60 protein-coding genes, 2 pseudogenes and 1 riboswitch (1 of these 63 only partly in view) are annotated in these 57403 nt (G+C 39.1%); of the genes and pseudogenes, 45 read left to right on the top strand and 17 right to left on the bottom strand.

Annotated features, from left to right (window positions below; genetic code table 11):
* Positions 1-2: 2 nt before the first annotated feature.
* On the bottom strand, positions 3-860 hold the full coding sequence (locus tag F7732_RS07790; protein ID WP_151573339.1) for a PhzF family phenazine biosynthesis protein: 858 nt from the start codon (positions 858-860) through the stop codon (positions 3-5).
* Between the two features lie 169 nt (positions 861-1029).
* Between F7732_RS07790 and F7732_RS07785 the strand changes: the two genes are divergently transcribed.
* Positions 1030-1461 (top strand): GNAT family N-acetyltransferase, encoded by a 432-nt coding sequence (locus F7732_RS07785; RefSeq protein WP_151573338.1) that lies wholly within the window; start codon positions 1030-1032, stop codon positions 1459-1461.
* Positions 1462-1476: 15 nt separating this feature from the next.
* On the top strand, positions 1477-2301 hold the full coding sequence (locus F7732_RS07780) for a GNAT family N-acetyltransferase (protein WP_151573337.1): 825 nt from the start codon (positions 1477-1479) through the stop codon (positions 2299-2301).
* Between the two features lie 78 nt (positions 2302-2379).
* Here F7732_RS07780 and F7732_RS07775 read toward each other — a convergent pair whose 3' ends face one another.
* Complete coding sequence (locus F7732_RS07775; RefSeq protein WP_151573336.1) at positions 2380-3321, bottom strand: DMT family transporter; 942 nt, start codon at positions 3319-3321, stop codon at positions 2380-2382.
* Between the two features lie 118 nt (positions 3322-3439).
* On the opposite strand from F7732_RS07775, the gene F7732_RS07770 reads away from it, so the two are divergent.
* The 4 genes from F7732_RS07770 to F7732_RS07755 all read left to right on the top strand — a co-directional run bounded on the left by F7732_RS07770 (position 3440) and on the right by F7732_RS07755 (position 6924).
* Entirely contained in the window at positions 3440-4324 is an 885-nt protein-coding gene (locus tag F7732_RS07770) for an AraC family transcriptional regulator (protein WP_151573335.1), read from the top strand.
* A 391-nt stretch (positions 4325-4715) separates the two neighbouring features.
* Positions 4716-5930, top strand: coding sequence for a sensor histidine kinase (locus F7732_RS07765; protein WP_151573334.1), 1215 nt, complete (start codon positions 4716-4718; stop codon positions 5928-5930).
* Between the two features lie 227 nt (positions 5931-6157).
* Positions 6158-6352 carry a hypothetical protein gene (locus F7732_RS07760; protein WP_151573333.1) on the top strand — a complete coding sequence of 65 codons (195 nt, stop codon included), beginning with the start codon at positions 6158-6160 and terminating at the stop codon, positions 6350-6352.
* Between the two features lie 125 nt (positions 6353-6477).
* Entirely contained in the window at positions 6478-6924 is a 447-nt protein-coding gene (locus F7732_RS07755) for a hypothetical protein (RefSeq protein WP_151573332.1), read from the top strand.
* Here F7732_RS07755 and F7732_RS07750 read toward each other — a convergent pair.
* From F7732_RS07750 to F7732_RS07735, 5 genes are all read right to left on the bottom strand, one after another.
* Positions 6921-7103 (bottom strand): hypothetical protein, encoded by a 183-nt coding sequence (locus F7732_RS07750; RefSeq protein WP_151573331.1) that lies wholly within the window; start codon positions 7101-7103, stop codon positions 6921-6923. The genes F7732_RS07755 and F7732_RS07750 overlap by 4 nt on opposite strands.
* A gap of 32 nt (positions 7104-7135) precedes the next feature.
* The gene (locus tag F7732_RS22565) at positions 7136-7306 is read right to left on the bottom strand and encodes a hypothetical protein (RefSeq protein WP_161598844.1); all 171 of its coding nucleotides are present in this window, start codon (positions 7304-7306) and stop codon (positions 7136-7138) included.
* A gap of 470 nt (positions 7307-7776) precedes the next feature.
* Positions 7777-8376, bottom strand: a complete 600-nt coding sequence (locus tag F7732_RS07745; RefSeq protein ID WP_151573330.1) for a class I SAM-dependent methyltransferase — start codon at positions 8374-8376, stop codon at positions 7777-7779.
* Positions 8377-8492: 116 nt separating this feature from the next.
* Positions 8493-9935 (bottom strand): 4-hydroxyphenylacetate 3-monooxygenase, oxygenase component, encoded by a 1443-nt coding sequence (hpaB, locus tag F7732_RS07740; RefSeq protein WP_151573329.1) that lies wholly within the window; start codon positions 9933-9935, stop codon positions 8493-8495.
* Positions 9936-10076: 141 nt separating this feature from the next.
* Positions 10077-10568 carry a hypothetical protein gene (locus F7732_RS07735; RefSeq protein ID WP_151573328.1) on the bottom strand — a complete coding sequence of 164 codons (492 nt, stop codon included), beginning with the start codon at positions 10566-10568 and terminating at the stop codon, positions 10077-10079.
* A 255-nt stretch (positions 10569-10823) separates the two neighbouring features.
* On the opposite strand from F7732_RS07735, the gene F7732_RS07730 reads away from it, so the two are divergent.
* Entirely contained in the window at positions 10824-11267 is a 444-nt protein-coding gene (locus F7732_RS07730; RefSeq protein WP_151573327.1) for a GyrI-like domain-containing protein, read from the top strand.
* Positions 11268-11271: 4 nt separating this feature from the next.
* Here F7732_RS07730 and F7732_RS07725 read toward each other — a convergent pair whose 3' ends face one another.
* A complete protein-coding gene (locus F7732_RS07725; RefSeq protein WP_151573326.1) occupies positions 11272-11547 on the bottom strand; it encodes a hypothetical protein in 276 nt (91 codons plus the stop codon).
* A 641-nt stretch (positions 11548-12188) separates the two neighbouring features.
* On the opposite strand from F7732_RS07725, the gene F7732_RS07720 reads away from it, so the two are divergent.
* From F7732_RS07720 to F7732_RS07685, 9 genes and pseudogenes are all read left to right on the top strand, one after another.
* A complete protein-coding gene (locus F7732_RS07720) occupies positions 12189-12752 on the top strand; it encodes a dihydrofolate reductase family protein (protein ID WP_151573325.1) in 564 nt (187 codons plus the stop codon).
* A 288-nt stretch (positions 12753-13040) separates the two neighbouring features.
* Positions 13041-13466 carry a MarR family winged helix-turn-helix transcriptional regulator gene (locus F7732_RS07715; RefSeq protein WP_151573324.1) on the top strand — a complete coding sequence of 142 codons (426 nt, stop codon included), beginning with the start codon at positions 13041-13043 and terminating at the stop codon, positions 13464-13466.
* Positions 13450-13791 (top strand): DUF3147 family protein, encoded by a 342-nt coding sequence (locus tag F7732_RS07710; protein WP_151573323.1) that lies wholly within the window; start codon positions 13450-13452, stop codon positions 13789-13791. Before F7732_RS07715 ends, F7732_RS07710 begins: the two co-directional genes overlap by 17 nt.
* A 264-nt stretch (positions 13792-14055) precedes the next feature.
* Positions 14056-14817 (top strand): annotated as a pseudogene (locus F7732_RS23410) (cache domain-containing protein); the annotation flags it as partial.
* Positions 14812-15759: a methyl-accepting chemotaxis protein gene (locus F7732_RS23405; protein WP_420837680.1), complete on the top strand. Its 948-nt coding sequence runs from the start codon at positions 14812-14814 to the stop codon at positions 15757-15759. The pseudogene F7732_RS23410 and the gene F7732_RS23405, both read left to right, overlap by 6 nt.
* 169 nt (positions 15760-15928) lie before the next feature.
* A riboswitch (SAM riboswitch) is annotated at positions 15929-16032 on the top strand.
* A 108-nt stretch (positions 16033-16140) separates the two neighbouring features.
* On the top strand, positions 16141-17190 hold the full coding sequence (locus tag F7732_RS07700; protein ID WP_151573322.1) for an LLM class flavin-dependent oxidoreductase: 1050 nt from the start codon (positions 16141-16143) through the stop codon (positions 17188-17190).
* 15 nt (positions 17191-17205) lie between these two features.
* Positions 17206-18162 carry an ATP-grasp domain-containing protein gene (locus F7732_RS07695; protein WP_151573321.1) on the top strand — a complete coding sequence of 319 codons (957 nt, stop codon included), beginning with the start codon at positions 17206-17208 and terminating at the stop codon, positions 18160-18162.
* Between the two features lie 222 nt (positions 18163-18384).
* Positions 18385-18723 (top strand): hypothetical protein, encoded by a 339-nt coding sequence (locus F7732_RS07690; RefSeq protein ID WP_151573320.1) that lies wholly within the window; start codon positions 18385-18387, stop codon positions 18721-18723.
* An 89-nt stretch (positions 18724-18812) separates the two neighbouring features.
* Positions 18813-19103, top strand: coding sequence for a hypothetical protein (locus F7732_RS07685; RefSeq protein WP_151573319.1), 291 nt, complete (start codon positions 18813-18815; stop codon positions 19101-19103).
* Between the two features lie 276 nt (positions 19104-19379).
* Here the strand turns inward: F7732_RS07685 and F7732_RS07680 are convergent, their stop codons facing one another.
* Positions 19380-21077, bottom strand: coding sequence for a M3 family oligoendopeptidase (locus F7732_RS07680; protein WP_151573318.1), 1698 nt, complete (start codon positions 21075-21077; stop codon positions 19380-19382).
* Between the two features lie 339 nt (positions 21078-21416).
* On the opposite strand from F7732_RS07680, the gene F7732_RS07675 reads away from it, so the two are divergent.
* On the top strand, positions 21417-21830 hold the full coding sequence (locus F7732_RS07675) for an immunoglobulin-like domain-containing protein (protein ID WP_151573317.1): 414 nt from the start codon (positions 21417-21419) through the stop codon (positions 21828-21830).
* Positions 21831-21929: 99 nt separating this feature from the next.
* Here F7732_RS07675 and F7732_RS07670 read toward each other — a convergent pair whose 3' ends face one another.
* The gene (locus tag F7732_RS07670) at positions 21930-22388 is read right to left on the bottom strand and encodes a hypothetical protein (protein WP_151573316.1); all 459 of its coding nucleotides are present in this window, start codon (positions 22386-22388) and stop codon (positions 21930-21932) included.
* Between the two features lie 270 nt (positions 22389-22658).
* Here F7732_RS07670 and F7732_RS07665 point away from each other — a divergent pair.
* Positions 22659-23413 (top strand): annotated as a pseudogene (locus tag F7732_RS07665) (N-acetylmuramoyl-L-alanine amidase).
* A 69-nt stretch (positions 23414-23482) separates the two neighbouring features.
* Here F7732_RS07665 and F7732_RS07655 read toward each other — a convergent pair.
* Entirely contained in the window at positions 23483-24469 is a 987-nt protein-coding gene (locus F7732_RS07655) for a F510_1955 family glycosylhydrolase (protein ID WP_151573313.1), read from the bottom strand.
* Between the two features lie 234 nt (positions 24470-24703).
* On the opposite strand from F7732_RS07655, the gene F7732_RS07650 reads away from it, so the two are divergent.
* Entirely contained in the window at positions 24704-26503 is a 1800-nt protein-coding gene (locus F7732_RS07650) for a M3 family oligoendopeptidase (protein WP_151573312.1), read from the top strand.
* Positions 26504-26658: 155 nt separating this feature from the next.
* Here the strand turns inward: F7732_RS07650 and pssA are convergent, their stop codons facing one another.
* Positions 26659-27201: a CDP-diacylglycerol--serine O-phosphatidyltransferase gene (pssA, locus tag F7732_RS07645; protein WP_151573311.1), complete on the bottom strand. Its 543-nt coding sequence runs from the start codon at positions 27199-27201 to the stop codon at positions 26659-26661.
* A 221-nt stretch (positions 27202-27422) separates the two neighbouring features.
* On the opposite strand from pssA, the gene F7732_RS07640 reads away from it, so the two are divergent.
* Positions 27423-28220, top strand: coding sequence for a phosphatidylserine decarboxylase (locus F7732_RS07640; RefSeq protein ID WP_151573310.1), 798 nt, complete (start codon positions 27423-27425; stop codon positions 28218-28220).
* Positions 28221-28281: 61 nt separating this feature from the next.
* On the opposite strand, the gene sda is transcribed toward F7732_RS07640, so the two are convergent.
* Complete coding sequence (gene sda, locus F7732_RS07635; protein ID WP_066443394.1) at positions 28282-28422, bottom strand: sporulation histidine kinase inhibitor Sda; 141 nt, start codon at positions 28420-28422, stop codon at positions 28282-28284.
* Between the two features lie 522 nt (positions 28423-28944).
* Between sda and F7732_RS07630 the strand changes: the two genes are divergently transcribed.
* The 8 genes from F7732_RS07630 to F7732_RS07595 are packed head-to-tail and all read left to right on the top strand — an operon-like array spanning position 28945 to position 33975.
* Entirely contained in the window at positions 28945-29460 is a 516-nt protein-coding gene (locus tag F7732_RS07630; RefSeq protein WP_151573309.1) for a YqeG family HAD IIIA-type phosphatase, read from the top strand.
* 3 nt (positions 29461-29463) lie between these two features.
* Entirely contained in the window at positions 29464-30570 is a 1107-nt protein-coding gene (gene yqeH / locus F7732_RS07625; RefSeq protein ID WP_151573308.1) for a ribosome biogenesis GTPase YqeH, read from the top strand.
* A gap of 26 nt (positions 30571-30596) precedes the next feature.
* Positions 30597-31427 carry a shikimate dehydrogenase gene (aroE, locus tag F7732_RS07620; RefSeq protein ID WP_151573307.1) on the top strand — a complete coding sequence of 277 codons (831 nt, stop codon included), beginning with the start codon at positions 30597-30599 and terminating at the stop codon, positions 31425-31427.
* A gap of 2 nt (positions 31428-31429) precedes the next feature.
* Positions 31430-31720 (top strand): ribosome assembly RNA-binding protein YhbY, encoded by a 291-nt coding sequence (gene yhbY, locus F7732_RS07615; RefSeq protein WP_151573306.1) that lies wholly within the window; start codon positions 31430-31432, stop codon positions 31718-31720.
* Positions 31721-31736: 16 nt separating this feature from the next.
* On the top strand, positions 31737-32306 hold the full coding sequence (locus F7732_RS07610) for a nicotinate-nucleotide adenylyltransferase (protein ID WP_151573305.1): 570 nt from the start codon (positions 31737-31739) through the stop codon (positions 32304-32306).
* On the top strand, positions 32296-32874 hold the full coding sequence (gene yqeK / locus F7732_RS07605; protein ID WP_151573304.1) for a bis(5'-nucleosyl)-tetraphosphatase (symmetrical) YqeK: 579 nt from the start codon (positions 32296-32298) through the stop codon (positions 32872-32874). Before F7732_RS07610 ends, yqeK begins: the two co-directional genes overlap by 11 nt.
* On the top strand, positions 32867-33220 hold the full coding sequence (gene rsfS, locus F7732_RS07600) for a ribosome silencing factor (protein ID WP_151573303.1): 354 nt from the start codon (positions 32867-32869) through the stop codon (positions 33218-33220). The genes yqeK and rsfS overlap by 8 nt, the downstream gene beginning before the upstream one ends.
* Complete coding sequence (locus F7732_RS07595) at positions 33220-33975, top strand: class I SAM-dependent DNA methyltransferase (protein WP_151573302.1); 756 nt, start codon at positions 33220-33222, stop codon at positions 33973-33975. The genes rsfS and F7732_RS07595 overlap by 1 nt, the downstream gene beginning before the upstream one ends.
* Before the next feature lie 77 nt (positions 33976-34052).
* On the opposite strand, the gene comER is transcribed toward F7732_RS07595, so the two are convergent.
* Positions 34053-34874, bottom strand: coding sequence for a late competence protein ComER (comER, locus tag F7732_RS07590; protein WP_151573301.1), 822 nt, complete (start codon positions 34872-34874; stop codon positions 34053-34055).
* An 88-nt stretch (positions 34875-34962) separates the two neighbouring features.
* Here comER and F7732_RS07585 point away from each other — a divergent pair, with 88 nt between their 5' ends.
* From F7732_RS07585 to F7732_RS07575, 3 genes are all read left to right on the top strand, one after another.
* A complete protein-coding gene (locus F7732_RS07585) occupies positions 34963-35586 on the top strand; it encodes a helix-hairpin-helix domain-containing protein (protein ID WP_151573300.1) in 624 nt (207 codons plus the stop codon).
* A gap of 62 nt (positions 35587-35648) precedes the next feature.
* On the top strand, positions 35649-36209 hold the full coding sequence (locus F7732_RS07580) for a ComE operon protein 2 (protein WP_151573299.1): 561 nt from the start codon (positions 35649-35651) through the stop codon (positions 36207-36209).
* Positions 36210-36229: 20 nt separating this feature from the next.
* The gene (locus F7732_RS07575) at positions 36230-38551 is read left to right on the top strand and encodes a DNA internalization-related competence protein ComEC/Rec2 (protein WP_151573298.1); all 2322 of its coding nucleotides are present in this window, start codon (positions 36230-36232) and stop codon (positions 38549-38551) included.
* Positions 38552-38803: 252 nt separating this feature from the next.
* On the opposite strand, the gene F7732_RS07570 is transcribed toward F7732_RS07575, so the two are convergent.
* The gene (locus F7732_RS07570) at positions 38804-38938 is read right to left on the bottom strand and encodes a YqzM family protein (RefSeq protein ID WP_066443427.1); all 135 of its coding nucleotides are present in this window, start codon (positions 38936-38938) and stop codon (positions 38804-38806) included.
* A 314-nt stretch (positions 38939-39252) separates the two neighbouring features.
* Between F7732_RS07570 and holA the strand changes: the two genes are divergently transcribed.
* Positions 39253-40272: a DNA polymerase III subunit delta gene (holA, locus tag F7732_RS07565; RefSeq protein WP_151573297.1), complete on the top strand. Its 1020-nt coding sequence runs from the start codon at positions 39253-39255 to the stop codon at positions 40270-40272.
* A 118-nt stretch (positions 40273-40390) separates the two neighbouring features.
* Here the strand turns inward: holA and rpsT are convergent, their stop codons facing one another.
* Positions 40391-40654 carry a 30S ribosomal protein S20 gene (gene rpsT, locus F7732_RS07560; protein ID WP_066443438.1) on the bottom strand — a complete coding sequence of 88 codons (264 nt, stop codon included), beginning with the start codon at positions 40652-40654 and terminating at the stop codon, positions 40391-40393.
* Between the two features lie 330 nt (positions 40655-40984).
* Between rpsT and gpr the strand changes: the two genes are divergently transcribed.
* The 13 genes from gpr to deoC all read left to right on the top strand — a co-directional run bounded on the left by gpr (position 40985) and on the right by deoC (position 56631).
* Positions 40985-42109: a GPR endopeptidase gene (gpr, locus tag F7732_RS07555; RefSeq protein WP_151573296.1), complete on the top strand. Its 1125-nt coding sequence runs from the start codon at positions 40985-40987 to the stop codon at positions 42107-42109.
* Between the two features lie 96 nt (positions 42110-42205).
* On the top strand, positions 42206-43393 hold the full coding sequence (gene spoIIP, locus F7732_RS07550) for a stage II sporulation protein P (protein ID WP_151573295.1): 1188 nt from the start codon (positions 42206-42208) through the stop codon (positions 43391-43393).
* Positions 43394-43417: 24 nt separating this feature from the next.
* Positions 43418-43762: a YqxA family protein gene (locus tag F7732_RS07545; protein ID WP_066443445.1), complete on the top strand. Its 345-nt coding sequence runs from the start codon at positions 43418-43420 to the stop codon at positions 43760-43762.
* Positions 43763-44014: 252 nt separating this feature from the next.
* Positions 44015-45850 (top strand): translation elongation factor 4, encoded by a 1836-nt coding sequence (gene lepA, locus F7732_RS07540; RefSeq protein WP_151573294.1) that lies wholly within the window; start codon positions 44015-44017, stop codon positions 45848-45850.
* A gap of 115 nt (positions 45851-45965) precedes the next feature.
* Complete coding sequence (gene hemW, locus F7732_RS07535; protein ID WP_151573293.1) at positions 45966-47099, top strand: radical SAM family heme chaperone HemW; 1134 nt, start codon at positions 45966-45968, stop codon at positions 47097-47099.
* A gap of 114 nt (positions 47100-47213) precedes the next feature.
* The gene (gene hrcA, locus F7732_RS07530; RefSeq protein WP_151573292.1) at positions 47214-48254 is read left to right on the top strand and encodes a heat-inducible transcriptional repressor HrcA; all 1041 of its coding nucleotides are present in this window, start codon (positions 47214-47216) and stop codon (positions 48252-48254) included.
* Between the two features lie 321 nt (positions 48255-48575).
* Positions 48576-49154: a nucleotide exchange factor GrpE gene (gene grpE / locus F7732_RS07525; RefSeq protein ID WP_275670916.1), complete on the top strand. Its 579-nt coding sequence runs from the start codon at positions 48576-48578 to the stop codon at positions 49152-49154.
* Between the two features lie 25 nt (positions 49155-49179).
* Positions 49180-51030, top strand: coding sequence for a molecular chaperone DnaK (gene dnaK / locus F7732_RS07520; RefSeq protein ID WP_151573290.1), 1851 nt, complete (start codon positions 49180-49182; stop codon positions 51028-51030).
* Positions 51031-51237: 207 nt separating this feature from the next.
* Positions 51238-52362: a molecular chaperone DnaJ gene (gene dnaJ / locus F7732_RS07515; RefSeq protein WP_151573289.1), complete on the top strand. Its 1125-nt coding sequence runs from the start codon at positions 51238-51240 to the stop codon at positions 52360-52362.
* 21 nt (positions 52363-52383) lie between these two features.
* Positions 52384-53322, top strand: a complete 939-nt coding sequence (prmA, locus tag F7732_RS07510; RefSeq protein WP_151573288.1) for a 50S ribosomal protein L11 methyltransferase — start codon at positions 52384-52386, stop codon at positions 53320-53322.
* A gap of 130 nt (positions 53323-53452) precedes the next feature.
* A complete protein-coding gene (locus tag F7732_RS07505) occupies positions 53453-54202 on the top strand; it encodes a 16S rRNA (uracil(1498)-N(3))-methyltransferase (RefSeq protein ID WP_151573287.1) in 750 nt (249 codons plus the stop codon).
* A 5-nt stretch (positions 54203-54207) separates the two neighbouring features.
* Complete coding sequence (gene mtaB, locus F7732_RS07500; protein WP_151573286.1) at positions 54208-55551, top strand: tRNA (N(6)-L-threonylcarbamoyladenosine(37)-C(2))-methylthiotransferase MtaB; 1344 nt, start codon at positions 54208-54210, stop codon at positions 55549-55551.
* A 411-nt stretch (positions 55552-55962) separates the two neighbouring features.
* Positions 55963-56631 (top strand): deoxyribose-phosphate aldolase, encoded by a 669-nt coding sequence (gene deoC, locus F7732_RS07495; protein WP_151573285.1) that lies wholly within the window; start codon positions 55963-55965, stop codon positions 56629-56631.
* 33 nt (positions 56632-56664) lie between these two features.
* Here the strand turns inward: deoC and F7732_RS07490 are convergent, their stop codons facing one another.
* Positions 56665-57403, bottom strand: partial view of a Na/Pi symporter gene (locus tag F7732_RS07490; protein WP_151573284.1) — the 3' portion only. Its footprint extends 194 nt past the window's final position; the window shows 739 of its 933 coding nt (coding positions 195-933); the start codon falls outside the window, past its right edge; the stop codon is at positions 56665-56667.

Genomic DNA, 57403 nt, shown 5'->3' with positions numbered 1-57403 from the left:
ACTTAATATAATTTTCCCTTTGTTACAATAACCCCTTTGCCTCCAACCTTTACTCTTGGATCTTCTTCATTCATTAATTTTGTAATGATTTTAGACGGTCTTCCCATGCTATTTCCCTGAAGAAAAGTGTACTCCTGATTAAATTGCTGTAATACATTGTTTTTGAAAAGGTAATAGGTTAATGCAGCGTTTGAAGTGCCTGTTGCTGATTCTTCATTAATGCCATAGAGCGGACAAAAGTTTCTGCTCTCTGCGATCCCTTCTTTTACATCAAGAGTAAAGGCATGGACTCCACCTACGTTATGGATCTTTGAATACTCAGCAAGTGCTTTAAAATCAGGATTTAGAGCATATAATGCATCCTTCGTTTTAATCGGGAGCATGATATCCCACAGACCAGTACTTGCAGCCTGAGGTACCAGATGGAAGTCTGTACTGCCTATTTGGTTTTCATCCATGTTGAAGAGGTTCGCCAAATGGACATAATCATCGAATGTTTTTCCAAGCACAGGTTCAGCTTGCTCCATTATAATAAAAGATTGATCCACTTCAACAGCAAGTGTCCCAGCGAGTGTTTTTATAAAATATGTATGGTTATCTTCAACATCGTTGTTCTCCAATAAGGCTGTAAAGGAGGCGATTGTGGCATGTCCACAAAGTTCCACCTGGGAGGTCGGTGTGAAAAACTTAATTTCAAAATGTTTATGGTCTATTTTTTTAATAAATGCTGTCTCTGAAAAGCGAACTTCTGCAGCAAATTTCTGCATAAATGCTTCGTCTAAATGTTCGTGGATCACTACGCCTGCCGGATTTCCGCCAAATCTTGTTTCTGTAAAAGCGTCAACTACATAATATAACAATTTCCAATCCCCTTTTTTGGTTATTTGAACAGCTAATTAAAAGCATTTCATTTTTACGGAATTTTAGCAAATGTTATTTATGAAATATGCATCTCCATAGTAGAAAAGGAAGGGATTTTCTCTTATATAATTGAAATAGTAAGCTATGAAAAGAGAGGGAGTTTTTCGAATGATATTGCATATTAGCAGAGAACCAAACAAAAATGATAAACAATATGTTGACGATGCACTTTATAAATTCAACCTAAAACATTTTCCAAAGGAGCTGGGGAACAGATATGAAGAAATTAACCTGTTTCTGAAGGATGATGATGGCAAGGTTTTTGGCGGCGTTCTCAGTGCAGTCTGCTGGAACTGGCTGGAGATTTATACATTTATTTTAGATGAAGACATTCGGTATTCTGGGTATGGAACAACATTATTAACAGAGCTGGAGACCATTGCTTTGGGTAAAAAATGTGATTTCATAAAAGTCGATACATTGAGTTTTCAGGCGTTAGATTTTTATCAAAAGAATGGCTATGAGGTGTTTGGCAGCATCGATCAAGTCGGCAGAGAATTTACGCACTATTATTTAAAGAAGGACTTACATGTTAAATAGTTTAAGGGGTATGCTATGATAACAGAATTGAAAGAGTCGGAATTTTATAAATGCAGAGGGCTTTTAAATGATCATGGTCAATTAGAAGCTAGAGCAATAGTCGAAGGGGTAAATCCAGGGCGTGTCTTTGTTGATGATATGGAATCACCTGCTTCAGGATTGATCTGGCTAGGCAATAATGATGGTTTTATTTTTATCGGAAATGAAAGAAATGATGTGTTTAATACAGGACTAAATCACTTTATAGATACTGTTATCGCACCAGAAGCAAATAAGGTTGGGTTAAATTGGTTTGAGGGGATAGGCAATCATCCGCAGTGGAACACAACGATTGAAAAGGTGTTTGCCTATCGTCGTTTAGGAAGCTGGAACCAAAGGGTTTACACACTGCAGAAAGATGATTATAAAGCTGCCAATAAACCCGCTTTTGATGAAAAATATAAGGTCGTTCAGATAAGTGAAATATTTTATGATAAGCAGATAAAAAATATGGATTTCTTACATGCAAAAATGGCAGAGTACGGGGCTTCTGCTGAAAGTTTCTTTCAAAGGGGCACTGGTTATTGTGTGGTTCATCAAAATAAAATTGTAAGTGTCTGTTTTTCTGGTTTTGTAGTTGAACAGTTTCATTGTGTAGATATTGAGACTTTAGAGGAACATCGAGGAAAAAAATTAGCGCAGCTGGCAGCTAATGCTTTCGTTGAAAATTGCTTGAATCATAGCTTTGTTCCGTATTGGGATTGTATGGCGTCTAATAAGCCATCAATCGCAGTTGCAGAAAATATAGGATTTAAAAATGTGTTTAACTATATTGGATATGAATTTAAGTTTGATGTTTAATTGTCCCTAAATCAAGGAATCTCCCATTTAAAGTGCTATTCTGTTTAGTTGATAAGAATAGCAAAAAAGCCCCTCAATTCAACCAACCTTAAGGGGCTCTTTCTTTTCAGGATGCTGGCTGGAACTTGATGAAGTCTTCTTATTTAGTGCCATAAATAAGATCATGCCAATGATACAAAGTGTGCCGAGCCACTGGAAATAACCAAAGGGTTCTTTTAGCCAAAAGACAGTTGTTAAAACAGCTGCGAGCGGCTCGATGCTGCCCAGCAGACTGGATTCTTTAGGTGACAGGCTTTGCAGGCTTTCAATATAAAACCAGAAGGCAATCATGGTTCCGAAAATGATGACAAAAGCTAAATAGAAATAAGCTTCTAGTGTTAAGCTATTAAAATTCATCTGCCAAGGCGGATGGATGAAACTTAACGCACAACCGCCGATGATCATCGCCCATCCAACGATCACAAGTGAATCATAGTGCTTCAGCAGAGGGACGGCATTTAACGTATAAAATGCAAGGGCGATTCCAGATAAAATTCCCCAAATGATAGCAGGTGCTGGTACAGATAATTGTGAGATGGAGCCGTTTGTTAATAAGAAAAAACAGCCAATTAAAGCGAGAGAAACAGTCAGCAGATCTCTTTGCGTCAGAATGGTTTGCTTGCGTAAAAGTAAGTACAGGATAATCATAACGGGTGCTAAATACTGTAATAATGTTGCAACCGCTGCATTTCCATGTTCAATGGAAGCCATATAAGTATATTGAACAGCAAGCATACCGAGTAAACCGAAGATCACTAAGTGAACAGCCGTTTTGCCTGTTTTCCAGACTCCGAAAATCTGGGAACGATCCTTCTTGAAATATTGAATCGTTAAGAGTAAAAGACCAGCAATGAGCAAGCGTGTCGTCACCAGCCAATTGACATCAATTCCATATTCAAATAGCTTCTTAGCTGCTGTTCCGCCGACTCCCCAAAATATGGCTCCAGTTATAACAAGAAATATTCCCCTACTTCTATTCATGTTTGATTTTCCACCTCGAATATAAAAATAGTGTTATAATACTTTAAATAATAAATGGAAAACCTTAGGAATAATACTAAAATCGGTTCGTAAAATATCATGATATTGAGGCGATTGTATGCAAATTATAGATTTTATGATTGACCAAAATTTAAGGGAATTGACTGAACATCGCACCATGGTACTGCCGGTTGCCTGTTATGAAACGGTCATTAACCAAAATGTTAATGGATATATACCGCTTCATTGGCATGATGAGTTTCAGTTTGTACTCGTTATAAATGGGGAAGCCGATTTTCACATTAATGAAGAGAAAATTATGGTGCAGGAAGGGGAGGGGCTCTTTATTAATAGCAGCTGCCTCCATAGTGCAGAGGATAAAAACGATTCAGGCTGTGCTTATATTTGTTTAAATATTTCTCCGAGTTTTGTACTGCCGCAAGAACTTAATGCCATGTATGTAAAACCTTACACTGAGGCAACAAATATTCCTTATATCAAGTTGATCCATGCGGAAGGCTGGGCATTTAATATTTTGGCCTCTATAAGGAAGATTCATCAGCTGACAAAAGAAACTCCCTCCTGTTACCAAATTGATATCAGTATTCATATAAATTTAATCTGGAAAAACCTCATGATGAATGGCATTCAATTAGAATTTGAGCTAGCGGAAATGATTAAGAGTCAAAGAATGAAACAAATGTTAGATTGGATTCACTTCAATTACGCTGAAAAAATCCTGTTAGATGATATTGCCAAAGCAGGCCAATTAAGCAGATCTGAATGCTGTCGATACTTTAAACGGATATTGAAAACAACACCATTAAACTATGTCACACACTATCGTATTCAAAAAAGCTTAATTTTACTGAAGCAACCTGAATCGAATATAACCGATATTGCCTATAGTGTAGGATTTAACAGCACAAGCTATTATATTGAAAGGTTTCGAAAAGCAATGGATACAACACCATTAGCGTACAAAAAACTACATATGTCCTGATTGACGACTGTCTTACTTTTTTTAAAAATATATGAGAAATTAATAACCATAATTGGCTATTGTACAAACACTTTCTAGAAAATATGGTAAAATAATATCATGCACAATGAACAATCCTGCAACTAAATTCACAGTGTAATTTGAGTGTAGGATATTATAAAAAAAGCGCATATCATTGTAATTGGTTGAATACGTTGTCTTTTAATTGAAATTGATTAAGATAAATTATATTGAGATAACAAATTTTTATAATAGAATCCATTTAGCAATAAATTGTTTTATTAATAATCTGATGAAGTAAATTTAGCATTAAAAGCATTCCATTAAAAAAGGATATTTTATGAAATCCATAGAAAATAAGAGACAACAAGTATTGTGAGGACTTTTCAAAATGATCGACAATGATTTATTACCAAGCATAAAAATTTATCGAATGATTATCAGCATTCTGATTATCTTAATGAGTTCAGGGCTATTGTTAATTTTTGAGGTTAACGGACGGATCATTACGTCAACATTAATTTTTCAGTTGTTACTTGTGATTATTATTTCTATTCTATTCATCATGTTCCCGAAGAAAGATTCAGGAAGATTTAGAGCTGCAATCATTCTCTTTATGTCCGGATATTTTTTCTTTATGTATTTACAGTTTGCTGACAGGTTTGCTTCGTTATTAATGATTAGTTATCTGCCTGTTATTCCTGTTTTGTTTCTGCATACAAAACTATTTTATATAACCTTGGTAAGTAATATTACGATCACAATTAGCATCTTCATCTATTTTATGATGTCTGATTCAGGGAGTACACTTGTATACACCTATATGGATTATGCTGGGGTAGTCATTAATTTTGTTGGATCACAAATTATCCTGCTTTTCCTTTTTCTGCTTTTTAAAAAGAAGATGAAGGACCAGGAACGTTATTATGTTCAAATGAAAGAAGATGAAAAGCTGCGGACCACTGGACAATTGGCGGCTGCTGTTGCGCATGAAATTCGAAATCCTATTACAGTAGTTAAAGGTTTTATTCAATTGCATGAGGGAGACAAGGAAATTCCAGAACATATCAAAAAGCATTACCATTTGATGTTGGATCAGCTTCAAGACGCAGAGACCGTCATTTCCAATTTTTTATCATTGGCAAAGCCAGCAGAAACCAAAACTGAGATTGTATCAGTCAACCCTGCTCTTCATACCGTAATGGATCTTCTCAACACATACGCATTGTTCGATACCATTCATATTGAGTTAGAGATTGAAGATGACTACGAAATTCAATGCAATATCTTGGAGTTTAAGCAGTTATTTGTCAATCTTTTAAAAAATGCGATCGAGGCTTCACATCATGGAGATACAATTATTATAAAAGTAACAGGTAATCATGATACAGTTAAAATTGTCATTATTGATAGCGGATCAGGAATGAATCAGGAACAGCTGGAGCAGATCGGAACGCCATTCTATTCATTAAAAGCAAGAGGAACAGGAATTGGCTTAATGATTTGTTTTAATATCGTTCAAAAATATGAAGGAACCATTAACTTTTCGAGCGAGGAAGGAAAAGGGACAGAGGTTACGGTGACTTTTCCGGTTGTGAACGCATAGAAATGCAGAAATTATTTCTGCTTCTGTATACGAGAATCTTACATACAAGATTATATAGTTAATGTGAGAGAGCTAATAGCTATAAACAAAAAAGAAGCTAGTGGATTAGCTTCTTTTTTGTTATTCTAAGACCATTTTTCAGATTAGAGAAGGATTCAGACAGTTTATATCGAAATTATTTAATGATAATACATAAAATGGAAATGATGCGGGGTGATTTATTTTACATGTTTACCAAATTCAAAGATAAGCTTTATTGGATCTTAATGCCCCCTTTTTTAATCATTGGGTTTATATTAGTGCTTTATTTGCCTCAAAAATTAAAGCCATTTGCCATTCTTACTGCACTTGTCTTTTGGGCTGTATACTACACTTGGAATGGGCTCAGTAAACCAAAAGAAGACAAGCAAATGGAAAAATAATGCATTGGCAACTGATATTAATCGTTTTTTCTCTCTCAGTAAATCTAGTGATGCATGAAAAGTAGTTATACATCACTAACATTTTGCTTAATTACCCATTAAATGGTGTCCTTGAAGGAGATTTTATGGAACGTAAACAATATATTTACATTTTTATGACAGCTGCCCTGCTCCTGATGATCTGGATGATTTATTCGGTAATCCAGCCACCCAAGTGGGAAGGTACTTCTCAAAGCAGTCTGTGGAGCGGAGATTATAACCGGGAAGCTGGAGCTCCAAAAGGAGATTGGATCGGCTATCTTTATTGGCATGGAGAAAAGAACATTGTTTTTACAGGTGCAAAACTCACAAGAAATGGTGAGGAAATACATCAACTAGAATACCGAAACGATAAGCTAGCAGAGAAATATAATAAAATAAACTATTTTCATAGCTGGGATTCTATGTTCCAAAATAAGGAGGATGAGCTTCAATTACAGGTTTATTGGGAAGATTCCAATGGAAAATATGAAGATCTCATTAATTTATCTCCAAGAAAGCGTTTATTTGTTGTGCCAAGCTGGTTGTATTAATGTCTTTTATTCAATATATCAATGATTCTATTTAATAAGGCGATGATGATTGCAAGTAATGCAATTATGATGAGCATTATGCTGTAGTATTCGTCAAAATGGAGAAACGCTGAAATGATAGAGAAAGAAATGATTGAAAGCATAATGGTCAGTAGTGTGATGACGACATATTTCCCCATAAATACCTCCATTGGTTCACGGAAGAGACTAATTAATCTTCCTTTTTGATTTGTTCTATTTTATCTAGTTTGGCTGAGATCTCTTTAAGGATTTTATTTCTCTCACCTTGTGCGCTAACGATGGAAACAATGCCCCAGATAATGAAGACGATCACAGCTAAATTAATGAATAAAGGAATTATATTTACAAAAGATAAAGCCATGGTAATGACCACCTTTCCTGGTATTGTCGTAAATTAGATAAAAACCAAATTACGTTAACTGTCTTAATTGAAAATGCAAACATGAATAGGAAGGCTATTGTGGTATTCTTTTTTGCCTGTTTTCCAGCTTAATAGAGTAAGACTGCCATGAAAACACTCATAATTAAACAAAATACAATTAAATACTTAGGATTAAGTTGATTTAAAAAGACACCATCTTCTGTAAGCTACCTTCATTTTAGCACAATATATGGAAAATTTCAGAAAAATAAAAAATACTTGCAGGCTGGCAAGCTCGAAAGTTTAGTGGGCCCAAATCCTTCCATTTACTCGAATGTTCACCAGTGCTGCTAATAACCGCTTCATGAAGGTATAAAAAAGAAGGGCAGTTATTCAAACCCTCCTCGACGATCATGACCTTTGCTGAAGGTCTATTTATTGGGTATCTTGATGCGCTGCACTCTAGATAATCACTTTAAACTGCTCGCTAAAAACATGGAAGCATTCTGATTCATAAAAATAGCTTTTCCATGGTGAAATGTGTGAATGTCAGTTGATTTAAATCCTGCTTCAGATAACAGGTTTTTAAGATCATTTTGTACAAAACCATTATGGACTTTAGGATGCTGGATTTTGTCATTTTTATCAAAATCAACAATAATCAGTCTGCCCCCATCATGCAGGATGTTAAAAAGTGATTGTAAGATTTTACGAGTATCCGGAATATGAAGAAGTACAAGTGACATCACAACAATATCTGCCTTTACATCATTAGGCATTTCCTGAGTAAAGTCAGAATAGAGAGTGCTGGCATTAGAGATGCCTTTGTGAGTAATTTTTGCCTGAGCAACATCCAGCATCTTTTGTGATGAATCAACGAGAAGGACAGATTTTACAAGAGGTGTTAACTCGAGCCCGACCAGACCAGTGCCGCTTCCATAGTCGATTAGTGAATTTGTCTGGCTGTTTTGCAATGCATTTTTCACTTCATTCGTAATGATTTTAGCCATCTCAATTCTCTCTGCTGTATCATACTTGTTCGCCATCTGCTCAAAAACGTTTTCTTCCATCCTTATTCAACTTCTTTCTGCTAGAAATAGTCATCGTCAAAATCAGTATAGCAAATAAGGATCATTTTTAACCGTGCAGAGGATTGAGAAATTAGGATACTTCACTAATACATACTTTACTGCTGGTTTAAAAACTTTCTTACTTCCTCAACATAAAAATCTTTTGGATAGTTACTATAAAGATTGCTTGATAATTTAACAGGGTCACCAAAAAAATATCTTTCATATTGTGTTTGTCTTGTACCAAATGAACTCATCGTTAGGTCCCATGCTAAGCGGAAAAGTTTTACACGATCCTTGGCATTCATGCTATCACTTTGCAGGTATTGATCCAAGTCTGGGCGTATTTCAGATTGAAAGGCCTTCTCGGTGGGCAGTAAAATCATACCGCTCGCTCCAATTAGCTGGATGATTTCACTGAAGCGTGGATAGATTTTAGGATAAATAGTACTGGCCGCTTGCAGTGAAATTAAGCTGGGACGCATAATGCCGAACACATCTGCAACAGCATCATTTTCCGATTTCTCTAAGAGTGCTCTCATTGTTTCAAGTCCAATGATGATTTCAGAAAGTTTATCTTGGATATGCTGATATTCGCCGACATTTATGGCTTTGACGATCAGTTCAGTGACCCCGAGAATAAATTCTGTTTTGACAATTTGTCTAGTGATCACTTGATGGTATGCGAATGAGTAAAAGGAACTCTGAAGAAGGAAGTCAGCTGCTGCATCCACATTTTCATAATAAAAGACCCGATCCCACGGAACCATGACATTATCAAAAACAACAATAGAATCCATTTCTTCGTATTGTGAGCTTAATGGATGATTAAAAAAAGATTCTCCACCCACAAAAGATTCCCTGCAAATAAACTTTAACCCTTTTGTATTAGAAGGGATGGAAAAGGCAAACACTTCGCTTGAATCAATAAACAGCCTTGGAGCAGAAAAGACCAGAACCTCATCCGTTAATCCTCCTTGAGTAGCAAGCAAACGGGCACCTTTTATAACTAAGCCCGTATTGTTTTTTTCCACAATTTTAGCGGAAATCGGCTCATCTGAGAACTCCATGTAAACTTGAGATCGATTGACCTGGGGTGTAATAAAAGTATGTGTAAATGAGAGATCCTGTTTCAGTGCTCTTTTATATAAAGCATGTAAATGATCGGGAAAACAATTATCTCTGCCGTTTAAAATGGATGCGGAGGAGGCAAAGCTCATCACAACCGTATTCATATAATCAGGACTTCTTCCCATCAATCCATGTGTGTTCCTTGCCCAGGCTTGCATCATTTTTCTTCTTTTCTGTAAATCATCTTTTGTTTTTGGCTGCATATACGAAATGCCGAAGGGTTCTTTTTCTTCAGGCAAAAAGAAGGTCATTTCATCTTTTAGGTCGGAATCGATTTGTAAATCGTACAGCGAAGCTTTTGCCTTCAGGATGCCCTTAAATGCTAAATGCTCGGAAATATTCCCATTAACCCTTTCGCCATCAAACCACACTTCGTTTTTCATTTTATTTAATCTGTCTAAAAACCCTTTGCCGCTAGTAACGCCCATGTTTTGCTCGCTCCCTTTGCTGCAGGATTCCCCCCAAAAAAAACAATGAACTAAATTAGTGTCATTATATTTTGCTGTTATGCCGAACATTCCCATGTTTCCTGTTTTAAGTTTGTATTCCGCCAAACTTTTCAGTGATTATTACTGACACAAAACAATGATTTTGTATGGGTTGGTTTGGGCAGGAACACTATTAGTGGCAGTTCCATAAAAAACGATTAAATTTCGATTTGCGATGCTTCCTGAAAAGGGCTGCCCGTTTGTCAGTAAGATTTGAGTATATGGAGAGATTATTAATTGTAATTCTCCGTTACTGCTAATCAATTGAGTATTAAAATAATCTGCTTTCACATTCTGATAGGGTTTTTCTTTTACCATCACAATCGCAGGGTATTGCGGCGGATAGATCAAAATGGCAGGAGCATTGCCATCGTAATAGCCGGTTACCATATCCCCGGCAGCTACCGCTTCATGTTCAGCAAAATACGTGGCTGGTGTGACGACAAAATTGACGATTGAACCCATACTATTCTCAACCGTCATCAGTTTGCTGCAGCCGGCTCCTTCACCGTTTTGTCCCATTAAATCAGTAATCATCGTGACAGTTCCTTGAAATGGGATTAATTTGATCATCTTCATACCTCCATATTGTTTCAATTCTTGAAGTTTCCAGAAATTATCATACTTATATTTATACCTTATTCGGGTGAATGCCTAGATGAATGGGCGGATGCCTATTGTGGATAGAAGAAGCTGCTTTTGCGACAGAAGCAATATATAGTGAAAGGTCGTTAAATATCAAATGAGGATACTGTTAATAAGCGTTGCTTTGCAGGAAGAAGCATCTTTTTGTTGAATAAAGTGTTTATCTGAATAGGGGGGATTATAATGTCTTTTATGATGAGTAAAAAGGAATTTAAAGTAGTTGCCTTAAAAGGGAGCGGGGAGTACGTTAACTATAGTCAGGAAGTTCCACTGCTTGCTCAGCGGCTATTAAGTCGTTCAAATGAAATCACACATTCAACGGGGACCGAAATTGCATTGTATGAGCCTAAAAAGAGTGGGGAGCATAAGATAGGCCACTATTATGCAGGTTTGGTTGTGAGTCAAAAATTCAATGAAGTACCTCCAGAAATGGAATATATTGAGATTGCAAAGAATTACATAAGTGCAAGAGGGAATATTTTGATGCTGAATGAACTGCATTCGCAATTATTGATTTGGGCAGATGAACAAGGTTACCAAAGGGATTTGAACGCTTATATTATCGAGACTTATCACCCTGTGGGAGGGGGAGAAGAGGAGGTAGAGATTCATCTGCCGATTCTATAAGTAATTACGTTTTCTTTCGGAAAGAGATAATTGTCGTTTTTAAAGAGGAGTAAGATCCAATAGCCGCATATCCATAAAACCAGCCCATAAAAATCCCAGCAACGAGATGGTTACGATGACTTATGAAAATTGAAATGAGCAGTCCGAAAAAAAGAGCAATGGTTGGAATATACGTTTTCGGTATTTTAACAAATGTCTTAAACAATTGTGTTAGCACTAGGACAAGAGGCACTGCAATCACTGCATCCCAAAAGTTTGTATGTATTGTAGGGAAATCCATGTTCCATTACCACCTATATGAAAATAATTTAACCAGATAAGAATAACATCGCCATAATGAATGGTTATCAGATTCTGAAAGTGAAAGCTAAGCTTTACTTAAAGTACTAACTGCAGTTTATTATTAAAATTAGTATGTCCAATGCCTGGTACATAAATTCAAAACATATTGCTGAGGAAGCTTAGGAATCTGATATTTATTCATTATTAGGTACTCATTGTCCTCTGATTAAATGATCTAATTCCGCAATATATAATTTTTTTGGCTATTGTACACTGTGATCACTTCCGCTTATTATCATTCTTGGTCTTAAGGAATTATTTTACAGTTGTCAGAGAATATCAAATAACAAGAGAGGTATGACCACATCTATTCTATATCAATCTATTGACTGGACGGCTGTCCTTTTTAGAAGCAGCCGTTCATACTCCTTATTGGAAAATCGCTGCATCTGCTTGAAAATTGAGAGCCGCGGAAATGAAAACTTTAGGTTCTTTATAAGTATCAACATGTAAAAATATTTTTAAAGGCAAATAGGCACTGAGCTAAAAATAATGGCTCTGAAAGATTGGAGAATAATGGCTTAAGGTTCATGTTCATTTCAATTGAGTAGGGAAACATTTCTATGAGGAGGAAGAAATATGTCTATTTATAAAAGAAAAATAATCTTAGATTTAGCTGTAACCTTAGACGGTTTCATTGAAGGCAAGGATGGTGAAATCGATTGGTGCATAATGGATCCAGAAATGAATTTTATCGAATTTTTAAACGGAATTGATGGTATTTTATACGGAAGAAAAAGCTACGATCTATGGGGACAATATGTAAAAGAAGCAGAAGGAAATAAAACAGAAAGAGAAATGTGGGCATCCATACACAGTAAAGAGAAATATGTTTTTTCAAAAACGCAAAAAGGAAGAGATGATTCTGCCGTTTTTATAAACGATCATCTTTTTGAAGAAGTAAATAAGTTGAAAAATAAACCAGGTAAAGATCTTTGGCTATATGGCGGAGCTAATCTGATTACAACTTTTATTAATCTGGGGCTAGTCGATGAATATCGATTATCTGTTCACCCAGTTATTCTAGGAGAAGGAAAACCTTTATTCCAAGGTATAAAACAAGAGGTGGATTTAACATTAGTCAATTCGAAAACATTTTCTTCTGGTGTGGTGCAATTAACATATCACAGAATGAGAGAGTAAATCAGCATATGGTAATCTGCTATGACATTGTTAAATTTCAAGCTAATGGGCTATCCTCAAGTAGTAGCAACCCAAGATCGCTTACAAGGGCTCACTGATTTTTGTAAGCGGGCAGTCCAGTAAAATATAGAGATAATTAAATGATTACCGTTAAAAAAAGAGGATATCTAAAAAGAGCTTCTGATCCTAATTGATCAGCAGCTCTTTTGTTTGTGATAGAGCATTGCTTCGTTGGAAAATGTATCGTATTATAAGATATAATCTTAATACACGATATAAGGAGTTGCGATGATGAAAGAAATTGAACAATTAAATCATCTTTGGACCGATATATACTATCAATTGCGTTACAACCACACTGAAAAAATCACTCACCAAAATATACGGACTTTGCAGGTGATTCAAAAAGAGAAGGAAGTGGGAATCAAAGAGATTGCAGCAGCGATTGGCACATCCCATAACACTGCCTCTGAGCATATTAAGCGCTTGCTGGAAAAAAAATATGTATTCAAGACTCGCAGCAGCAAAGATGAAAGGAAAGTTATTTTACAGCTTTCCGAATTGGGAACAGAAGTGCTGCAGCGTCATTCCAGTTTAGATGAAGAAAAGCTAAAAAGAGTGCTAATCGAAAAGATGAGTGATGAAGAAAGAGAATATATACTAAAGGCATTTACCTTGTTAAAGGAGAGAGCAAAGGATGTTTACAATAGCTAAAATTGTGATATCGGCTATTATCATTGGTATTATTACAGAAATTGCCCAAAGATATCCTCAGCAGGGAGGTAAGATTGCTGCCCTGCCGATCGTGAGTTTGTTAAGTATCATATGGTTATATACTCAAGGAGAACAGATAGACAAAATAAGCAAGTTTGCTATGAATGTTGTTTGGGGACTTCCCGCAACAGTTATAATGCTGCTGATTATTGGATTTACATTAAAGCACTCAATGAATATATTTATTTCATTTGGTCTTGGAATCACAGGATGGCTCATTACATATTTTGCTCAAGATATGATTATAAAAAATATAATAAACTGACGATTATAATTTGTGCATTATTGCAGACCAGAGAAAAAAAACCCGCAACTATTAAAGGTGTCAATCGTTTATTCTATATGGCTTATAATCGCCTAACCTCTCTTAAACTCAAAATTGAGGGGACCTTTGTTTTTACATGGAAAATCTTACAATTAAATTTTTTCTTCTTTTCGGTAAAAACCGTATTAACGTTTATCTTATATCAGCCGATAGTATTTTGGGGAGATATAAAAATGAATATGAGATCGAATAGGAGAACGTGAATTGGGGAAAATAAAGAAATTTAATTTTAAGCTGGCTGCAAAAATAAATTTGATAGTTATATCAATCATTTTGATTTTGTCAGCAGTTATTGGCTTTGTTGCAAATAATGAGGTAACAAAAGGGATAAAAGAATTTGCAACAGAGAAAGCAAAGGGAGATTTAGGATTAGCTTATCGCTATATCGATAATAAGTACCCAGGTGATTGGGAAGTTAGAGGAAATGAGTTATATAAAGGATCTGCAAAAATAAATGACAATTTTGAAATAGTAGATAAGATTGGAGAAGATACGGGAGACACTGTAACCATCTTTCTTAAAGATACACGTGTAACGACAAATGTCATGATCGATGGAGAGCGTGCGATTGGGACCAAAGCTTCACCTGAGGTAGTGGACACGGTCATAAATAAAGGAAAAAGTTATTATGGTGAAGCAAATGTGGCAGGGAATATGTACCAAACGGCATATATGCCCATACAGTCTTCATCAGGAGAAGTACTTGGGATCTTTTATGTTGGTGCTTCAGAAGAAATAATCAATCAAATACTGTCTTCCTTTCTAACAAAATTTATCATTGTTTTATTGATTATGATAGCATTAGCTGTTTCTGTTGTTTATCTGTTTACATCTAAAATGAAAAAGAGACTTGCCATGATGACCAATGCTCTTGAAATGGCTGGAAATGGAGATTTTACAGCGAAAATTCAGGATCATTCAAAAGATGAGCTTGGCTCTTTAGCAGTAAGCTACAATCAAATGGCTCATAATCTTAAAACAATGTTAGATGAAGTTATTCAAACCTCTGAACAACTAGCTTCTTCATCTGAACAGCTGACTGCAAGTTCAGAGCAAACGAGCATTGCCACAGAGACGATTACAGAATCAATTCAGCAAGTAGCGAATGGAGCCGAACAATCGGCAGTGAATGTGCAAGAGAGTGCATTAGCGCTAGAAGAAGTGGCAAAAGGTATTCACTCTATTGCCGAAAATGCATTAGTGGTTTCCGAAGTCAGTAATGCTGCTGTCGAAAAAGCCAGAGAAGGCGGGTTGCTTGTTCAAAGTACGGTTAAGCAAATAAATGCAATAAATTCATCTGCAGCTGCAAGCGGAGAAGTTATTAAAACGTTAGATCATAGATCACAAGAAATAGAAAAAATAACGAAAGTCATTACAGATATTGCAGACCAAACGAATTTACTGGCATTAAATGCAGCGATTGAGGCTGCTAGAGCAGGTGAACATGGGAGAGGATTTGCTGTTGTAGCAGATGAAGTGAGAAAACTTGCAGAACAGTCACAAGCATCTTCTTCCCAAATTTCAGTACTTATTCGGACAATACAAGAAGATATGGAGCAGTCAAGCAGGTCTATAGAGCAAGTTTCTGAAGAGGTGAAAGAGGGGTTAGACATTGTTCAGCAGACAAGCATTAACTTCAAAGAAATTCTTGATCATATGGCAAGCTTAACAGAACAAACGAATGATATGGCAGCGACTTCTGAACAAATATCGGCTAGTACTCAAGAAGTGTCAGCAACAGTTTCTGGGATTATTAATATATCAGAACAGACATCATCACATTCACAAAACGTGGCCGCTTCTGCAGAGGAACAGCTTGCATCAATGGAAGAGATAGCAGCTTCATCAGCAGCATTATCCAATTTAGCGGATGATTTAAAAGTGGTTGTCAGCAGGTTTAAAGTCTAGTGTTTGTCTGTAAATATTGAAATATTTTGGGTTTCTAAATGAAAATAATTTATTTGAATAGAAGGTAAAGGGTAAATTACTCAATATTTAGAGCGTAGAATTAATTTATTGACAATTGTATGAATTTAATTTATTATCGCATTAAATAAATGAACAATTGAATATTTTCTTCTTATCCAGAGAGGTGGAGGGACTGGCCCTTTGAAGCCTCGGCAGCAGGTTCTTATGAACACTGTGCCAATTCCAGCAAGCGTACTGCTTGAAAGATGAGAAGAGGGTTAATAAAACTCTCTTCTTAGGAGGAGAGTTTTTTCATTGTTTATTAATCCTACTTAAGTTATAGGAAAAGTATATAATTAGTTATCAAAGGAGCGAAGAGAGATGAAATATGGTTTTTGGCTGCCGATATTTGGAGGCTGGCTGCGTAATGTTGAAGATGAACAAATGCCGGCAACTTTTGATTATGCAAAAAATGTGATTCAAAGTGCCGAGCAATGGGGTTATTCCACAACATTAATCGCGGAATTATATTTAAATGATATCAAAGGGCCAGAACATGATTCGCTTGAAGCCTGGTCTACGGCTGCTTCTCTTGCAGCGGTTACTGAGAAAATTGAAATAATGACAGCGATCCGCCCTGGTTTTCATAATCCTGCCGTTGCAGCCAAAATGGCAGCCAATATTGATCAGATCAGCAATGGTCGCTTTACTCTTAATGTAGTATCTGCCTGGTGGGCAGAAGAGGCGCGCCAATATGCTGGAATTTTCACCGAACATGACGAGCGTTATGCCCGTACCGAGGAGTTTATTGATGTCTTAAAAGGGTTATGGACAGAAGAAACCTTCCAATATTCTGGCCAATTTTACGATTTAAAAGATACAAAGCTTGCGCCAAAGCCTGTTCAAAGACCAAATCCGATTCTTTATGCAGGCGGTGAAAGTGAAAAAGGCAAGCAAACCATTGCAGAAAAATGTGATGCCTATGTGATGCATGGCGGAACGGTCGAAGAAATACAGCAAAAAATTGCCGATATGAAGGCAAGGCGTTCCCAAACTGGCAATGAGCCTTTTAGTTCATTCGGAATGGCTGCCTATGTGATTTGCCGGGATACAGAAGAAGAGGCATTTGCTGAACTTGAAAAGATCACAACTGTAAAGGATTCAAGTGCTTATGCCGGCTTCAAAGATTTCACTACGAAATCACAATTAGAACAGCAGATTCAGCTACAGGACTACTCTGTTTCCAACCGTGGCTTGCGTCCAAATTTAGTAGGAACACCAGACCAAATAGCCGATCGAATACTGCAATATGAAGAAAAAGGCTTAGACTTGCTGTTACTGCAATTTTCACCTCAATTGGAGGAAATGGAACGGTTTGCAAAGCAAGTTATGCCACTAGTTGAACAAAAACGCAGTTTAATAAAGAACTAGAAAGGGGTCCCGAACATGACCAAAGTATATGTAATTCATGAAAATAGTGAGTGGACCGTTCACTTAACCAATAGACTAGAGGAACTTGGTGTTCCTTATCAAGAATGGCATTTAGACGAAGGAACGCTTGATTTATCTTCAGAACCGCCGGAAGGAATTTTCTACAGCAGAATGAGTGCTTCTTCTCATACACGTGATCATCGCTTTGCCGCTGAATTTTCCGGACAGGTATTAGCTTGGCTGGAAGCGCATGGACGTACAGTGCTTAATGGCACAAACGCATTGAAGCTTGAAGTCAGCAAGGTACTTCAATACTTGGAGTTAGAAAAGTGTGGTGTCAAAACACCAAAAACGATTGCAGCGGTGGGAAAACAGCAGATCTTAAAGGCAGCCGAAGCCTTCGCAGGGCAGCCGTTTATCACGAAGCATAATCGTGCCGGCAAAGGTTTGGGTGTGCAATTATTTCAAAGTATTGACGCTCTGAAAGCATATGTGGAGGGACCAGCATTTGAAGAGCCTGTTGATGGCATAACCCTTATTCAGCAATACATTCAATCACCAGAGAGCTACATCACTCGCTGTGAATTTGTTGGAGGTGAATTTGTGTATGCCGTTCGGGTGGATACATCTGAAGGCTTTGAACTCTGCCCGGCAGACGCCTGCCAGATCGGAGACTTATTCTGCCCTGTAGGAGAAGAGGTGGTAGAAAAACCGAAATTCCAAATCATTGATGGCTTTGACGATAGTATCATAGAAAAATATAAAGACGTTCTCTCGCGAAACGATATTCAAGTGGCTGGTATTGAATTTATCAAAAATGCTGACGGTGACATTTACACCTATGATATCAATACAAACACAAACTATAATTCAGATGCAGAAGCAAAAGCAGGAAAATATGGAATGCTGGAATTGGCATCTTTATTGAAGAAGACATTAGAAGAAAACTACGTAACATCAATAAAAGCGTAATTTGAGGGGACCTGCCTATAGCAGGTCCCTTTTGTTATTGGTGAAATAGATAAAGCTATAGATCCGCCAAAATTATGCTGATGCATACCATTTGAAAAATGAATAGGAAGAAATTTTTTATAAAAATGGATGCTTGTCTACTTTTTTTTATACTCTTGTCCAAACATAATGTGTACAACTGAATATCTTATATTATCAAAAGTTAAAGGAGGGAAATTCTTCATGAGCAAAGTATGGAGAAACGAGTCAATCTTTGGTGGAAGAAATGGAAGAAATGGTTCAAACAACGAAACAGATGTGGATGTTGATTTTGAACTGGATAATGAGCTGCAAGCAAGAGCAAACAGTGAGGCTGATGCTGACAACGACACAGATGTAGATGTTAAGGACAAAAACACGAATATTGCAAAAGCTAATATTTGCAACAGCGGAAACTCCAGAGTAGAATTTGAAATCACAGTTGATAGTGATTCCAGAGCAAGAGTCCGTGCTAGATCTGATGCTGATTCCGATCAGGAGCAAGATCAAGATCAGGACCAAAACCAAGAATTTGATTTTTAAGATTAACCTATCTAGTTTAGGCACAGGGGTACTAAGTAATAGTCCCCCTGTGCTTAATGTTCAAGAAAAAAATTAAAGGAGGAGTAAGGATGGAGAGGCAAGTTGAAAATAATTTAAAAACAGTGATTGAACGCAGCGGCAACTCAGACGTGGATTTAACTGTTAATGTCGATATTGATACAACGCCTATTGCCTACGGAATATTGTGCAGTATATTTGCAAAAGGTGACTTAACAGAACTGGAGTTAGAAAAAGCGATTCAAAAGCTTGATCATTTAATAGATAGAGATAAAAATAAAAAAAGACGTAAAAAAAGCGAAGAAAATAAACCGAAATTATACGATTTTCCTCAACCTCCATCAAGAAGAAATTGGTTTTAAACTTTTTCTTCTTTACATACAGTACAGTTAAGAGACATAAGGGTTTTGAAATAACAAAAAAAGAGTAGCTCTACAGTGTACATCTAATGCGAACTGTGATAACTAAAATGGGATGATTATACAAAGGAAATCTCTTCCCAATAGGTACTGGTGCTGGAAAACCGAATCTGACCAATGTCCACAGCAAGACAAAGAGCACAACTAGATTCTTTCACAAGTTGTGCTTTTTGCTCGTAAAAATTTTAATTGTTCTCTTTAAATAAACATAACACTGCCTTAATTAATATCCTGAATTACTTTTTCCAGGAATTCACCCATTCTTTTAACAGCTGGTTCTGTAAAATCAAAGTTTACGCCTGTTTCTTCATAAATAGCAGCAATCGATTGGTTGTAGTCTGCACCAGCACCTTTTTTATAATCTTCAATTGCTTGTGCTGGGTCTTTCTGATAATTCTCCAGTAATTGCAGTGCCCCAAGCATTGAAATGGAGTATTCGATATTATAGAAAGGAACCTGGAAATAATGAAGAGTGCCAGCCCAGCTCATCCCAACCTCTTCTTCAAAGCCAGTTGTATCTACAGGGTTCAAACCGTACCTTTTAGAGATTTCGAAGTATTTCTCATCACGCTCTTTTGCAGTATGGTTTGGATTTGTATACATCCAATGCTGGAAGAGATCCCCTGATAATGGGCCGAATAACATCGTAAATGCCCTTCTCAGCAATTCACGCTGTGCACTTTTAAAATCTTCTTTTTCCGGATAAAAACGATCAAGCTTATCCAATAACAGTAATTCCATTCCATGTGAATATAATTCAGCCACTTCCATGCGAAGCTGATAGTCTTCAGTTGGTCCGTGCTCAGAAAACTCGAGGTACCCATTAACCGCATGACCCATTTCATGGATTAGGGCAATCAGAGAGAAAAAGGATGGACTAAAGTTCGCAAAAACAAAGGTTTCTCCTGAAACAGGTAATGAAGTACAAAAACCGCCAGGGCTTTTACCTTTTCGATCTCCAAGATCGAGTAAACCATTCTCTCTCATATAATTGAAACGCTCAGCAAAATAGGCATCTGTCTTGCCTAACATCTCAGCAACGCCATCCATCAGGTCAGCCACATCCGTGTATGGTGCATTTTTCATCAATTTAGCATTGTTATCCCAAGGGCGGTATGTATCGACACCAAGCTTGGACTTGAACACCTCTGCCAGGCGATTCCAAGCGGGAATGATGTGCTTTTCAACATTTTCTTGAAAGTCATAGCAATCCTGCACACTATACTCACGATTTTTACTCACAAACATATAATCACGATAATTCTCAAAGCCTGCATTTAAAGCGACCTGATGACGCAGCTGAACAAGTTCATCCATAATGGAATCCATATCCGGCTTGATTTGACGATAAGCTCCCATCATCTTGTGATAAGCTTTTTCTCTTACGGCTCTATCGAGATGATCAAGCTGTGATTGAATAAATGGAAATGGCTTTTCCTCACCCTCCCATTCAACGGTTAAACCTCCCATAATTTCGCTATACCTTGTGTTGAGCTCTTGCTCCTTTACCATCAAGGGAATATTCTCTTCCCTGAACAATTTCACTTTGGATTCGCGAGCACGTCTCATTAACCCATAACGTTCTTCATTTAGTTCATGAAAATAAGGAGAATCACACAGTTTCTCATTTAGTTTTGCTTCATATTTCATGATCAGCGGCAGGATTACTTGCTGGTCATGAAGATATGTCGCCTTAATATCTTCATCTTCTGTATTGCGGTTAAAGTCAACTAAGTGACCTGTCATCGCTTCATCTAATTTATGTATGAACGTCTTTTCGTCCAGCAGCCATTTTTCCAGATCAGAAACAGATTCAATCGGAACTTCCAGTAAGCTCTGAAACTGTGATTCTACCCCTGTTGCATCCTGTAAATTGATTAATTCTTTATAATATTTATGACTTAATTCTTGTGCCATGATAGACTCCCTTTCTTTTTTAAAATTTTCTTAATATTATACTAACGAACTCTTGGCTGTAAATCTAGTTTTTTTCTTTAGTCTGGAGATGGGTTGTCTTTTGTTTTGAGTAAAAGACTACTCGTAAGTGTGCAAAAATATATATAGGCTATTATGGTATAAATTTACAAACTTTATATATTCCATTAAAATTATAGAAAAGGAGTTGTTCAGCATGGAACTCATTGTAGGCTTTCTTAAATTTATAGGAGAAATATGTGCTGGCATTGCGACTAGTGCCTGGAGCCGTTATCAAGAAAAATAATGGTGAAAAATACGAAAAGGCAGGGAGCGGCTTATATGAAAAACATTGTTCTATTTGCATCTATTATATTATTGCTTATTATTACTGGCTGCCAAGGATCACTGGAGGAAGAGGCTGTACAAAGCCGTCCTAACTCAGAGAACGGAGTGAGGGTTGAAACAGAAGAGCCAGTATATCCAACATCTGTGGATGAAATCAAAGTAAATATAATAAACGAAAGTGATGAAGAATATAGTACAGGTGTGCATGTTTTCTTAGAAAAGAAGGAGCAAGACACATGGTATCGGGTACCGATGAAAGCTGATTCTTTTACAGAGCAAGCTATAGGCCATTCTGCACATGCGACTTCTTCTTTAAGCTTAAAAATCAGTGATTTGGATTATAAACTTACTCCTGGAGAATACAGAGCAACCATAGGCGGTCTGGGTGCTCCATTTAAGTTGGAATGATGCAGTGAAAATCAAATGCTAATAGGTTATTTTCATAGATCTTTATTACCTTTTCAAATTTTGAGGCTGTGACGGTTAAAAGTCCAGCCTTTTTAATGATTATCCTGAGAAACTCAAAATCACCAAAATGAAAACAGAAAATAAAAGAGGAGAAGCAATAATCATAGATTTCCAAACCCATGAAAACCTGTCACTAATGGTGTTAACCATGAAAAGGCCGCTCAGTGCAAATAGATAACGAACATAATAGACTATTTCGCCCTCATTGCCTAATGGATTACGCTGCAGGAAAAAGTTAAATGCGATAAAGACGAGAATAACATTCCAGCTCATATGCCATTTTGGATAATAGTGTTTTATGGTAAAGAACAAAACACCATTTGTGAAAATGAAATAAAAGTACAGCTGAAGATTATAGAGCATGCCAAAAAAAGTGCCTTCCATATACATTTCACCTTGAGATAAAAAGGGGATAAACAAAAACAAATGACCTAAGACATGGTTAATGCCAAATACAATCGCTGCTCCAAGGAAACTCTTTTCAAGTAACTCTCTCAAATGATCCTCCATAAAACGTTTTTTTCTATATTATTACATTTATTGTATTAGGTTTGAACTGTTTTTTACTGAATTGCAGCAATCTTTCCTCTATTTAAGGGTATATTACATCTAGTCTATCAACTAGTGATTCCAGCTCACCATTTCTGGTTTTCCATTTATCATCCCAACCTAAATACCATTACCAGTTTCTTGATTTTTTCCTGTTCTCTCCACAAGTGTACAAGCAGTTAAGAGAGTAAAAGAATAGGATAGATGGAGGTGATGGAAATGGTAAAAATTTTTATAGATCCTGGTCATGGGGGCAGTGATCCGGGAGCTGTTGGAAATGGATTGCAGGAGAAGAATTTAACATTAAAGATTGCCACTCGTATTCGGGATATTCTTGGAAGTGAGTATGAAAATGTTGAACTTAACATGAGCAGAACGGGAGATACAGCTGTTTCATTAAGCAGCCGGACAAATGCGGCCAATGCATGGGGAGCAGATTTTCTGTTATCCATTCATATAAATGCAGGCGGCGGGACAGGCTTTGAGGATTTTATTTACCCGAATGTTGGTGCACCGACTGCAACTTACCAAAATATCATTCATGAAGAAGTGATAAAGGCTATTGATTTTGCGGATCGCGGTAAGAAGCAGGCGAACTTCCATATGCTTCGCGAGTCAGCAATGCCGGCTTTATTGACTGAAAACGGCTTTATTGACAATGCAAATGATGCAGCAAAATTGGCACAGCCAGCTTTTATAGAAGGAATTGCCAGAGGACATGTCAACGGACTGGCAAGGGCATTTGGTTTAAAAAAAAACAATTAATCCTCTTTAGGGTGCAAATTGGGGCATTCAGAGATAGAAGGAATGCTGATAGCTTAGCAGCACAGGCGAGAAGTGCTGGATTTGAAGCGTTTGTACTTGCCGAAAACGGATTATACAAGGTTCAGGCTGGGGCCTTTTCTGATAGAAGAAACGCAGAGCAGATGGTGCAGCATTTAGCGGCTGCTGGGTTTGAAGCGATTATTCTGTAGGGATTCTGTTCATTTGCAAAAAAAGAGTAAAAGCATGTTGGGGCTTTTACTCTTTTTTCATAAGCTATTCTAATTCGAAATACTGCCCTTCTCGAGAATTATTTTCCATGATTCTCCAGAATCTGCTGATTGATAAAGGTCCCGCATGTAGGTTGAAAATGCCAGTGTGCCCTCATCCTTTTGACTGCCTGTTATATAGGTAATCGGGTTATCATAAGCGAGGAAAGGAATTTCAATACTTGCGCTTTCCAGCGTCTCCAGGCTGATTGAATGGAATAAAACTTTTTCATTTTCTACTGAAGAATAATATAAATGACCTTCTGTAAATGCAAGAGCAGTGACCATAATCTCTTCTGTAATAAGCTCCATATTATTTCCCTTATCCTCAGAAAGATAGATTCCGCTTCTTGTGGCCATTGCCATGGTATTTGCATCAGTCGGATGAGCAGCGATCATGCCAAGTGTATCGGCACCAAATCCATTTAATGGTACAGGCTCAAATCTAACATCCTCACCTGCAGAACGGAAAAGGCCTGGATCCATCTCAGTGGATGCATCACCGTTTATTCCATAAATTATACCGGATTGATACCCGGCCGTCAGAAAAGGAAACTGTCCCTTTCCCTTAAAAGCAATGTATTCTAGTGTTTCACCTTTATCTGTACTTTTGGCAATTCCCATCATGGTTTCCCCTTGCTGGCCGCTGGAAATAAATCCGTCTTCCACCGCACTAAAGCCAAAATAATCATGCTTTTTTGAAGTTGTTTCATACCATTTTTCCCCTTTATACATAAGCAAGCCTTGATCTGTTGCTACATATAAAGCGTCATCATTTCCAGGATAGCCTATTCCCTGCAGCTGGGCGATTTCTATATTTGCTGCTTCAACAAGCTCAAATGGTACATTTTCTTTCGCAGGCTCCTCTGTTTCTTGAGCATGCTGTTCAGATTCTTTTTCCGGTGCAGATGGCTGTTCTGCTTCATCCTCCGTATTCGTGCAAGCTGCTAAAAAAACGGAAAGCAGCAATAAGGGCATTAAAAATCGTTTCAAAATCATCGTTTCACTCCAACTTTCATTTTTGCTTTATGTCAATGATAGCATAACGATAACCCTGTTAAGAAGCAAACATAGCGCACTTCAATTTTTGCGCTAAAAAAGAAAGTCATGAAGATAGAAATTTCCGAAAAATTAATTTATAATAAAGAAAGTATTTCAACTGCCGAAGTAAAAGGAACTTTTTCATGCAGAGTCATTGGCAAATGATACATAACGATTTTAGGAGGCTATGAAATGACAACAAAAACATATTCAGAGGTTTGGGATTTAGATGTATTTTTTAAAGGCGGGAGTGAGTCTGAGGAATTTACAGCACATCTTCACGAAACGGAAGCACAAATAGAGCAGTTTAAACAGTCTGTACAGAGCTGGGAACCTTCAAACGAAGCAAGTGAAAGCAGTCAGCTGATTCAACTTTTGGAGAAGTTTGAAGCAACTTCAAAGAAAATTAGACAGGCGGGAGCGTTTGTCAGCTGTTTAGAAGCGCAGAATACAGAAGACAAGGCAGCGAACAAACATCGTGCTACAGTGACAGTTCTAAGTGCAGCATTTCAATCGGTGCTAACTGGTTTTGATGAAAAATTGACATCTTTTGACCAAAATGTCTGGGAAGACATTTTACAAACAGAAGGATTATCTGAACTGTCATTTGTTCTGACAGAACGCCGTGAAAAAGCAGCGGAGAAGTTATCTGAGAAGGAAGAATCCTTAATCAATGCTCTTGGTGTTGATGGTTATCATGGCTGGAGTCAAATGTATGATGTAATTGTTCGTACAGTCAAGGTTCCATTCACAGAAAACGGCGAGGAGAAACTTCTGTCTGTTGGGCAGGCGTCCAATAAATTTTCTAGCCCGGATCGTGAAGTGAGAAAAGCTGTATTCAAGAGCTGGGAAGAGGCATGGGGAGAAAAGTCAGATTACTTGTCCAAAACATTAAACCACTTGGCTGGATTCCGCTTAACGGTCTATGAAAAACGCGGCTGGGAGGATCCATTAAAAGAGCCATTAGCGATTAACCGCATGGAAAAGGCTACACTTGATTCTATGTGGAATGTGATTTCAAGCTATAAAGCTCCTTTCGTTAAGTTCCTTGAAAGAAAGGCACAATTGCTCGGACTGGAAAAATTGAGCTGGTATGATCTTGATGCTCCGCTTGGCGAGACAGAAACGAAGGTTTCCTATCAGGAGGGGGCACAATTTATTCTCGATCACTTCAGCAAATTTGGAGAGGAAATGACTTCCTATTCAAGAACGGCATTCGAAGATAGCTATATCGAAGCAGAAGACCGTGCTGGAAAGAGACCTGGCGGGTTCTGTACATTCTTCCCGGAAACTGGCCAATCCCGTATTTTCATGACGTATTCTGGAACACCTTCTAATATCTCAACACTCGCCCATGAGCTGGGACATGGTTTCCATTCATACGCGATGAGAGATGTTCATACACTCAACCGCGCTTATGCAATGAATGTAGCTGAAACAGCGTCCACATTTGCTGAGATGATTGTCAGCGATGCAGCTGTGAAGAATGCACAGTCAGAGGAAGAAAAGCTTTCTCTTTTAGAAGATAAAATTCAGCGTTCTGTTGCATTGCTAATGAATATTCATGCTCGTTTCTTGTTTGAAACACGTTTTTATGAAGAAAGAAAAAGCGGCATGGTGAGCACTGAAAGAATCAATGAACTAATGCTTGAGGCGCAGAAGGAAGCCTATGCAGATGCATTGGATGAGTATCACCCATCATTTTGGGCATCTAAGCTTCACTTCTATATCACAGGTGTTCCTTTCTACAACTTCCCGTACACATTCGGCTATCTATTCTCTCTTGGCATTTATGCGCAAGCAATTGAAGAAGGCACTGGATATGAGGAGAAATATATTGACTTATTAAAGGATTCTGCATCAATGAAAGTAGAAGACCTGGCGCTTAAGCACTTAAACACAGACTTAACAAAACCTGATTTCTGGGAAAAGGCTGTTCAGCTATGTGTAGATGATGTAGAAGAATTCTTAGCACTAACTGAAAAGAAATAACATCTGCTAAGAGATGGTAGAGATAAGTATTTGACACCATTATAGAACCGAATGGTTAGGAATCTTCCTAATCATTCGGTTTTTTTAGTTGTTATTTTGAATCCTTTTAATCATAAGTGAAATGTTATATCTCTAAGCTTATGGGTAAAAGAAATTCAGCGGATTTTCTTTACTTTCATCGTACTGACCATCATGAAAGCTAAGATTATGGTGAAAGATAAATAGAAGACTGGCGGTATATGTAGAATCATCAGCATGCTCAGCGCTGACAAGAGACCACTAGCAGTAATTGGCAAGCCAATAAAATACTCATCTTGATCACTCAAGTGATAACGAGCGAGACGAATGGCTCCGCAGCATGTATATATAATAGCGGCCAGCATACCAAGTACACCAAATTCATATAAAATTCCCTGATATAATAATAGTGCTGGTGCTATGCCAAATGATATAATATCACTCATGGAATCCAATTGTTTTCCGAAAGCGGATTGAATTTGGAGTTTCCTTGCCAGCATCCCATCAAGAAAATCTAATAGGGCAGCCAAAATAATGAACAAAATAGCAAATGACAGCTGGCCATTGATAATAAAAATACAAGCAATGCTTCCACAACTTACATTCATTATTGTGAATATATTTGCGAGTTGAGACCTAATTTTTTTCAATAAATGGTGGCTGCTTTGAATTGAAAGCATCTTTTCACTCCTTTGAATAAGAAAAGCGCAAGCGCCTAGTAGAACACATTACATAAGACCTTTTAACAAATGAATACAAATGTCCTTATATAATAAATATTGAAAAGACTGTTATTTTATACTTTTAAAAAACAGCAAAGTTTGTGTTGCTTTCAGCCTTTGTTTTATACATAGCTGGATTTTGGCAGGATGACTCAATGACATGAGATTGGAGCTAAAAGATGAAACAACCTATCTATCGCTTTTTGATTGAACTGACTAATGGCAGGATTACGTCCTATCTTCTTCAAAAATTTGCTCAGTCAAAGCTTAGCAGATTTGTAATTCCTTCATTTTCAAAAACCTATAAAATTAATGAACAGGAAATGGAAAAAGAACTAAAAGAATATCAATCACTGCATGATTTTTTTATCCGTAAGCTGAAAACAAATGCACGGATCACACATGCTGCAGAAGAAGCAGTTGTTAGCCCGGTGGATGCGGTCATTGAAGATATCGGCATGATTGAAAGCACGCGTGAGATTGTTGTTAAAGGAAAAACCTATTCAATTAGTGAGATGCTCGGAAGCAAGGAGAAAGCGGATGTTTATGCTGGCGGGGAGTATATGATTTTATATTTAAGTCCCAGTCATTATCATCGCATTCATAGTCCTGTTACAGGAACAGTCCTGGAACAGTGGACCTTGGGCCGAAAATCATACCCAGTCAATCGATTGGGACTCAAATATGGCAGGGATACGTTATCGAAAAATTATCGGACAATCACTGAAATTCAGCATGAAGAAGGAAAGATTGCGGTCATTAAGGTCGGAGCGATGTTTGTCAATTCAATTGAAACAACGCATAATGGGGACATGCTCGAAAAAGGGAAGGAAATGGCTTACTTTACATTCGGATCTACCGTTATTCTCTTGTTTGAAAAAGATACCTTTATGCTTGATCAGAGCATTAAAGCACCTTTCAACATTCAAGCAGGAAAAAGAATTGGCGATACAGTCCATCGTTCCGGGCAAGTTTAATTATTAGGAAAAAATAAAAGCCCTTTAAAAAAGGGCTTGTCCAATTTACAAGTAGCAGACTTTAAGAAGAAGCTTTAATCTGGTTTGTTAGAGATCTCCGGTGGATTTCCGTTTCAATTAATCGAATAAAGTCTGGGGAAAGTCGAAGTTCTTTTGCTTTATGATACGACTCTATGAGCAGGTCATCTGACAGTTTGCGCAAAGTTGACTCACCTCCAAAAGTGGGCTTTAAATCGTTCTATGTAACTGGTTTTAAACATATATTTTGTAGGTAATTGTGTTGTACCCTTACTTTACCAAATTTAAACACACGGAACAACCGTTCGATTATCCACAATCAGTGGTGGATAACCTGTGATTATTTTGTTTATATATGGGAAAATGATAACCGTATCATAGTGTATAATGTGAATAAAGTTATCCACAAATTCAAAGTTGAAAATTTTGTCGAAAAGTATTTATTTTAATTTGTACTTGTACAGGAATTTGTTCTCCTCATGGAAAACATTTTTTATGCAAAAGATATAATGAGGATCTTTAAATATCGGATTAGATTAATGGAAGAAACCAAGAGAGTAATGATGAAGAGGATTCTGCAAGAGTGAATGCTATCAAACAGATATCAGAACATATTTTAAGCTCTATAACGCTTTAGAAAAATATTGACCATCACTAGATGATGTGACATAGTAATGCAGAATAAGAAAATTGAGGTGTGACAATGGTGTTGAAGCATTTTTTACCAAATCAGCATGTGAAAAGTATCTTTGAAATAACTCCGGATACGCTGGCTGAAAAAGGTGTTAAGGGAATTATTACCGATTTGGATAACACGCTTGTAGAATGGGATCGTCCAAACGCAACCCCGAAACTGATTAAATGGTTCGAGGATATGAAGAATAGCAATATTAAAGTTACGATTGTATCCAATAATAATGAAAATAGAGTAAAGGCATTTTCTGAGCCGCTTAATATACCTTTTATATATCAAGCTCGCAAACCAATGGGACGAGCGTTTAGACGTGCATTAGCTGAAATGGACTTACAGCAGGAAGAAACTGTTGTTATCGGAGACCAGCTGCTTACAGATGTTCTTGGCGGAAACCGCAGCGGGTTTCATACCGTACTGGTTGTGCCTGTTGCCCAAACAGATGGATTTGTAACAAGGTTTAACAGAAAAGTGGAAAGACGCATCCTTAATTTCTTCCGGAAAAAAGGGATGATTCAGTGGGAGGATTAAACATTGAGTGAACAATATGTCTGCATTGGATGCGGAGTGAAAATTCAAACTGATGAAAGAGAAGGCTTAGGCTATGCTCCGCCTTCTGCATTGGAAAAAGAGGAAATCATTTGTCAGCGCTGTTTCCGTTTAAAGCATTACAATGAAATTCAGGACGTAAGCTTAACAGATGATGATTTTCTGAAAATATTAAATGGAATTGGCCAAACAGATGCTCTGATCGTTAAGATAGTCGATATCTTTGACTTTAATGGCAGCTGGCTGCCTGGACTGCATCGATTTGTGGGCAAAAACCCAATTCTATTGGTTGGAAACAAGGTTGATCTCTTGCCAAAATCAGTAAAACAAAATAAGCTGATCAATTGGATGAAGCAGGAATCCAAGGAACTTGGACTAAAGCCAGAGGATGTTTTCCTTGTGAGTGCAGGCAAAGGACAGAATATGAAAGAAGTGGCAGAAGCGATCGATCACTATCGGGGCGGTAAAGATGTATATGTGGTCGGCTGTACAAATGTCGGGAAGTCGACATTTATAAACCGTATTCTAAAGGAAGTAACAGGTGAAGGAGATATTATTACAACATCTCATTTTCCTGGCACGACTCTTGATATTATTGAGATCCCGCTTTCTGACGGACAAGCTCTGATGGATACGCCAGGTATTATCAACCATCATCAAATGGCACACTTTGTCGATAAGCGTGATCTGAAAGTCATTACGCCGAAAAAAGAAATTAAGCCAAAAATCTATCAGCTCAATGAAGGGCAGACATTATATTTTGGCGGATTAGCAAGATTTGATTATGTCTCAGGCGGCGGCAAAAAATCGTTTGTCTGCCATTTCTCAAACGAATTGCTGATTCATCGAACCAAAACAGAGAATGCTGAGGATCTTTATAAAAATCATGCCGGCGAAATGCTGACACCTCCGAGACAGGAGCAAATGGACGAGTTCCCGGCGCTTGTGAAGCAGGAGTTCTCGATCAAAGAAGGAAAGACAGATATCGTTTTCTCAGGTTTAGGCTGGATTACAATTAACGACCCGGGAATTAAAGTGACTGCCTATGTTCCTAAAGGTGTTCATGTAATAACCAGGAAATCACTGATTTAGTTTTCGCGGAAGGGGGAATCAGATTTATGCAAAAGCTATTTGCTGTTTTAGGTGATCCGATCGCCCATTCCATGTCACCTGTCATGCATAATGATCTTTTTGAAGTATATGGGATCCATGCCCATTACCATCCTCTTCTCGTAAAAAAAGAGTCACTGCAAGAGGCTGTAGCAGGCTTAAAGGCCATAGGCATATCGGGTTTCAATGTCACAGTTCCGCATAAAGAAAGAATTATTCCTTTTCTCGATTATGTAGACCCGCTTGCAGAAGCCATTGGTGCTGTTAATACAGTAGTCAATATAGAAGGCAAATTGCATGGCTATAATACGGATGGAACCGGTTATGTGGCAGGATTGCAGGCGGTGCTGCCTGAATTTAAGAATAAGCGCACGCTGATTATTGGAGCAGGAGGAGCAGCAAGAGGCATTTATTTTGCACTCGCTGCTGCTGGCCTGCAGCAGATTGATTTATACAATCGGACTGCAGAGAAGGCTGACCTGATTAAGAATGAGTGTCCATATGAAGTGCAAACAAACGTTTATTCAAAGGACATGGCGGAAAAAGAACTGTCACAGTATGGCTTAATCATCCAGACAACGCCAGTTGGAATGTCGGCAGCCAGTCAAGGCTTGCCCCTATCTTTACAGCGTCTCGATTCCAAAACATTTGTCAGCGATATTATCTATAATCCACTCTACTCTCCCTTTTTACTTGCAGCCAAACAGGCGGGAGTCGAGATTCAAAACGGACTGCCCATGTTTGTGTATCAGGGGGCATTAGCTTTCGAACTTTGGACAGGCATCAAACCCGATACAAATAGAATGAAAAAGCTTGTATTATCACATCTAGGAGGTTAACAATGTTAACAGGTAAACAAAAAAGATTTTTAAGATCAAAGGCACACCATTTGAACCCGATTTTTCAAGTTGGAAAAGGCGGCGTCAATGAAAATATGATTGGACAAATTCGTGAAGCGCTTGAAGCAAGAGAATTGATGAAAATCAGCGTGCTTCAAAACTGTGAAGAAGATCGCGATGAAGTCGCAGCAAAGCTGTCAAAAGGTGCGCATGCAGAATTAGTGCAAGTGATCGGAAACACAATAGTACTGTATAAAGAATCAAGAGAGAATAAGCAAATTCAATTACCATAACAGGGAGTGAAGACTTCTGAAAAAGGTAGGAATTCTAGGCGGAACCTTTGACCCTCCGCATCTTGGCCATTTTATTATTGCGAATGAGGTAAAAGAGGAACTTGAGCTTGATGAAATCTGGTTTATGCCAAACCAGGAGCCTCCGCATAAAGTCCGGTCAAATTCGGTGCCGGCTTCAGATCGGGTCAGGATGCTGGAGCTCGGCATTACTGGGCAGCCTGGTTTTAAAGTAGAAACGATTGAACTGGACAGGCAAGGTCCCTCATACACCTATGACACCATCAAGCTGCTGAATGAGTTATATGAACAATACAGCTTTTATTTTATCATCGGTGCGGACATGGTAGAATATTTGCCCAAGTGGCATAACATTAATGAGCTGATCACGATGGTGCGATTTATTGGTGTCAATCGTCCTGCTTATGAGCTTGAAAGCGACTATCCTATTACATATGCTAATGTGCCGGATGTGGCGATTTCATCCAGTTTGATTCGAGATCGTCTGCAAAAGGGCAGATCCATCGCTTTCTTAGTTCCTCATGAAATTAGGGATTATATAAAGGAGAAAAAGCTGTATGGATCGTGAAAAAGCGCTAAGTCTAGTAAAAGAGCAATTAACAGAGAAACGATATATTCATACCATTGGCGTAATGGAAACAGCGGTTGAACTTGCTAAAAGGTATGCAGCTGATGAAAAAAAAGCTGAGCTTGCAGCCATCTTCCATGATTATGCCAAGTTCAGGCCGAAACAAGAAATGAAAAACATCATCATCAAACAGCAAATGCCGGCAGATTTGCTTCTGCACCACTCAGAATTATGGCATGCTCCTGTAGGCGCTTACCTTGTGAAAGAGGAAGCGGGCATTACAGATGATGAGATACTGGATGCGATCCGCTATCATACATCAGGGCGAGAGCATATGACGCTTTTGGACAAAATCATCTATGTCGCCGATTATATTGAGCCTGGCCGCAAGTTCCCTGGTGTCGAGGAAGTCCGGTTGTCAGCACAAAAAAACTTAGATGAAGCACTAAAACAGGCGATGAGCAACACGATTATATTTTTAATAAAACAGGGACAGGCAGTATATCCGCAGACCCTAGAGGCTTATAATGGATTATTGTTAAATAGAAAGGACAGATTAAATGACTGAAAAAACATTATTAAATACAGCTGTAAAAGCAGCAGACGATAAAAGAGCAGAGGATATTATCGCATTAAATATGAAGGGGATTTCCTTAATTGCCGATTATTTTGTAATTTGCCATGGTAACTCTGATAAGCAAGTACAGGCAATTGCCCGCGAAATCAAAGAAAAAGCAGAAGAGCTTGGACATACAGTTAAGCGTATGGAAGGCTTTGATGAAGCGAGATGGATCCTCGTTGACTTAGGAGATGTTGTGGCACATGTCTTTCATAAGGATGAAAGAAATTATTACAATCTAGAACGCCTTTGGGGAGACGCACCATCTGAAAATGTACAAAGAGAGTTAAGCTAATGAGCTATGAGCAGTTCGCTTATCTTTACGATGAGCTGATGAAAGATGTCCCCTATGATAAGTGGGTTGAACTCATTGAGCAAAAGGCCTCTGAATACCATGTTCCAGGGAGAAAATTGCTGGATCTTGCCTGCGGGACAGGTGAGCTTTCTGTCCGCCTTGCAGGCAGCGGATATGACGTAACAGGAGTAGATCTTTCAGAAGATATGCTATCTGTTGCAAGAGGAAAGTCTGATGAACGAGGCCTTCCTATCCAGTATTTTCAACAAAATATGGCTGAGCTCGAAGGTCTTGGCCTCTTTGACATCATCGGCATTTTTTGCGATTCTCTCAACTATTTGCAAAATGAAGAAGACGTGAAGAGAACCTTTGAGGGTGTATTCACACACTTAAAAGATGATGGTCTGTTTATTGCTGATGTTCATTCCATTTATAAAATGAACCACATCTTTATGAACCAGACATTCGCTTTAAATGAAGAAGAAATCAGCTACATATGGGAAAGCTTTGAAGGCGAACATCCTCACAGTGTGGAGCATGAATTAACCTTTTTTGCACTTGATGACACAACAGGCAAATATGACCGCTATGATGAACTCCATTTTCAGCGCACCTATCCTGTTGAGCAATACCAAACATGGCTGAATAAGGCTGGCTTTGAAGTGCTGGACGTTTTAGCAGACTTCTCTGACACCCCGCCGCAGGATGATTCTGAGCGAATCTTTTTTGTTTGCAGGAAGCATATTAAGAAATAATGAAAAAGCAAGATCATGTGAAAAAATGATCTTGCTTTTTCATTTTTTAAAAGGATTTCGTCTCGTTATCCCGAATACTAGAAGGTATACTGCTTTTTCATGAGATCCAAATCATCCGCAAACTTCGCGTGTGTTGCCTTAAATACCTGCTCAAACACATCTCCTAGCTCACTTTCCAGTACCTTAATGCCTTCTCCTGTAATGCCGCCTTTCACACAAACCTTTTCCTGCAATGTCGGCAGCGTATAATACCCTTTTCTCAAAAGCTCACCCAAACCAATCAGCATCTCGCCAGCAAGCTTTGTAGCTGTTTCCTGATCGATCTCCGTTTCATTCACCGCTGCCGTAATAAAACGCTGTGTTAAATAACTATAAAAGGCTGGTCCGCAGCTGACAATATCAGATGCCACACGCGTAATATTTTCTTCAATTTCGACCGGCGCAGAGATTGAAGCGAATAGAGCTTTCAGGTTAACCTTCCACTTCTCATTGCACCGATCACCGTAGCTAAGCAGAGATACGCCGGCTAATGCGCGGTTTGTGATGCTCGGAATAGCTCTTGCTGCAGAGCATGGAACAATTGATTCCAGCTGCTTTATGCTGATCGGACTTGTGATAGATACAACACACTTATCATGTGTCAGCTGATTTTGTATACTGCTGATAACATGATATACATCATGTGGTTTTACGCAAATAAAGATCAAATCGGAGTGCTCTGCGACCGCTTTAGCATCGACTCCGACATTTAATCCAGAATAAACCTCTTGCAGCGGCAATGCTTTTGCTAATGTTCGATTCGTGATCATTAGATCCTCTGGTAAAACAGTTCCTCCATCTATAAATGCTTCCGTCAAAATTCTGCCCATATTTCCTGTGCCAATCACACCAATTTTCATGCTGCAACCCTCCTATGCATGCAAAACTTTCTCCTAAAAACATATGAAAAAATAAAACAATTATGCTAAAAGAAAGATGGTGAAAATTATGCTCCATTTTATAAAGGAAAAAAAGCTTTATTTCATGCTCATTTGCCTTGGGGCAGGCGGGCTGATTTTCTTTATCGGTTTTTCTGGCCAAGAAGGTGATGATTTAACACAGATGAATAAGGAAACGGCCTGGCAGCAGGAGGCGCTGCCGGTGACTGAAGAAGTCATTGAGGAACCGCTTGAGGAAGAAATTATTATCTTAGTGGATGTCAAAGGTTCTGTTCGAAATCCAGGTGTTTATGAAGCAGAAGATGGAGACAGGGTAGTGGACTTGATTGCTGATGCTGGAGGGCTTGAGAAAGGTGCAGATGAAAAGATAATTAATTTTGCACAGCGGGTGACAGATGAGATGGTTTTATATATTCCAAAGGAGGGTGAAGAGACAGCTGGGATTGAATTAAATATGTCGGCCAATTCCACTGATGATGAAACTGTCAATCTTAATACGGCAGACTCGGCAGAGCTTCAGACACTGCCGGGAATAGGGCCTGCTAAGGCAGAGGCGATTATTGACTATCGTGATACAAACGGACCGTTTGCAGAAAAGGAGGAGCTGAAAGAGATATCCGGCATTGGTGACAAAACCTATGAAAAACTGGCTGAACTGATCAAAGTCAATTGACCTGTCCTTTAAGCCGCTTTACACTAGAAAGAGAATGCGGGAGATAAAGGAGAGTCAAAAGAATGAATAGAATTTCATGGGATCAATATTTCATGGCGCAAAGCCATTTATTAGCACTTCGCAGCACGTGTACACGGCTGGCCGTGGGAGCAACCATTGTGCGTGATAAAAGAATTATTGCCGGCGGCTATAATGGCTCCATTGCCGGGGGAGAGCATTGTATTGATGAAGGCTGCTATGTGATTGACAATCATTGTGTCCGCACGATCCATGCTGAGATGAATGCGATTTTACAATGTGCAAAGTTTGGGGTGCCAACAAGTGACGCAGAAATTTATGTTACGCATTTTCCTTGCCTGCAATGCTGTAAAGCGATCATTCAGGCTGGCATTAAGACTGTTTATTATGCGGAAGATTATAAAAATCATCCTTATGGAATCGAGCTTTTTCAAAAAGCAGGTGTCGGGGTCATGAAGGTTGATAGTGAAGAATTGACAATAGATTTTAAACAAGCAGAAAAACGGGCTTTTGTTGATGAAATGCTTTCCTTAATTGAAAACAAAGAGGGACAAGCAGCTTCAGTTCAAAAGCTCCGCGAAGAGGCGGAAAAGCTTTTTTCATAAACAGGGTTTCGAGGTGAGAAATGAAAGGAAACGGCATTTATTTTGCTTTTGCTTCCTTACTTGGAATTACAGCCGCACTTGCCGATAGAATGGTTAGTTTTATTGGCTTGTGCCTGCTTGTAATCCTTTTAATGTCTTATAAAAAATGGCATGCTGGGTTGATCGCAATCCTTGTTGTTATTTCGGTCTTTATGTACTTTAGAAGCGAAATAGCAGAGCGCAATCAAGTGACTCAGTTTAGGGGAGATGAAACAGAATTCACCATAACATTTCAAGACAAAATAAAAGTAGACGGTGATTTACTTTCAGCAGAGGTGAAAACCAGCACTGGAGAATTGATGATGATGCGCTACGAAATATCATCTGAGATAGAGAAAGAAGTGCTCACTGATGAGGTGCGTCCCGGACTGAATTGCTCGGTTAGGGGTCAGCTTAAAGAGCCTTCATCAGTTACAAATCCGAACGGATTTGATTATCGTTTATATCTGCAGAGAAATCGTATATACTGGATCTTAGTAGTACCAGATTTTTCCCTCACTCAATGTTCCTCTAAAGTTTCATCTCCGATTACCTTTTTTCAAAAGCTTCGTTTTAATGGAATATCTTATCTCAATGATCATTTTCCTGACCAGTCTGCAGGTCTGGCGGCAGCTCTAATCTTTGGTGACAGGAATGGGATTGATCATGATGTAATTACCTCTTATGAGCGATTGGGGATTGTTCATTTATTGGCCATTTCCGGGCTCCATGTTGCCATGCTGGCTGGCATAATTTATTATCTTGGCTTAAGAATAGGAATTACGAGAGAAAGAATGACTCATTTCTTATTCATCATCTTGCCAATTTATGCTTTGCTGACAGGAGCCGCTCCTTCAGTAAATCGATCGGTTCTAATGCTGATGCTTGCTTTAGCGGTGAAAAAGTTCCATTTCCATCTTCCGACAAGTGATATCATATCAGCTGTTTTCATTGGATATGTACTCATCTCTCCATATGCCATATTTGATATAGGCCTGCAGCTCTCTTTTCTCATTACCCTCTCATTAATATTATCTGCACAGAACTTACCAAAAAAAGCTCAGAATTCAATGGTTCTGGCCCTGCAGACTTCTTTTATTTGCTTACTCTCTTCTCTTCCCATTATGTTTTATTATTTTTACGAAGTTTCCCTGATTTCTCTGTTTGTGAATATCATTTACATTCCGCTTTATTCATGGATCATGATGCCTGGATTAATGTTGTTGTATTTTGTTCATCTGGGAGCTGGAGAAAAGGCTGAGTTTCTTGTCACCATTTTTGATCTCTTTACACAATTAGTAAATGCGGTCAGTGACTGGCTGTCAGAGGTACCTTTTGCCGTGTTAACGTTAGGGATCCCTTCTAATCTTGTTCTTATTCTTTATGCAGCGGCGATCATATCTTTTTTTGCATTGTGGGAAAAGCGTTCTGGATCCAAGTCGTTTGTAAGAATTTTGCTGCTCCCGGCTTCTGTTGTTTTCATTCATTATGCTGTCAATTCTTTTTCACCGTATGGAGAAGTGACCATGATCGATGTTGGACAGGGAGACAGCATATTCATACAGCTGCCTTATGGCCAAGGAAACTATTTAATTGATACTGGTGGTTTGTTTCGTTTTCCAGAAGAAAAGTGGAGAGAAAGAAAGAAGCCTTTCGAGATAGGCAGAGATACGATTGTTCCTTTTCTAAAAAGTAAAGGAGTACGGACATTAGATAAGCTTATGATCACACATGGCGATGTTGACCATATTGGCGGCAGTGAAGCTATTCTGAACGAGATGGATGTGAAGGAAGTATTGATGGCGGCCGAAGCAGAACCATCTGAAGCGGAAAGGAAACTGGAAGCTGCTTCCATAAATAATGACATTGAAGTCCATAATGTACAAGCAGGTATTGGATGGAAAAGCGGGCAATCTTTCTTTCATATTATGTTACCGGGAGAGTCTCCGGAGAGCATGGAAGAAAATAATGGATCGATCGTGATGTATGCTGAGATTGGCGGCTTACGCTGGCTGTTTATGGGAGATGCCGAGGAGAGTGGTGAAAAGCTGCTAATAGATCACTATGGGAACCTTCGCGCAGATGTGCTGAAGGTGGGCCACCATGGAAGTAAAACATCCACTTCTATAGAATTGCTGCAAACTGTTCAGCCTCAGTACGCTTTGATTTCTGCCGGGAGAAATAACTTGTATGGCCATCCACATGGAGAAGTAATAGATAAACTGAATGAAGAAAAGACTTTTATTTTGCGCACAGATTTGCACGGGGCAATTACCTATAAATTTAAAGGAGGCCAAGGTACATTTTTTACCGTTATTCCATAGGATACAGTATCAGAAGAAAGAATGAAAAAGAGACTGTATTTTGATCATACAGTCTCAAGGCTGCTGGCGCTGGCAACCTGTTCAGCTTTCTGTCTTCATTCTTCAATCTCGCTTCCACTCTGTTTTTAGCATGGAAGAGGATTTGAAGAGCATCTTAAGCATGAACCATTTAGAATCTCCTAATCATAAAGGATGATTTGAAAGCGTTGGCATAAATAGTCCTAATATAGGAAGATTCACTTTATGTAGCGATTAAGATGCGATAAATTTAATGACTGTTGCAATGACAAACAACGTTGCAAAAAATCCGAATGATACGACGAAGCCGATACCAGAGTCAATTGCATCATTTCGTGTGCTTTGTACGTTTTTTTCAAATTCGTTCACAGTCTACCCCTCCTATTTCCTATCTAGTATAAGCGAAATACTCTAAAAAATCCATACTTCCTCACATGCTTTTCCTGTCCTTACAGCAGTTGTCACAAATAACGTACTCGTAAGCAGGAGAAAATAGAGTTACTGGTGCACCGCTGACGGCGAAGATTCCTAGGCCTTCTCTGTCGGCGTTCTATATAGATTGGGAATCGGCTCTATCCTCTATAGAGCTGATTCCCTATTGCTACTTGTCAAAACATGATGGCTTCTTTAGGATAGTAGTAGTGAATGCTTGAAGCAAAACCTATTGAACGGAGCGAATATTTGTGTTTGATATATGGAAACAAATAAAGGGGCAGCGTTTTGCACCAGTTTATTTAATTTATGGAACCGAGCCGTATCTGATAAATGAAACGAAGCAGCTGCTCATTGAACATAGTCTAAATGAGGACGAGCTCGACTTCAATTTAGCTTCTTACGACTTGGAAGAGACACCAATTGAAACAGCCTTAGAAGATGCCGAAACCCTGCCTTTTATGGGAGAGCGGCGCTTAATTCTCCTGCAGAATCCCGTTTTCCTAACTGCTGAAAAACCCAAGTCCAAAGTGGAGCACAATGTAGCAAAGCTTGAGGCTTATTTAAAAGAACCTTCACCGTATTCGATCGTTGTATTTTCAGGAGCCTACGAAAAATTAGATGAGCGAAAAAAAATCACGAAGCAATTAAAGAAAACAGCAGCCATTGTAGAGGCAAAAAAGCTCGGAGAAAATGAATTAAAAACTTGGATCCGTGAGCGTGCGGCACTGAATGGTGTTCAGATTGATGAAGAAGCTGTTGAATTAATGCTTGCACTTGCTGGCACCAATTTATTTATGCTGACAAGTGAGATTGATAAAATTTCTTTATATGCCGATGATGAAAAACGCATAGATCAAAAAATGGTAGAGAAGCTTGTTGCACGGTCATTGGAACAAAATATTTTTGCACTGGTAGATAAAATTGTACATAGAAAAATTGATGAGGCACTGCGGATTTTTTACGATCTGCTCAAACAAAATGAAGAGCCCATAAAAATTTTAGCGGTCATTACAGGGCAATTTAGACTCATATACCAGGTGAAGGAATTAGCCAGAAAAGGTTACGGACAAAATCAGATGGCAGGTCAGTTGAAAATACACCCATTCCGGGTGAAGCTTGCAGCCGGACAAGCGCAGCTTTTTGATGATCAGGAACTATCCGCAATCATGAGTCAGCTCGCTGATGCAGATTATCAGATGAAAACGGGCGGGATGAACAAAACCATGCTGATTGAAATGTTTTTATTTAAATTAAGTGCGTTGAAATAATTTAAAAAACTGTATTTTTTCTGTGAGCGGCAGAGGGAATGCGGTTTTTTTATTAGGGGGTGAAAATGAAGACAAAATAAAAAGGCTATCTTTAGCAGATAGCCATGATTCCATAAACTTAAGAGTTTACAGAGTTTAATTTCTTCATTAAACGAGATTGTTTACGGGCAGCAGCATTTTTGTGGATAAGTCCTTTAGCAGCTGCTTTATTTAGCTTGCTTGCAGCAGCAGCAAAGCTTTCTTGTGCGTTAGCTTCGTTATTAACGATCGCAGCTTCAGCTTTTTTCACAGCAGTACGCATTGCAGATTTAGCAGTTGCGTTAGCAGCGTTGCGAGCTTCGCTTGTTTTTACACGCTTGATAGCAGATTTAATGTTTGGCATTCCATTCACCTCCTGAAAAAGCATCGAGATGATCGCAGGTTAACGGCATTTTATGCTCACCAATTGGAAGCCATAGCCGAAAAAGCCTTTACTCTAACTCGATAGTCACATTCATTCACAATTCATTAAGAACAAGTGCTATTCTACCAAACCCCTGCACATAATGCAATACTCTGCAGCCAATTATCGTAAGTTGCCTGTTCTTATTTTGTTCATTCAAAAGGAAAAGGAACGGAAACTGCTATAATTGTGAATCTTTTCCTGCTGTTCAGGACATGATACATGATATATGGAATTTGGTTAACACTTTTTAGAATGCGAGGGATCAGTATGAATGAGAAACCGGATTTAAGCAATTTTTCACTAAGAACAGATTTGGCTGTAGAGGCGAGAGAAATGGTGCTTGCTGAAAGGCAAAATGGAATTCATCATGAGGAAGATCTCTCTCAAATTGAAGGCGTCATTATAAAAGAAAAAGAAGAAGACGAAATTAAGGTTTCTTTTGTGGAAGTTACAAAAAAAGGAGCCGAAGCGATTGGGAAAAAAGAAGGCAGGTATTTAACCATTGAAGCGTTAGGTATCCGCCAGCAGGACACTCCACTTCAGGAAAAGGTGGTCGGTGTGTTTGCAAAGGAATTCTCCCATTTTTTAAAAGAGCTTGGCATTACTGAAACGGCTTCTTGTTTGATCGTTGGTTTAGGAAACTGGAATGTGACGCCGGATGCACTGGGTCCTGAGGTTTGTGAAAATGTTCTCGTCACAAGGCATTTATATCAGCTGCAGCCCGAGAGCGTTCAAGACGGATACCGCCCTGTAAGTGCCATTGCTCCTGGGGTTATGGGGTTAACTGGGATTGAAACAAGTGACATTATCTTTGGAATCGTAGAAAAGACAAAACCTGATTTTGTGATTGCCATTGATGCACTTGCTGCACGATCAATTGAGCGTGTAAATGCGACCATTCAAATTTCCGATACGGGTATTCATCCCGGTTCTGGTGTAGGTAATAAACGCAAGGAAATCAGCGCCGAAACATTGGGAATTCCAGTTGTGGCAATTGGCGTGCCAACGGTGGTTGATGCCGTATCTATTACGAGTGACACCATTGATTTCATCCTAAAGCATTTTGGTAAAGAGCTGAGAGAAGGAGATCGGCCATCAAGAGCATTAGCTCCTGCAGGAATGAATTTTGGCGGCAGAAAAAAACTGACAGAGGAAGATCTGCCGGAAGAGGGCCAGCGTCAAACCTTTTTGGGCATTGTGGGGACATTAGAGGAAGAAGAAAAGAGAAAGCTGATTTATGAAGTGCTTTCTCCGATCGGCCATAACTTAATGGTCACACCAAAAGAAGTGGATATTTTTATTGAAGATATGGCAAACGTCATTGCCAACGGACTTAATGCAGCTCTTCATCAAAACATTAATGATGATAATAGCGGGATGTATACGAAGTAAGTTCTGCTGTACTCATAAAAAAATAAAACATATTCTAGTTCTATCTTTCCTAGCAAAGTCATAAGATTTACTAGACTTGCAAGGAGAGGTGGAACAATGAGACCCCAAAAATCCAACGGGATATTGATTACAGTTCAAGGATCAAATCTAGTAAAGTCAGCGGCAGCGTTTCTATTGTTTATATTTATGATTTTTTCGATAAGCGGTGCGATTACTTCTTTAAATCCAGACCTTAGGCCATCGTCAGAATCGGTGAATAAGGCAGCATCTTTTTTCTCTGCAGACCTTTTGTACAAAATCATTGGTACGGAAAACCGGGCTTTCGCAGCAACCATGGATTTAGAGGAAGGACCTAAATTGTCCAGCTTGCTTTTTCAGCTTTCCACCAATATTAATTTGGATGACCCGAGAAGTCTGCTGGGACGGGAGCTTCCCTCTTTTACCATCTTTGATACAGAAATTCTAGTAGCGGGGGAAGGAACCAATTATACGAACATGCCGATTGAATCTGCACCTCCACAGGATGTATTTGAAGGAAAAAGCGAACCGCCCCTGCAAAATGTGGATGAGCTAGACGAAGGGGAGCCAGGTGAAGATACAGCCCCTCCACCGCAATCTACGGATGGAAAAGAGGTTGTTTATGTTTATTTTACTCATAACACTGAATCGTTCCTTCCTTATTTAAAAGGTGTGACAGATCCTAATAAAGCCTTTCATTCGCAGATCAATGTGACAAAAATAGGAGACAAGCTGAAAGAAGAGCTTGAGGGCAAAGGAATCGGAACGACTATTGATAAAACAGATGTTCAATCAAGATTGGTGAAGAAAGGCTGGAGCTATGGACAGTCCTATCAGGAGTCACGGGAAGTTATTGCCTCTGCACTTGGCTCTAATAAAGATTTAACCTACTTGATTGATATACACAGAGATTCCAGGCGCAAGGAACAAACCACAAAGGTCATAAACGGTGAAAGCTACGCACAGCTGGCGTTTGTCATAGGCGGAAAACATCAAAACTATGAAAAGAATAATCAGCTTGCACAACAGCTTCACAAAGGTTTAGAAAGTAAATATCCTGGATTGAGCAGAGGAGTTTTACTGAAAGATAAATCAGGATCTAATGGCATTTACAATCAGGATCTTTCAGAAAATGCCATCCTCGTAGAATTTGGCGGTGTAGATAATACCTTTGAAGAATTAAATCGTTCAGCAGCAGCACTTGCAGATGTATTTAGTGAATTCTATTGGCAAGCAGAGGAAGTAAACGGATCAGCACAAAATTAAAAGTATTGATAAGGTGTGATAAGGATGAAGAGGTTTACATTAAAAGCTTTGTTTCTGGCAGCCCTCATGTTTGCCTCGGTTCTATTTGGAATGCAGCAGGCAAATGATGGAATCCAGCAGATGAGAGGCTTCGATGATCCTAATTATGAAGAGGCCATAACGATTCAGGAGGCAGAGAGCGGAGAGCTGCAGGCATCCATACTCGGCAACGAGGTTTCAAGCCATGATCTCCAGAAAAAAAGAGAGCAGCTTGAAGAGATGGAAGCTTATAATTTCTTTTCCTCACTTGGAAAGCAGTTCTCAGCAACCATACAAGCCTTAATGGAAGAAACCATTCAGCTTATTACATCTCTTATCAACGGTGAATAGCGGCTGCTTTTAGCAGCTGCTATTTTTTTGCAGTGAGATCCATGCTGAATCCCTGCGCTTAACATTGAATGTTCACATTTGTACTGCTATAATCAAAAATAGTATGCCATTATAAATATTATTTTTTGAGTAGACACTTTTTTGAAGGTTTGCTCTACTCTATTAAAAGTACAAAGTGAACTTAGATCACGTTTAGCTCCGAGCGCAGCAAAATAGGCGATGAGCTTTTCTAATAGGAGTGTGTAGGATTTAATGAACAGAGAAGAAAGACTTGAGAGACAATCGAGAATTCGTAATTTCTCGATAATTGCCCATATTGACCATGGGAAATCCACTTTAGCTGACCGTATTTTAGAAAAAACAAAAGCGTTAACAGCGCGTGAAATGAAGGATCAGCTTCTTGATTCAATGGATCTTGAAAGAGAACGCGGAATCACGATTAAATTGAATTCTGTTCAGCTGAAATATGCTGCAAATGACGGAGAAACATATACCTTTCACTTGATTGATACTCCGGGACATGTGGATTTTACATATGAAGTTTCCCGAAGTCTTGCTGCCTGTGAAGGAGCCATTTTAGTCGTAGATGCTGCTCAAGGCATTGAAGCGCAGACACTTGCGAACGTTTACTTAGCACTTGATAATGACTTGGAAATACTTCCGGTTATCAATAAAATTGATTTGCCAAGTGCTGATCCTGAGCGGGTTCGAAATGAAGTAGAAGAGGTCATTGGTCTTGATGCTTCTGAAGCTGTACTTGCATCTGCCAAAGCAGGTATTGGGATTGAAGAAATTTTAGAACAGATTGTAGAAAAGGTTCCTGCACCTACAGGTGACCCGGAAGCACCGTTAAAAGCACTTATTTTTGACTCTCTTTATGATGCTTATCGCGGTGTTGTAGCATATATTCGTGTTGTCGAAGGAACTGTTAAGGTCGGCGATAAAGTAAGGATGATGGCGACCGGCAAGGAATTTGAAGTAACAGAAGTTGGGGTATTTACGCCAAAATCAACACCACTGCAAGAGCTTTCTGTTGGAGATGTTGGTTTCTTAACAGCTGCTATTAAAAATGTTGGCGATACACGTGTAGGGGATACGATTACAAGTGCGAAGAACGGTGCAACAGAGCCGCTTCCTGGCTACCGTAAATTGAACCCAATGGTATATTGCGGATTATATCCAATCGACAGCGCGAAATTCAATGACCTGCGTGAAGCTTTAGAAAAGCTTGAGCTGAATGATTCTGCTCTTCAATTTGAGCCGGAAACTTCCCAAGCTCTAGGCTTTGGATTCCGCTGCGGATTCCTTGGACTTCTTCATATGGAGATCATCCAGGAAAGAATTGAACGTGAATTTAAAATTGATTTAATCACAACGGCACCAAGTGTTATCTATGATGTCATTATGACAGATGGGGAACAAATTAAAGTAGACAACCCTTCTAATATGCCTGACCCTCAAAAAATTGATCGGGTTGAAGAGCCATATGTAAAAGCAACAATGATGGCACCAAATGATTATGTAGGGGCAATCATGGAGCTTTGTCAGGAAAAACGCGGTATCTTCTTAGATATGCAATATATGGATGAAACAAGGGTTAGCATTGTATATGAAATTCCATTATCAGAGATTGTTTATGATTTCTTTGATCAATTGAAGTCCAATACAAAGGGCTATGCATCCTTTGACTATGAGCTGATTGGCTACAAACCTTCGAAGCTTGTTAAAATGGATATTTTATTGAATACTGAAAAAGTTGATGCCTTGAGCTTTATCGTTCACCGTGACTTTGCGTATGAGCGCGGGAAAGTAATTGTTGAAAAGCTGAAAGAATTAATCCCAAGACAGCAGTTTGAAGTGCCAATCCAAGCTGCGATCGGTCAAAAAATTGTGGCTCGTTCAACCATTAAAGCGATGAGAAAGAACGTACTTGCCAAATGTTATGGCGGAGATATTTCCCGTAAACGGAAGCTGTTAGAAAAGCAGAAGGAAGGGAAAAAGCGCATGAAGCAGGTCGGTTCTGTTGAAGTGCCGCAAGAAGCGTTTATGGCCGTTCTGAAAATGGATGACAATACGCCGAAAAAGTAATTTTATTGATAGAGTACATGCAAGTTAGGTATGCTTTGTAAAAAGCATACCTAACTTGTTTTTATCATACAGAAAAGATCTCCAACACTATTAAGAAATAAAGGTTGTGTAAAAAATGATTGGAGCAGCATATATTCATATCCCCTTTTGCGAGCATATCTGCCATTATTGCGATTTTAATAAAGTATTTTTAAAAGGCCAGCCTGTTGATGAGTACCTGCAATCACTTGGCAAAGAGATGGCGATTGCTACACAAGAATCTCCGCCGGATGTTCTAAATACCATATTTGTAGGCGGAGGAACACCAACAGCATTAAACGAAAAACAGCTGGAAGTACTCTGTGAAACCATTCATTGTTATCTTCCTTTTGATGAACATATCGAGTTTACGTTTGAAGCCAACCCAGGCGATTTATCAGAAGAAAAATTAAAGGTTCTTTATGATGCTGGCGTCAACAGACTCAGCTTTGGGGTTCAGACCTTTAATGATGAATTACTGGAGCGGATTGGACGGGTACACAGGAAAAAGGATGTATTCCGATCGATCGAAGCCGCTAAAAAAACAGGCTTTCAGAATATCAGTGTTGATTTAATTTATAGCTTGCCTGGTCAGACTGTTGCAGATTTTAAAGAAACCTTGGAAACATCTTTTACACTGGATATTGAGCATTATTCTGGGTACTCCTTAATCATTGAGCCGAAAACGGTCTTCTATAACTTAATGAGAAAAGGCAAATTGCCCCTTCCTGGAGAGGATATGGAGGCTGAAATGTATGAAGTGCTGATCGAACAAATGAACAAGCATGGCTATGAGCAATATGAAATCAGCAACTTTGCGAAAAAAGGGTATGAAAGTAAGCATAATTTAACGTATTGGAATAATGAACACTATTATGGTTTTGGTGCTGGTTCACATGGTTATGTGGATGGGAAAAGACGCTCAAACTTCGGACCGCTGAAAAAGTATATGGAGCCCCTTGAAGATGGCAAACTTCCTATTATAGAAGAGCATGAGCTGTCAAAGGTTGAAAAAATGGAAGAAGAAATGTTTTTAGGTCTAAGAAAAACGAAGGGTGTCTCAATCCGTCACTTTTCAGAGAAATTTGCAGAGAATCCATTGAGCTATTTTAAAGATGAAATAAATGAACTTGTAAATAAAGACTTGCTTATGGTCGAAGATGATGACATTAAACTGACGCATCAGGGCCGCTTTTTAGGAAATGAAGTATTTCAAAACTTCCTGAAATAATCTTAAGCATCTGTAAGTGAATTAGGCTTTTTTATTGACACTATCTCATGGATTTGTTAATTTATTAGTAGAATTAGCACTCAACGATTAAGAGTGCTAACAGAGGTGATAACTGTGTTAACAGATCGTCAATTATTAATTTTTCAAGTGATTGTTGATGATTTTATTCAATCTGCACAGCCTGTCGGATCAAGAAGCTTGTCGAAAAAGGATGAGATTTCATTTAGCTCGGCAACAATCAGAAATGAAATGGCTGATTTGGAAGAGCTTGGTTTTATTGAAAAAACACACACCTCTTCGGGAAGAATTCCTTCCGAAAAAGGCTACAGATATTATGTGGATCATTTACTTTCACCGCAAAGGCTGGGCAAAGAAGATGTTTATCGAGTGAAATCCATTTTTGCAGATCGGATATACGAGCTTGAGAAAATTGTACAGAAATCTGCGAAAATCCTTTCAGAGATGACGAACTATACATCTATTGTTCTAGGACCAGATCTAGGTGAAAATAAACTGAAGAAAATTCAGATTGTCCCATTGAATGAACAGACTGCGATTGCTATTATTGTGACTGATTCCGGACATGTGGAGAACAGAATGTTTCAGCTTCCTGAAAATATTGATGCTGGTGAGCTTGAGAAGCTTGTCAACATCCTGAATGAGCGTCTCTCCGGTGTACCAATGGATCAGCTTCATAATAAGATTTATAAAGAGGTTGCAGTGCTGCTTCGCCAGCATATCAGTCACTATGATTATATGCTGCATTCCATCGCTGAAACCATTAAAGCGCCAGCAGGAGAAAAACTGTTTTTTGGCGGTAAAATGAACATGTTAAGCCAGCCGGAGTTTCATGATATTGACAAGGTCCGCAATCTGATGAATATGATTGAACAGGAAAAAGGTTTCTACGATCTTATCCGTCATCATCATTCTGGAATTCAGGTGAAAATCGGCAGAGAAAATAATAATGAAGCGATCGACAACTGCAGTCTGATCACAGCCAGCTATTCTGTTGGAAAAGAAAGACTCGGCACCATCGCCATCCTGGGGCCAACCCGAATGGAATACTCACGAGTCATCAGCCTGCTCCACTATTTCAGCAAAGACCTATCTGCTGTTCTCACAAATCTGTATCAAAATGAAAACCGCGGGTAATATTGATAGAGTGACAATGCATTGAGCGCTCTTTCATAAGAAGTAAGCAGAGCGTGATTTGAACTTAGCTTTAAGATAATAATTTGCTTTAACAACACTTGTTGATTGAAACGGAAGAGTGCGAGACTCCTGCGGGACGAGTGGGGAGCTGAGACCCCACAGGAGCGAATGCGACGAGGAGGCTCAGCACCCGCCCCGCGGAAAGCGAGTACTCTGGAGTGGAAATCAGTTTATACTAGAGTTAAGCGTAGCAGAAACCGCAAAACAATCTTTTACTCAAAAGATATTTCCGTAAAAACCCATTTTAAGGAGGTGAAAAAGTTGGCAGAAGAGAAAGACACTCTACAAGAAGAACAAAACAAGCAGCCATTTGATGGCGAAGAGCCGACTGAAGAAATTTTTGGTGAAGCAGAAGAAGAAGTTGTTGAGGCATCAGAGACAAACGAGGCCGATGCAAAAATTTCTGAGCTTGAACAAAAGCTTGAGGAAGCTGAAAATCGCTATTTGCGTCTGCAGGCTGATTTTGATAATTCCCGCCGCAGATCGAAATTGGATCGTGAGGCGGCCGATAAATATAGATCACAAAGCTTAATTACCGATTTGCTGCCTGCCATTGATAACTTCGAAAGAGCCTTACAAATGGAAGCTGATTCTGAACAGGCGAAATCAATGCAGCAGGGAATGGAAATGGTTTACCGCAGCTTGATTGAGGCGCTGAAAAAAGAAGGCGCTGAGCAAATTCAGTCCGTTGGCAAAGAATTTGATCCGCATATCCACCAAGCTGTTATGCAGGTGGAAGACGAAAACTTTGCGAGCAATACGGTAGTTGAAGAATTCCAAAAAGGGTATATGCTTAAAGACCGCGTAATCCGACCAGCAATGGTAAAAGTAAATCAGTAATACATACATTAGGGAGGTAATATTCATGAGCAAAATTATTGGGATTGACTTAGGTACAACAAACTCATGTGTGGCTGTATTAGAAGGCGGCGAAGCAAAGGTAATTCCGAATCCGGAAGGAAACCGTACAACTCCATCAGTTGTAGCTTTTAAAAACGGAGAGCGTCAAGTAGGGGAAGTTGCAAAACGCCAATCCATTACAAACCCTAACACGATTTTATCTGTTAAGCGTCATATGGGTACTGACTTTAAAGTAGAAGCTGAAGGAAAAGATTATTCTCCTCAGGAAATTTCTGCTATTATTCTTCAATACTTAAAGTCATATGCAGAAGAATATCTTGGTGAAAAAGTTGACAAAGCAGTTATTACTGTTCCTGCATACTTCAATGATGCAGAGCGTCAAGCAACAAAAGATGCTGGTAAAATTGCTGGCTTAGAAGTTGAGCGTATCATCAATGAGCCAACAGCTGCTGCTCTTGCTTACGGAATGGATAAAGTCGATGAAGATCAAACGATCCTTGTATACGACCTTGGCGGCGGTACATTTGACGTTTCCATCCTTGAACTTGGCGACGGTGTATTCGAAGTTAAATCTACTGCCGGGGACAACCGTCTTGGCGGAGATGACTTTGACCAAGTGATCATCGATTACTTAGTAGAGCAATTCAGAAAAGAAAACGGCATTGATCTTTCAAAAGATAAAATGGCACTTCAGCGTTTAAAAGATGCTGCTGAAAAAGCGAAAAAAGATCTTTCTGGTGTAACATCTACACAAATTTCCCTGCCATTTATTACAGCTGGAGAAGCTGGTCCGCTTCACCTTGAAGTAACATTATCACGTGCGAAGTTTGAAGAGCTTTCTTCTGACCTTGTAGAGCGTACAATGGGACCTACTCGCCAGGCATTAAGAGATGCTGGTTTATCTCCTTCTGAAATTGATAAAGTTATTCTTGTTGGTGGTTCTACTCGTATTCCTGCCGTACAAGATGCAATCAAAAAAGAAGTTGGCAAAGAGCCTCATAAAGGTGTAAACCCTGACGAAGTTGTTGCAATGGGTGCAGCCATTCAAGGCGGAGTCATCACCGGTGATGTGAAGGACGTTGTATTGCTTGACGTAACTCCATTATCACTTGGTATTGAAACAATGGGCGGTGTATTCACGAAGCTAATCGATCGTAATACAACCATCCCTACTTCTAAATCACAAGTATTCTCTACTGCTGCTGATAACCAGTCAGCTGTTGACATTCATGTGCTTCAAGGTGAGCGTCAAATGGCAGCAGATAATAAAACATTAGGACGCTTCCAGCTTGGCGATATTCCTCCAGCTCCACGCGGCGTACCGCAAATTGAAGTATCTTTTGATATTGATAAAAACGGTATCGTAAACGTACGTGCGAAGGATCTTGGCACAAACAAAGAACAAGCGATCACAATCAAGTCTTCTACAGGACTTTCTGATGATGAGATCGATAGAATGGTAAAAGAAGCTGAAGAAAATGCTGAAGCAGACAAGAAGCGCAAAGAAGAAGTAGAGCTTCGCAATGAGGCAGATCAGCTTGTCTTTACAACTGAAAAAACGCTAAAAGATCTTGAAGGCAAAGTAGACGAAGCGGAAGCTGCAAAAGCAACTGAAGCAAAAGATGCTCTAAAAGAAGCGATCGAGAAAAATGATCTTGAAGAAATCCGTGCGAAGAAAGATGCTCTTCAAGAAATCGTTCAAGCTCTAACTATGAAGCTATATGAGCAGGCACAACAGCAGGCACAGGGTGCACAAGGTGCACAAGGTGCACAAGGTGCTGATGATTCAGCTGCTGGCGGCAAGGATGACGATGTTGTTGACGCTGAATATGAAGAAGTTAAGGATGACAAGTAATCGTCTAAACGATTATGAAGTTGTTTGCTGATTCGTATAAAGAATAAAGTAGACGACTAAGACCATTCATTCTATTTCCCGGGTGCAGCTTAGCATATATAAAGGCTGCATCTGGAATTACCATAGTCAAAGTCAGGTCTTTCTTGGCTTTGGCTTTTATTTTTGATACAATACAATTTATGTGAATAGAATCGGGGAGTGGTAATCATGAGTAAAAGGGATTACTATGAAGTCCTTGGCGTCAGCAAGAGTGCTTCCAAGGATGAATTAAAAAAAGCTTATCGCAAGCTGTCCAAACAATATCATCCAGATATAAATAAAGAACCTGGTGCAGATGAAAAGTTTAAAGAAGTAAAAGAAGCCTATGAAGTATTAAGTGATGACCAGAAAAAAGCGCATTATGATCAATTCGGCCATACAGATCCAAATCAAGGATTTGGCGGAGGCGGCGGTTTTGAAGGCTTCGGCGGCTTTGAAGATATTTTCAGCACTTTCTTTGGCGGAGGCGGCTCGCGCAGAAGAGATCCGAATGCGCCAAGACAAGGTGCCGACCTGCAGTATACGATGACTCTTGCATTCGAGGATGCCGTATTTGGCAAGGAAACAACCATTGAAATTCCTAGAGAAGAACCTTGTGACACTTGTGACGGATCTGGTGCGAAACCAGGTACAAAAGTGGAGACATGCAGTCACTGTCAGGGATCTGGTCAGCTGAATGTGGAACAAAATACTCCGTTCGGCAGAATTGTGAATAGAAGAGCATGTCACCATTGTTCAGGTACTGGCAAAAACATTAAGCATAAATGTTCTACATGCGGCGGAGACGGCAAGGTGCAGAAACGCCGTAAAATTAATGTGAAAATTCCAGCTGGAATTGATGATGGCCAGCAGCTTCGTGTTTCCGGACAAGGAGAGCCAGGTGTAAACGGTGGTCCTGCAGGGGATCTATATGTGGTCTTTGCCGTTCGTTCTCATGAATTCTTTGAAAGAGATGGCGACGATGTTTATTGTGAAATGCCAGTGACTTTTGTACAGGCAGCGCTTGGAGATGAAGTCGAAGTGCCAACTCTTCATGGAAAAGTGAAGCTTAAAGTGCCTGCAGGAACACAAACAGGAACAAAATTCCGCTTAAAAGGAAAAGGAATTCCAAATGTGCGCGGCTATGGCACAGGAGATCAGCATATTATCGTTAAGATTGTGACACCTACGAAGCTGACAGAAAAGCAAAAGCAGCTATTAACAGAATTTGCAGAAGTAAGCGGCAGTGTACCTCAAGGTGAGCATGAGGAAAGTTTTTTTGATAAAGTAAAACGTGCCTTTAAGGGTGAATAATGGAAATGGAGTTGGTAAACGTTGAAATGGTCAGAAATTAGCATTCATACAACCAATGAAGCGGTAGAGGCGATTTCGAATATTTTGCATGAAGCAGGTGCAAGCGGAGTTGTTATTGAGGACCCGTTTGAATTAATTAAAGAAAGACAAGACCAATTCGGTGAAATTTACCAGCTCGATCCCCATGATTATCCTGAAGAAGGTGTAATTGTTAAAGCTTATTTGCCTGTGAACAGCTTCCTGGGTGAAACGGTAGATGAAATTAAAGAAGCGATTAATAACTTAATCCTTTTCAATATTGATATTGGACTCAATAAAGTAAGCATTAGTGAAGTAAATGAAGAAGAATGGGCAACAGCGTGGAAGAAATATTATCATCCTGTTAAAATATCAGAGAGATTTACGATTGTTCCTACATGGGAGGAGTACACCCCTGTCAGCAGCGATGAACTGATCATTGAGCTCGATCCAGGCATGGCTTTTGGCACAGGAACACACCCGACAACAGTAATGTGTATTCAAGCCCTTGAACGTACGGTTAAACACGGTGACTATGTTGTCGATGTTGGAACAGGCTCTGGTGTATTAAGTATTGCAGCAGCCATGCTTAAGGCTGAAAAAGTTACAGCACTTGACCTTGATGAAGTCGCTGTTCAATCAGCTAAAATAAACGTAAAGCTAAATAAGGTTCATGAAAAAGTTGATGTATTTCAAAACAACCTTCTTGACGGTGTTGAAGAACAAGCAGATGTTGTTGTCGCGAATATTTTAGCAGAGGTCATCATGCGCTTCACAAATGATGTTGCCTCAGCTGTAAAACAAGACGGCTACTTTATCGCCTCTGGCATCATCCAGCAAAAGAAGCAAGACGTTAAAGATAAGATCAGCGAAGCTGGCTTTGACATTATCGAAGTGATGCAAATGGAAGACTGGGTTGCGATCATCGCAAAAAGAAAATAATAGCTGTAATAGGGGTTGCCTGGTAAACAGCTGCCCCTATCCTTATGTATGCCTGGTCTAATTGTGACGGATTTTGCTGTTTTTAATGATGTAAAGAATTTCTATTTTTAGATGACAAAGAGGGATACTGATGCAACGCTATTTCGTGAAAGAATCTGCAAAAGACGAATATTTTACCATTACAGGCGATGATCAGCGCCATATCAGCAAAGTGATGCGAATGGCACCTGGGAATTTCATTATTTGCGTTGACTCAAAAGGCAACAGTGCAGAATGTGAAATTGCAGAAATTACCGATGAAAAAATTACGGCAAAAATAGTAAAATGGATAGAAGGTTCACCAGAACTGCCTGTACAAGTAACGATTGTGAGCGGATTGCCTAAAGGGGATAAGCTTGAGCTCGTCATCCAGAAGGGAACAGAACTTGGTGCATATGAATTTATCCCTTTTATTTCAGCCCGTTCAATTGTAAAATGGGATGCTAAAAAAGCAGACAAAAAGCTTGATAGATGGAATAAAATCTGCAAAGAAGCTGCAGAACAGTCTCATCGAACGATTTTGCCTGCGGTTACTGCTCCAGTTCAATTACAAGAGCTGATTAAATTAGCAGAATCATACGATCAAAAGTTAATTGCATTTGAGGAAAGTGCGAAAGAAGGAGAAGCCTCGATGCTCTCCCAAACATTGCAGCAGCTTAAACGAGGACAATCACTGTTAATCGTGTTTGGCCCAGAGGGCGGACTGACTGAACAAGAGGTTACAGCTCTTCAAGAACAAGGATTCATTACTTGCGGTCTTGGACCTAGAATATTACGAACCGAAACGGCGCCGTTATATGCATTAGCGGCCGTTTCCTATCATTTTGAATTAATGGGGTGAATAGAATGCCTTCAGTAGCTTTTCATACACTTGGCTGTAAAGTCAACCACTATGAAACAGAAGCCATTTGGCAATTATTTAAAGAAGCCGGCTATGACCGGGTAGATTATGAACATATATCTGATGTTTACGTTATTAATACATGTACGGTTACCAATACTGGCGATAAAAAAAGCCGTCAGGTGATCCGCAGAGCGATCCGCAGAAACCCGGATGCTGTCATCTGTGTAACAGGCTGTTATGCGCAAACTTCTCCAGCTGAAATCATGGCGATTCCTGGGGTTGATATTGTCGTAGGAACTCAGGACCGCATTAAAATGCTGGAGTACATTGAACAATATAAGCAAGAACGCCAGCCTATTAACGGCGTCGGCAACATTATGAAAAGCCGTGTATATGAGGAACTTGACGTGCCTGCTTTTACTGATCGCACAAGAGCCTCTCTTAAAATCCAGGAAGGCTGCAATAACTTCTGTACGTTTTGCATTATTCCTTGGGCTCGCGGTCTCATGAGATCAAGAGATCCGGAAGAAGTTATTCGCCAAGCACAGCAGCTTGTGGACGCAGGCTACAAAGAAATTGTCCTGACAGGCATTCACACAGGCGGTTATGGCGAGGATATGAAAGATTATAATCTTGCAATGCTTTTAAAAGACCTGGAAGCAAAAGTCCGCGGCTTAAAGAGACTGCGTATTTCTTCCATTGAAGCCAGCCAGATTACGGATGAAGTCATTGAAGTCATTGACCAATCAAATGTGATTGTCAGACATCTTCATATTCCAATTCAATCAGGCTCTAATACAGTCTTAAAAAGAATGCGCCGAAAATACACAATGGAATTTTTTGCAGAAAGATTAGATCGCTTGAAAGAAGTGCTTCCTGGTCTTGCGGTAACTTCTGACGTTATTGTCGGCTTCCCTGGTGAAACAGAAGAAGAATTTATGGAAACATATAACTTCGTGAAAGATCATAAATTCTCTGAGCTTCATGTATTCCCATATTCAAAGAGAACAGGCACGCCTGCCGCTCGAATGGATGACCAGATTGATGAGGATATTAAAAATGAACGTGTACACCGTTTGATTGCCTTATCGGATCAGCTTGCGAAGGAATATGCAAGTGAGTTTGAAGGCGAAGTTCTCGAAGTGATCCCAGAAGAAACATTCAAAGAAAACGAAGGCAGCGATCTGTATGTTGGCTATACAGACAACTACCTAAAAGTGGTTCTGCCAGCAACCGAAGATATGATCGGCCAAATTGTTAAAGTGAAAATTACAAAATCAGGCTATCCATACAACGAAGGACAATTTGTCCGCGTACTTGATGAAGTGGAAGAAGCTGCTGTTTAAAGAACTGCCCTTTGTGGCGGTTCTTTTTTTGGGCAGTGAAATTATATTAGCGTTTGGCGGATAAATGAAAATAAAGGCGGATAAAATTTTTAACGGAGGATATACCCTCTCAAACGGCGGATCTCTGCTCTGTTTTTACCTAAAAAGAACAAAAAAAGGACATATTCATACATCTTCGTGCCTAATTTCTTGTTTATCATTCAGAAAACCATCACCCTCCCTCGAGAAAAAGAGTAATCAGTCTCCGATTCCAGCTTGCTTAACGAATAAAAAATCATGCAAAGTAACAGTATGGGCAATAATATGGTTGGAACCGATTGCAATTTTTCAAAAATACACTGTAATTTTCTTATGGACAATGGTATCATATTAGAGGTACGTACAACTAGTTTCCGGAAGGAGCAATACCTAATGACAAATGTAGCAAAAATGATTGATCATACATTACTAAAAGCTGACTCAACAAAAGAGCAAATTGAAAAAATCTGTGCTGAGGCAAAAGAATATAATTTTGCATCTGTATGCGTTAATCCAACATGGGTTAAGCTTTCAAGCGACCTTTTAAGCGGAACAGAAGTAAAGGTTTGTACAGTAATTGGTTTCCCGCTGGGCGCTTCTACATCTGAGACAAAAGCTTTTGAAACAAGCAACGCAATCGAAAATGGTGCAACGGAAGTGGATATGGTGATCAATATCGGAGCACTTAAAGGCGGAGATTATGAGCTTGTTGAGAAAGACATCAAAGCGGTTGTTGATGCAGCTAAAGGGAAAGCATTAACAAAAGTTATTATTGAAACATCTCTTCTAACAGAAGATGAAAAAGTTAAAGCATGTGAGCTATCTGTTAAAGCAGGTGCTGATTTTGTTAAGACATCTACTGGTTTTTCAACAGGCGGGGCAACGGCAGAGGACATTGCTTTAATGAGAAAAACAATTGGACCTGATCTTGGTGTTAAAGCATCCGGCGGTGTACGCAGTGCTGAAGATGCTGAAAAAATGATCAAAGCAGGTGCAACAAGAATCGGTGCTAGCTCAGGTGCCGCAATTGTACAAGGTTTGACAAGCGATTCAGATTATTAATAATCAAAAGAGCCGTCCATTTGGGCGGCTTTTTCAATCCGGTGATTTTCCTCCATGAAGTTTTTCTATAAAGGAAGCAAAGGGCTGTGCAAAAGGCAAGACAAGCAAGGATGTTATCACATTAAAGAGCACACTAATATGGGCCAGCTGCGTATCGAGAGAAGAAGATAGAAGCACAGCAGCGCTCGCCAGCATAGAGATAAATGGGTAAAACAGAATTACTCCCACGCAGTTTAACCAAATATGTGCAAAAGCTGTAAGCTTTGCAGCTCTCCCTGCTCCAATTGAAGCCAGATAAGCATCAGCACACGTCCCGATATTGGAGCCAAGCATAATCGCAATTCCTGTATCCAACTCCATCAGTCCTGCAGACATAAATCCCATCACAATGCCAGTAGCAGCCGTGCTTGACTGAATGATGGCTGTTAGTATTATTCCTGCAAGAATACTATAGAAATGATGATTATCTAATGCCAGAAGAACATGATTTACATAGGAGTTTTCTTTTAAAGAAATCGCAAGAACCTCGAAGCCTCGCATCGCCGCAAAAACTGCTGAAATGCCTAAGAATGCAAATCCGGCACTTTTAATTGCTTTTTGAGGAAATAATGCCGAAGCAGTCCCAATTAGCGCAAATGGAATCAGCAGGGATTCAATGTTAAAGGTAATGAGCTCCGTAGTAAAAGTGGTTCCGATATTTGTACCTAAAATGATGCCGATGGACTGAGGAAAGGTCAGCATTCTTGCAGAAACTAGTCCAATGGTCATGACC

It is taken from the genome of Bacillus mesophilum (genome assembly GCF_008923265.1).
Lineage (GTDB): Bacteria > Bacillota > Bacilli > Bacillales > Cytobacillaceae > Cytobacillus > Cytobacillus mesophilum.
Note: the sequence above shows the minus strand (reverse complement) of the source record. Positions and strands in the feature narration are given on the sequence as shown.

What these genes read in the sequence shown, in the direction of transcription:
- F7732_RS07505 (WP_151573287.1), top strand. Translation starts at nt 53,453, where the DNA reads ATGCAACGCTATTTCGTGAAAGAATCTGCAAAAGACGAATATTTTACC.
- F7732_RS07760 (WP_151573333.1), top strand. Translation starts at nt 6,158, where the DNA reads ATGTTTACCAAATTCAAAGATAAGCTTTATTGGATCTTAATGCCCCCT.
- yhbY (WP_151573306.1), top strand. Translation starts at nt 31,430, where the DNA reads ATGTTAACAGGTAAACAAAAAAGATTTTTAAGATCAAAGGCACACCAT.
- F7732_RS07770 (WP_151573335.1), top strand. Translation starts at nt 3,440, where the DNA reads ATGCAAATTATAGATTTTATGATTGACCAAAATTTAAGGGAATTGACT.
- F7732_RS07710 (WP_151573323.1), top strand. Translation starts at nt 13,450, where the DNA reads ATGTTTACAATAGCTAAAATTGTGATATCGGCTATTATCATTGGTATT.
- dnaK (WP_151573290.1), top strand. Translation starts at nt 49,180, where the DNA reads ATGAGCAAAATTATTGGGATTGACTTAGGTACAACAAACTCATGTGTG.
- F7732_RS07720 (WP_151573325.1), top strand. Translation starts at nt 12,189, where the DNA reads ATGTCTATTTATAAAAGAAAAATAATCTTAGATTTAGCTGTAACCTTA.
- F7732_RS07730 (WP_151573327.1), top strand. Translation starts at nt 10,824, where the DNA reads ATGTCTTTTATGATGAGTAAAAAGGAATTTAAAGTAGTTGCCTTAAAA.
- F7732_RS23405 (WP_420837680.1), top strand. Translation starts at nt 14,812, where the DNA reads ATGGCTCATAATCTTAAAACAATGTTAGATGAAGTTATTCAAACCTCT.
- F7732_RS07780 (WP_151573337.1), top strand. Translation starts at nt 1,477, where the DNA reads ATGATAACAGAATTGAAAGAGTCGGAATTTTATAAATGCAGAGGGCTT.
- dnaJ (WP_151573289.1), top strand. Translation starts at nt 51,238, where the DNA reads ATGAGTAAAAGGGATTACTATGAAGTCCTTGGCGTCAGCAAGAGTGCT.
- lepA (WP_151573294.1), top strand. Translation starts at nt 44,015, where the DNA reads ATGAACAGAGAAGAAAGACTTGAGAGACAATCGAGAATTCGTAATTTC.
- hemW (WP_151573293.1), top strand. Translation starts at nt 45,966, where the DNA reads ATGATTGGAGCAGCATATATTCATATCCCCTTTTGCGAGCATATCTGC.
- aroE (WP_151573307.1), top strand. Translation starts at nt 30,597, where the DNA reads ATGCAAAAGCTATTTGCTGTTTTAGGTGATCCGATCGCCCATTCCATG.
- F7732_RS07700 (WP_151573322.1), top strand. Translation starts at nt 16,141, where the DNA reads ATGAAATATGGTTTTTGGCTGCCGATATTTGGAGGCTGGCTGCGTAAT.
- F7732_RS07745 (WP_151573330.1), bottom strand. Translation starts at nt 8,376, where the DNA reads ATGGAAGAAAACGTTTTTGAGCAGATGGCGAACAAGTATGATACAGCA.
- F7732_RS07695 (WP_151573321.1), top strand. Translation starts at nt 17,206, where the DNA reads ATGACCAAAGTATATGTAATTCATGAAAATAGTGAGTGGACCGTTCAC.
- F7732_RS07575 (WP_151573298.1), top strand. Translation starts at nt 36,230, where the DNA reads ATGAAAGGAAACGGCATTTATTTTGCTTTTGCTTCCTTACTTGGAATT.
- F7732_RS07655 (WP_151573313.1), bottom strand. Translation starts at nt 24,469, where the DNA reads ATGATTTTGAAACGATTTTTAATGCCCTTATTGCTGCTTTCCGTTTTT.
- F7732_RS07690 (WP_151573320.1), top strand. Translation starts at nt 18,385, where the DNA reads ATGAGCAAAGTATGGAGAAACGAGTCAATCTTTGGTGGAAGAAATGGA.
- F7732_RS07765 (WP_151573334.1), top strand. Translation starts at nt 4,716, where the DNA reads ATGATCGACAATGATTTATTACCAAGCATAAAAATTTATCGAATGATT.
- gpr (WP_151573296.1), top strand. Translation starts at nt 40,985, where the DNA reads ATGAATGAGAAACCGGATTTAAGCAATTTTTCACTAAGAACAGATTTG.
- F7732_RS07640 (WP_151573310.1), top strand. Translation starts at nt 27,423, where the DNA reads ATGAAACAACCTATCTATCGCTTTTTGATTGAACTGACTAATGGCAGG.
- comER (WP_151573301.1), bottom strand. Translation starts at nt 34,874, where the DNA reads ATGAAAATTGGTGTGATTGGCACAGGAAATATGGGCAGAATTTTGACG.
- F7732_RS07595 (WP_151573302.1), top strand. Translation starts at nt 33,220, where the DNA reads ATGAGCTATGAGCAGTTCGCTTATCTTTACGATGAGCTGATGAAAGAT.
- spoIIP (WP_151573295.1), top strand. Translation starts at nt 42,206, where the DNA reads ATGAGACCCCAAAAATCCAACGGGATATTGATTACAGTTCAAGGATCA.
- F7732_RS07675 (WP_151573317.1), top strand. Translation starts at nt 21,417, where the DNA reads ATGAAAAACATTGTTCTATTTGCATCTATTATATTATTGCTTATTATT.
- F7732_RS07680 (WP_151573318.1), bottom strand. Translation starts at nt 21,077, where the DNA reads ATGGCACAAGAATTAAGTCATAAATATTATAAAGAATTAATCAATTTA.
- rsfS (WP_151573303.1), top strand. Translation starts at nt 32,867, where the DNA reads ATGACTGAAAAAACATTATTAAATACAGCTGTAAAAGCAGCAGACGAT.
- rpsT (WP_066443438.1), bottom strand. Translation starts at nt 40,654, where the DNA reads ATGCCAAACATTAAATCTGCTATCAAGCGTGTAAAAACAAGCGAAGCT.
- F7732_RS07650 (WP_151573312.1), top strand. Translation starts at nt 24,704, where the DNA reads ATGACAACAAAAACATATTCAGAGGTTTGGGATTTAGATGTATTTTTT.
- F7732_RS07735 (WP_151573328.1), bottom strand. Translation starts at nt 10,568, where the DNA reads ATGATCAAATTAATCCCATTTCAAGGAACTGTCACGATGATTACTGAT.
- F7732_RS07750 (WP_151573331.1), bottom strand. Translation starts at nt 7,103, where the DNA reads ATGGGGAAATATGTCGTCATCACACTACTGACCATTATGCTTTCAATC.
- F7732_RS07775 (WP_151573336.1), bottom strand. Translation starts at nt 3,321, where the DNA reads ATGAATAGAAGTAGGGGAATATTTCTTGTTATAACTGGAGCCATATTT.
- mtaB (WP_151573286.1), top strand. Translation starts at nt 54,208, where the DNA reads ATGCCTTCAGTAGCTTTTCATACACTTGGCTGTAAAGTCAACCACTAT.
- F7732_RS07715 (WP_151573324.1), top strand. Translation starts at nt 13,041, where the DNA reads ATGATGAAAGAAATTGAACAATTAAATCATCTTTGGACCGATATATAC.
- F7732_RS07685 (WP_151573319.1), top strand. Translation starts at nt 18,813, where the DNA reads ATGGAGAGGCAAGTTGAAAATAATTTAAAAACAGTGATTGAACGCAGC.
- F7732_RS22565 (WP_161598844.1), bottom strand. Translation starts at nt 7,306, where the DNA reads ATGGCTTTATCTTTTGTAAATATAATTCCTTTATTCATTAATTTAGCT.
- F7732_RS07545 (WP_066443445.1), top strand. Translation starts at nt 43,418, where the DNA reads ATGAAGAGGTTTACATTAAAAGCTTTGTTTCTGGCAGCCCTCATGTTT.
- F7732_RS07580 (WP_151573299.1), top strand. Translation starts at nt 35,649, where the DNA reads ATGAATAGAATTTCATGGGATCAATATTTCATGGCGCAAAGCCATTTA.
- deoC (WP_151573285.1), top strand. Translation starts at nt 55,963, where the DNA reads ATGACAAATGTAGCAAAAATGATTGATCATACATTACTAAAAGCTGAC.
- F7732_RS07785 (WP_151573338.1), top strand. Translation starts at nt 1,030, where the DNA reads ATGATATTGCATATTAGCAGAGAACCAAACAAAAATGATAAACAATAT.
- F7732_RS07585 (WP_151573300.1), top strand. Translation starts at nt 34,963, where the DNA reads ATGCTCCATTTTATAAAGGAAAAAAAGCTTTATTTCATGCTCATTTGC.
- yqeK (WP_151573304.1), top strand. Translation starts at nt 32,296, where the DNA reads ATGGATCGTGAAAAAGCGCTAAGTCTAGTAAAAGAGCAATTAACAGAG.
- hpaB (WP_151573329.1), bottom strand. Translation starts at nt 9,935, where the DNA reads ATGGGCGTTACTAGCGGCAAAGGGTTTTTAGACAGATTAAATAAAATG.
- pssA (WP_151573311.1), bottom strand. Translation starts at nt 27,201, where the DNA reads ATGCTTTCAATTCAAAGCAGCCACCATTTATTGAAAAAAATTAGGTCT.
- F7732_RS07725 (WP_151573326.1), bottom strand. Translation starts at nt 11,547, where the DNA reads ATGGATTTCCCTACAATACATACAAACTTTTGGGATGCAGTGATTGCA.
- F7732_RS07755 (WP_151573332.1), top strand. Translation starts at nt 6,478, where the DNA reads ATGGAACGTAAACAATATATTTACATTTTTATGACAGCTGCCCTGCTC.